The organism is Variovorax sp. AC103, assembly GCF_979254005.1.
This window is the reverse complement of the sequence record NZ_CEEDFC010000031.1, coordinates 1-55,834: the sequence shown is the minus strand read 5'-3', so window position 1 is coordinate 55,834 and position 55,834 is coordinate 1. Positions and strand designations below refer to the sequence as shown.

General features: G+C 69.1%; 51 protein-coding genes and 1 other RNA gene. 21 read left to right on the top strand and 31 right to left on the bottom strand.

What is annotated here, in order from left to right:
* Nucleotides 1–164: 164 nt before the first annotated feature.
* From AC0IYU_RS31860 to AC0IYU_RS31850, 3 genes are all read left to right on the top strand, one after another.
* Nucleotides 165–641, top strand: coding sequence for a hypothetical protein (locus AC0IYU_RS31860; RefSeq protein WP_472125537.1), 477 nt, complete (start codon nt 165–167; stop codon nt 639–641).
* Nucleotides 642–856: 215 nt separating this feature from the next.
* Nucleotides 857–1,357, top strand: a complete 501-nt coding sequence (locus AC0IYU_RS31855; protein ID WP_472125535.1) for a DUF4365 domain-containing protein — start codon at nt 857–859, stop codon at nt 1,355–1,357.
* Nucleotides 1,354–2,514, top strand: coding sequence for a hypothetical protein (locus tag AC0IYU_RS31850; protein ID WP_472125532.1), 1,161 nt, complete (start codon nt 1,354–1,356; stop codon nt 2,512–2,514). Before AC0IYU_RS31855 ends, AC0IYU_RS31850 begins: the two co-directional genes overlap by 4 nt.
* Nucleotides 2,515–3,170: 656 nt before the next feature.
* Here the strand turns inward: AC0IYU_RS31850 and AC0IYU_RS31845 are convergent.
* The 13 genes from AC0IYU_RS31845 to AC0IYU_RS31785 form a co-directional block, all read right to left on the bottom strand.
* On the bottom strand, nt 3,171–3,440 hold the full coding sequence (locus tag AC0IYU_RS31845; RefSeq protein WP_472125530.1) for a hypothetical protein: 270 nt from the start codon (nt 3,438–3,440) through the stop codon (nt 3,171–3,173).
* 473 nt (nt 3,441–3,913) lie between these two features.
* The gene (locus AC0IYU_RS31840) at nt 3,914–4,885 is read right to left on the bottom strand and encodes an NAD(P)H-dependent flavin oxidoreductase (protein ID WP_435486312.1); all 972 of its coding nucleotides are present in this window, start codon (nt 4,883–4,885) and stop codon (nt 3,914–3,916) included.
* A 12-nt stretch (nt 4,886–4,897) separates the two neighbouring features.
* Nucleotides 4,898–5,839, bottom strand: coding sequence for an electron transfer flavoprotein subunit alpha/FixB family protein (locus tag AC0IYU_RS31835; RefSeq protein WP_472125528.1), 942 nt, complete (start codon nt 5,837–5,839; stop codon nt 4,898–4,900).
* Nucleotides 5,840–5,841: 2 nt separating this feature from the next.
* Nucleotides 5,842–6,591, bottom strand: a complete 750-nt coding sequence (locus AC0IYU_RS31830; protein ID WP_472125525.1) for an electron transfer flavoprotein subunit beta/FixA family protein — start codon at nt 6,589–6,591, stop codon at nt 5,842–5,844.
* A 28-nt stretch (nt 6,592–6,619) separates the two neighbouring features.
* Nucleotides 6,620–7,618 (bottom strand): Bug family tripartite tricarboxylate transporter substrate binding protein, encoded by a 999-nt coding sequence (locus AC0IYU_RS31825; protein ID WP_472125522.1) that lies wholly within the window; start codon nt 7,616–7,618, stop codon nt 6,620–6,622.
* A gap of 32 nt (nt 7,619–7,650) precedes the next feature.
* Nucleotides 7,651–9,603, bottom strand: coding sequence for an acyl-CoA synthetase (locus AC0IYU_RS31820; RefSeq protein ID WP_472125519.1), 1,953 nt, complete (start codon nt 9,601–9,603; stop codon nt 7,651–7,653).
* 54 nt (nt 9,604–9,657) lie between these two features.
* A complete protein-coding gene (locus AC0IYU_RS31815) occupies nt 9,658–10,671 on the bottom strand; it encodes a Bug family tripartite tricarboxylate transporter substrate binding protein (RefSeq protein WP_472125517.1) in 1,014 nt (337 codons plus the stop codon).
* A 53-nt stretch (nt 10,672–10,724) separates the two neighbouring features.
* Nucleotides 10,725–11,933: a CaiB/BaiF CoA transferase family protein gene (locus tag AC0IYU_RS31810; protein ID WP_472125514.1), complete on the bottom strand. Its 1,209-nt coding sequence runs from the start codon at nt 11,931–11,933 to the stop codon at nt 10,725–10,727.
* A 73-nt stretch (nt 11,934–12,006) separates the two neighbouring features.
* Nucleotides 12,007–12,831, bottom strand: coding sequence for an oxepin-CoA hydrolase, alternative type (locus tag AC0IYU_RS31805; protein WP_472125511.1), 825 nt, complete (start codon nt 12,829–12,831; stop codon nt 12,007–12,009).
* Nucleotides 12,828–13,970 (bottom strand): acyl-CoA dehydrogenase family protein, encoded by a 1,143-nt coding sequence (locus tag AC0IYU_RS31800; RefSeq protein WP_472125509.1) that lies wholly within the window; start codon nt 13,968–13,970, stop codon nt 12,828–12,830. Before AC0IYU_RS31800 ends, AC0IYU_RS31805 begins: the two co-directional genes overlap by 4 nt.
* An 11-nt stretch (nt 13,971–13,981) precedes the next feature.
* Nucleotides 13,982–15,190, bottom strand: coding sequence for an acyl-CoA dehydrogenase family protein (locus tag AC0IYU_RS31795; protein WP_472125506.1), 1,209 nt, complete (start codon nt 15,188–15,190; stop codon nt 13,982–13,984).
* A 10-nt stretch (nt 15,191–15,200) separates the two neighbouring features.
* Nucleotides 15,201–16,391, bottom strand: coding sequence for an acetyl-CoA C-acyltransferase (locus AC0IYU_RS31790; protein ID WP_472125504.1), 1,191 nt, complete (start codon nt 16,389–16,391; stop codon nt 15,201–15,203).
* 30 nt (nt 16,392–16,421) lie between these two features.
* Nucleotides 16,422–18,557: a 3-hydroxyacyl-CoA dehydrogenase NAD-binding domain-containing protein gene (locus tag AC0IYU_RS31785; protein WP_472125502.1), complete on the bottom strand. Its 2,136-nt coding sequence runs from the start codon at nt 18,555–18,557 to the stop codon at nt 16,422–16,424.
* A gap of 156 nt (nt 18,558–18,713) precedes the next feature.
* Here AC0IYU_RS31785 and AC0IYU_RS31780 point away from each other — a divergent pair, with 156 nt between their 5' ends.
* Nucleotides 18,714–19,640 (top strand): LysR family transcriptional regulator, encoded by a 927-nt coding sequence (locus AC0IYU_RS31780; protein ID WP_472125499.1) that lies wholly within the window; start codon nt 18,714–18,716, stop codon nt 19,638–19,640.
* Nucleotides 19,641–19,648: 8 nt separating this feature from the next.
* Here AC0IYU_RS31780 and AC0IYU_RS31775 read toward each other — a convergent pair whose 3' ends face one another.
* The 3 genes from AC0IYU_RS31775 to AC0IYU_RS31765 form a co-directional block, all read right to left on the bottom strand.
* Nucleotides 19,649–21,163 (bottom strand): sensor domain-containing diguanylate cyclase, encoded by a 1,515-nt coding sequence (locus AC0IYU_RS31775; protein ID WP_472125496.1) that lies wholly within the window; start codon nt 21,161–21,163, stop codon nt 19,649–19,651.
* 166 nt (nt 21,164–21,329) lie between these two features.
* Nucleotides 21,330–21,923: a YbhB/YbcL family Raf kinase inhibitor-like protein gene (locus AC0IYU_RS31770; RefSeq protein WP_435486299.1), complete on the bottom strand. Its 594-nt coding sequence runs from the start codon at nt 21,921–21,923 to the stop codon at nt 21,330–21,332.
* Between the two features lie 23 nt (nt 21,924–21,946).
* Nucleotides 21,947–22,330 carry a Rieske (2Fe-2S) protein gene (locus AC0IYU_RS31765; RefSeq protein ID WP_472125494.1) on the bottom strand — a complete coding sequence of 128 codons (384 nt, stop codon included), beginning with the start codon at nt 22,328–22,330 and terminating at the stop codon, nt 21,947–21,949.
* 144 nt (nt 22,331–22,474) lie between these two features.
* Between AC0IYU_RS31765 and AC0IYU_RS31760 the strand changes: the two genes are divergently transcribed.
* Genes AC0IYU_RS31760 through AC0IYU_RS31750 form a run of 3 tightly spaced genes read left to right on the top strand, consistent with a single transcriptional unit; the run spans nt 22,475 to nt 25,770 of the window.
* Complete coding sequence (locus AC0IYU_RS31760; protein ID WP_472125491.1) at nt 22,475–23,740, top strand: putative DNA modification/repair radical SAM protein; 1,266 nt, start codon at nt 22,475–22,477, stop codon at nt 23,738–23,740.
* Between the two features lie 33 nt (nt 23,741–23,773).
* Nucleotides 23,774–25,255: a UdgX family uracil-DNA binding protein gene (locus AC0IYU_RS31755; protein ID WP_472125489.1), complete on the top strand. Its 1,482-nt coding sequence runs from the start codon at nt 23,774–23,776 to the stop codon at nt 25,253–25,255.
* Nucleotides 25,252–25,770 carry an ureidoglycolate lyase gene (locus tag AC0IYU_RS31750; protein ID WP_472125487.1) on the top strand — a complete coding sequence of 173 codons (519 nt, stop codon included), beginning with the start codon at nt 25,252–25,254 and terminating at the stop codon, nt 25,768–25,770. The genes AC0IYU_RS31755 and AC0IYU_RS31750 overlap by 4 nt, the downstream gene beginning before the upstream one ends.
* A 55-nt stretch (nt 25,771–25,825) precedes the next feature.
* Here AC0IYU_RS31750 and AC0IYU_RS31745 read toward each other — a convergent pair whose 3' ends face one another.
* The 6 genes from AC0IYU_RS31745 to AC0IYU_RS31720 form a co-directional block, all read right to left on the bottom strand.
* Nucleotides 25,826–27,004 carry an amidase gene (locus AC0IYU_RS31745; protein WP_472125484.1) on the bottom strand — a complete coding sequence of 393 codons (1,179 nt, stop codon included), beginning with the start codon at nt 27,002–27,004 and terminating at the stop codon, nt 25,826–25,828.
* An 83-nt stretch (nt 27,005–27,087) separates the two neighbouring features.
* Nucleotides 27,088–28,077, bottom strand: a complete 990-nt coding sequence (locus AC0IYU_RS31740) for an ABC transporter ATP-binding protein (protein ID WP_472125568.1) — start codon at nt 28,075–28,077, stop codon at nt 27,088–27,090.
* Nucleotides 28,078–28,130: 53 nt separating this feature from the next.
* Nucleotides 28,131–29,171: an ABC transporter ATP-binding protein gene (locus tag AC0IYU_RS31735; protein WP_472125482.1), complete on the bottom strand. Its 1,041-nt coding sequence runs from the start codon at nt 29,169–29,171 to the stop codon at nt 28,131–28,133.
* A gap of 4 nt (nt 29,172–29,175) precedes the next feature.
* On the bottom strand, nt 29,176–30,081 hold the full coding sequence (locus AC0IYU_RS31730; RefSeq protein WP_435493984.1) for an ABC transporter permease: 906 nt from the start codon (nt 30,079–30,081) through the stop codon (nt 29,176–29,178).
* 31 nt (nt 30,082–30,112) lie between these two features.
* Nucleotides 30,113–31,066 (bottom strand): ABC transporter permease, encoded by a 954-nt coding sequence (locus tag AC0IYU_RS31725; protein WP_435437995.1) that lies wholly within the window; start codon nt 31,064–31,066, stop codon nt 30,113–30,115.
* A 42-nt stretch (nt 31,067–31,108) separates the two neighbouring features.
* The gene (locus AC0IYU_RS31720; protein WP_472125479.1) at nt 31,109–32,770 is read right to left on the bottom strand and encodes an ABC transporter substrate-binding protein; all 1,662 of its coding nucleotides are present in this window, start codon (nt 32,768–32,770) and stop codon (nt 31,109–31,111) included.
* 209 nt (nt 32,771–32,979) lie between these two features.
* Here AC0IYU_RS31720 and AC0IYU_RS31715 point away from each other — a divergent pair, with 209 nt between their 5' ends.
* From AC0IYU_RS31715 to htpX, 6 genes are all read left to right on the top strand, one after another.
* Nucleotides 32,980–33,720, top strand: coding sequence for a peptidoglycan-binding protein (locus AC0IYU_RS31715; protein WP_472125476.1), 741 nt, complete (start codon nt 32,980–32,982; stop codon nt 33,718–33,720).
* Nucleotides 33,721–33,800: 80 nt separating this feature from the next.
* The gene (gene pyrC / locus AC0IYU_RS31710) at nt 33,801–34,832 is read left to right on the top strand and encodes a dihydroorotase (protein ID WP_472125473.1); all 1,032 of its coding nucleotides are present in this window, start codon (nt 33,801–33,803) and stop codon (nt 34,830–34,832) included.
* On the top strand, nt 34,829–35,680 hold the full coding sequence (locus AC0IYU_RS31705) for an NYN domain-containing protein (protein ID WP_472125470.1): 852 nt from the start codon (nt 34,829–34,831) through the stop codon (nt 35,678–35,680). The genes pyrC and AC0IYU_RS31705 overlap by 4 nt, the downstream gene beginning before the upstream one ends.
* Complete coding sequence (locus AC0IYU_RS31700) at nt 35,677–36,441, top strand: DUF3025 domain-containing protein (protein ID WP_472125467.1); 765 nt, start codon at nt 35,677–35,679, stop codon at nt 36,439–36,441. The genes AC0IYU_RS31705 and AC0IYU_RS31700 overlap by 4 nt, the downstream gene beginning before the upstream one ends.
* Before the next feature lie 106 nt (nt 36,442–36,547).
* Nucleotides 36,548–38,875, top strand: a complete 2,328-nt coding sequence (locus tag AC0IYU_RS31695; protein WP_472125465.1) for an IgaA/UmoB family intracellular growth attenuator — start codon at nt 36,548–36,550, stop codon at nt 38,873–38,875.
* Nucleotides 38,876–39,071: 196 nt separating this feature from the next.
* Nucleotides 39,072–39,944 carry a protease HtpX gene (htpX, locus tag AC0IYU_RS31690; protein ID WP_435486285.1) on the top strand — a complete coding sequence of 291 codons (873 nt, stop codon included), beginning with the start codon at nt 39,072–39,074 and terminating at the stop codon, nt 39,942–39,944.
* 91 nt (nt 39,945–40,035) lie between these two features.
* On the opposite strand, the gene AC0IYU_RS31685 is transcribed toward htpX, so the two are convergent.
* The 6 genes from AC0IYU_RS31685 to tehA form a co-directional block, all read right to left on the bottom strand.
* Nucleotides 40,036–41,115, bottom strand: a complete 1,080-nt coding sequence (locus AC0IYU_RS31685; RefSeq protein ID WP_472125462.1) for a ProQ/FinO family protein — start codon at nt 41,113–41,115, stop codon at nt 40,036–40,038.
* Nucleotides 41,116–41,178: 63 nt separating this feature from the next.
* Nucleotides 41,179–41,802 carry a flavin reductase family protein gene (locus AC0IYU_RS31680; RefSeq protein ID WP_435486283.1) on the bottom strand — a complete coding sequence of 208 codons (624 nt, stop codon included), beginning with the start codon at nt 41,800–41,802 and terminating at the stop codon, nt 41,179–41,181.
* Between the two features lie 9 nt (nt 41,803–41,811).
* A complete protein-coding gene (locus AC0IYU_RS31675; RefSeq protein ID WP_472125460.1) occupies nt 41,812–42,369 on the bottom strand; it encodes a VUT family protein in 558 nt (185 codons plus the stop codon).
* Complete coding sequence (locus AC0IYU_RS31670; protein ID WP_472125457.1) at nt 42,369–44,036, bottom strand: NAD(P)/FAD-dependent oxidoreductase; 1,668 nt, start codon at nt 44,034–44,036, stop codon at nt 42,369–42,371. The genes AC0IYU_RS31675 and AC0IYU_RS31670 overlap by 1 nt, the downstream gene beginning before the upstream one ends.
* A 100-nt stretch (nt 44,037–44,136) precedes the next feature.
* A complete protein-coding gene (gene cysK / locus AC0IYU_RS31665) occupies nt 44,137–45,057 on the bottom strand; it encodes a cysteine synthase A (protein ID WP_472125455.1) in 921 nt (306 codons plus the stop codon).
* 73 nt (nt 45,058–45,130) lie between these two features.
* Nucleotides 45,131–46,096 (bottom strand): dicarboxylate transporter/tellurite-resistance protein TehA, encoded by a 966-nt coding sequence (gene tehA, locus AC0IYU_RS31660; RefSeq protein WP_472125452.1) that lies wholly within the window; start codon nt 46,094–46,096, stop codon nt 45,131–45,133.
* 116 nt (nt 46,097–46,212) lie between these two features.
* On the opposite strand from tehA, the gene AC0IYU_RS31655 reads away from it, so the two are divergent.
* The gene (locus tag AC0IYU_RS31655; RefSeq protein ID WP_472125449.1) at nt 46,213–47,226 is read left to right on the top strand and encodes an AraC family transcriptional regulator; all 1,014 of its coding nucleotides are present in this window, start codon (nt 46,213–46,215) and stop codon (nt 47,224–47,226) included.
* Here the strand turns inward: AC0IYU_RS31655 and msrB are convergent.
* Nucleotides 47,178–47,699 (bottom strand): peptide-methionine (R)-S-oxide reductase MsrB, encoded by a 522-nt coding sequence (gene msrB / locus AC0IYU_RS31650; RefSeq protein WP_472125447.1) that lies wholly within the window; start codon nt 47,697–47,699, stop codon nt 47,178–47,180. The two genes, AC0IYU_RS31655 and msrB, sit on opposite strands and share 49 nt — an antisense overlap.
* A gap of 119 nt (nt 47,700–47,818) precedes the next feature.
* Between msrB and rnpB the strand changes: the two genes are divergently transcribed.
* Nucleotides 47,819–48,176, top strand: an RNA gene (gene rnpB / locus AC0IYU_RS31645) — RNase P RNA component class A.
* Nucleotides 48,177–48,207: 31 nt separating this feature from the next.
* Here rnpB and AC0IYU_RS31640 read toward each other — a convergent pair.
* The gene (locus AC0IYU_RS31640; protein WP_472125444.1) at nt 48,208–48,609 is read right to left on the bottom strand and encodes a hypothetical protein; all 402 of its coding nucleotides are present in this window, start codon (nt 48,607–48,609) and stop codon (nt 48,208–48,210) included.
* A gap of 148 nt (nt 48,610–48,757) precedes the next feature.
* Between AC0IYU_RS31640 and AC0IYU_RS31635 the strand changes: the two genes are divergently transcribed.
* From AC0IYU_RS31635 to AC0IYU_RS31610, 6 genes are read left to right on the top strand one after another with little or no spacing between them, the layout of a single operon-like run.
* On the top strand, nt 48,758–49,225 hold the full coding sequence (locus tag AC0IYU_RS31635) for a MarR family winged helix-turn-helix transcriptional regulator (RefSeq protein WP_472125565.1): 468 nt from the start codon (nt 48,758–48,760) through the stop codon (nt 49,223–49,225).
* The gene (locus AC0IYU_RS31630; RefSeq protein WP_472125441.1) at nt 49,226–51,367 is read left to right on the top strand and encodes an FUSC family protein; all 2,142 of its coding nucleotides are present in this window, start codon (nt 49,226–49,228) and stop codon (nt 51,365–51,367) included.
* On the top strand, nt 51,364–51,570 hold the full coding sequence (locus tag AC0IYU_RS31625) for a DUF1656 domain-containing protein (protein ID WP_435445155.1): 207 nt from the start codon (nt 51,364–51,366) through the stop codon (nt 51,568–51,570). The genes AC0IYU_RS31630 and AC0IYU_RS31625 overlap by 4 nt, the downstream gene beginning before the upstream one ends.
* 14 nt (nt 51,571–51,584) lie before the next feature.
* Nucleotides 51,585–52,541, top strand: a complete 957-nt coding sequence (locus AC0IYU_RS31620; RefSeq protein WP_472125438.1) for an efflux RND transporter periplasmic adaptor subunit — start codon at nt 51,585–51,587, stop codon at nt 52,539–52,541.
* Nucleotides 52,538–54,037: an efflux transporter outer membrane subunit gene (locus AC0IYU_RS31615; protein ID WP_472125435.1), complete on the top strand. Its 1,500-nt coding sequence runs from the start codon at nt 52,538–52,540 to the stop codon at nt 54,035–54,037. Before AC0IYU_RS31620 ends, AC0IYU_RS31615 begins: the two co-directional genes overlap by 4 nt.
* A complete protein-coding gene (locus AC0IYU_RS31610; protein WP_472125432.1) occupies nt 54,034–55,254 on the top strand; it encodes a multidrug effflux MFS transporter in 1,221 nt (406 codons plus the stop codon). Before AC0IYU_RS31615 ends, AC0IYU_RS31610 begins: the two co-directional genes overlap by 4 nt.
* A gap of 119 nt (nt 55,255–55,373) precedes the next feature.
* Here the strand turns inward: AC0IYU_RS31610 and AC0IYU_RS31605 are convergent.
* A partial coding sequence (locus AC0IYU_RS31605; RefSeq protein ID WP_472125430.1) for a hypothetical protein occupies nt 55,374–55,834 on the bottom strand: 461 nt, incomplete at its 5' end.

Here is a 55,834-nt window from a genome sequence, read left to right as displayed (position 1 = left end):
ACGCGTGCGTACTGGTCAAGCATCGAACCGCCCCGTTTTGAGCGCTTTCCTTAGGGAGACTGCACTGCGTCAGGTGCGCCGGGCGCTCCGGGTTGACACAGTGCCAAAGGTGCACTGGAGTACCCGATACTGCTTGCCCACATTTCCAGACACCGAGGGGAGCTATGGACGCACAGCACATACATGCCAGAAACCTCTTGAAGCTGATACGCGACCGAGTCGAAGCGAAAGAGCCGCCAATCGTTGGGTATGCCGTAGCAGCGACGCTCTTGGGCCTTAAAGGTGATGCCTATGCTCGCGCAATGGGTCAAGTCTGCTCGCGAATTGACGCCGCCTCCTTCGTAGCCGGCTGGCCAATGCTCGCCCTCCACATGGTGCGTAAGCCGGGCGGTGGCCTAAATCCAGCGTCGTTTGAAGATCCTGGCTGGAGTCCATGGGAGCAGGAGTTCAAGAACGAGGCGCAAAGCCATCAATGGTCTGTCGAGCAAGTCGATGACGTGCTGAGCGCTCTGGATGGATTGCCCAAGGAAGGCGCGTTGAGCATCTGGGTCGGTTACCTGAAACGCGAGTCCCAGAAGCCAGGCTTCATCCGATACAACCTGCATCGGAAGGTCAGGTCGTTGCGAGAGAAGGGCGCTTAGCGTTCTGGTGCGAGCATGTTGCTCATGGTCACGTCCTCATAGCGGCTGATGCGATTGAGGTGACGAGTCCCCAGATGCTGCCGCGACGCGTGTCGTTTGAATGCGGTCAGCGTCCAATGCAAGGGTTTACCATCGCAGCCGACGCAGACTAATCGTTACAGGCTGTTGGATACTTCGGGCATGAACCATCTGCAGCCCTAGTCTGAGCGCCTCCTATGCATCTGACCCAGCGCATGGAGCAGTTCAACGTGGCGTATATCTACGCGATGGCGGCACAAGCAGGCCTCAATCCAAGCCGCCCAGACGTTGATGACGACAGCGTTGACGTGCAACTCAGCGCGAAGAACTGGCCCGGCGGTGTTTGGAGAAATCCGACAATTCAATTGCAGCTCAAATGCACTGCTGTGGCAAACGTTGCGGACGGCGCTATCAAGTTCGCTCTGCCCGTCAAAAACTACAACGACCTACGGGCCACTGATCTGATGATGCCGCGTTACCTTGCCGTGATGCGGGTGCCGCAAGATGACGCTGCCTGGATTCAGCACAACGCGGACCACATGGCACTTCTCAACGATTGCTATTGGGTATCGCTTCGTGGTCTTCCGGAGACTGCCAATACTGCGACCGTCAACGTGGATATCCCCTTAGGGCAACGCCTCACCACGGCATCCTTGCGCGAACTGCTCTCGCTTGCGAGTCAGGGAGAGCCTGCGTGATCCGTGAAGAGCGGTCCAGAAATGAACGCGAGCAACTGCGGCGACAGATCGCCGAACTTCGGCCGCATCAGCTCAGCACCTATCTGTCCCAAAGTGGATGGCGGGACGACGGCGCGTTCGGAAAGTTCGCGTCGGTATGGCACCGACCAGAGCCAGAATTGGTTGAGGCTGAAGTCCTGGCGCCGATATCGACCGTCGCCAAAGACTTCTTTGAGCGCATGGCGGACGCCGTGTCTGCGATTGGTTCCTTTGAAGGGCGAACCGCGATTGACGTGGCGAAGACAGTCGCGGGAACCCTTGCTGATTCGATTCGAGTGCGGGTCTTTCATGATGACGTAGAAGATGGCTCGATACCTCTCGAGGATGGGGTGCTGCTCAATCAGAAGGCCCGCGATCTGATGGCGTCGGCGGTCATGTCCACTCTCTCAAAGCGTCGTCACTTTGCCGGATCGCGACCGCCTGAAGCTGCTCAATACCTCGCGTCGCTCCGCTTGGGCCAAACCGAAATCGGCAGTTACGTCGTCAATGTGATCGCGCCAGCGGGACCGGCCCGTGTTGACCAGACTTCGATCCCGTTGGCATCGTTTGCCAGCGTCGTCAGTGAAAACTTGGCATCCGGCCTAAACGCGCTCAGCACAGCCTCCAACGAGTACGAGACCGGGGCAGACCTAAGCGTTTTTGATGCCGCTGTGCAAAGGGGCGCAAGCGCAAACATGTGTGACGCACTTGTCGGCCTAAGCGGTAGTCAGCGCCAACGTGGCTTCGAGATTTCCATCTCACCTTCGGGCAATGACATGAGTCATCAGCTCCCACTAACGTTTCTCTTTGAGCCTGCCAAGGTTGCCACGATTGCTGCGGCTTCTGAGTATTACAAGGACAACTATGTCCTATTGGGTCGGCTAATTGTCGGGCTCGTTAAGCGCCTCGACCGGCGTCCGGGTGATGAGAGCGGCACCGTCACCATCGCAACGACGATCACGGATTCCGAGAAGAATGTAATGGTCGAGCTGGGTAACGATGAATATCTCGAAGCCATTGCCGCTCACAGAGCGAAGCAACCTGTTCAAGTGACAGGTGATTTGCACGTTAGCCCACGCACTGCGAGGCTGCTGAATCCCCAGGGATTCGGTGTTCTTAGGAGCGGTGACCTGTTCTGACAAAAACTGGTCAAAGTAAGGCTGCAGAGCGTGGCCTAGTGGCTTCGCGGCGCGTGTATCGACAAGGCCCCAATAGACTAACCTTGCGTTTCAGCCAGTAACGGAGAAGCGATGCTCACAGAGTTCTTGTACGTCTTTGCGTACTCAAAACGGACCCAGGCCATCTTAGTCGTCGGCCTCGTCTTCTTCGCGGGGCTAATGATCGGAGGCGCATACGCAACCGAGCACATGGAACTGAAGAGCATTCCACCGCCCCTCGTTGAGGTGATACGCGATGGAATCTTGCGTCGGTACGAAAAAGGAGCTTGGGGAGTCCTTGGTCTTTCGCTCCTGGCCGCTGTGAAGTTCTATCGCAAGGATCGAAAGCGGCTCGGCTTGTGAGCGGAAGAATGTCTACGCTCCTCAAAAACAGTGGCAGAGAAGCTTACGGGCGCCTTCGTAGCCCACTCGGCCCGGGATTACCCGCGCCGTAGGCGGCTCGTCGCTTTAGGCACACCTGCGGCTAGGCAAGGCGATTGGGACTGCAGGCCAAGTGGCTCGACTAGTGAGGGCGGCGGCGGACATGTACGAAATTTAGCGCTTTCGGACATGACATCGCACCCAAAAAGACCTGTTCCCCAAGCGGGCCGCGAAGCTCGCAGCCCGCAGACCAGCCGCTACCCGCCAGTCTCAGGCGCCCTGTGTCGCGCCTTCTCATTCAACTGAAATAGCTCCCCAGCCTTGCGCGCCAGTTCAGCCGCAAGCCAGAGCAGGTTGTCCAGTTGTCGAGGTCCGCTGCCGCTGCACCAGTCGATGTCTTCCCCGTGGCAGACCCACAGGAGCGCTTCGAGTTGGGAGAGGGTGTTTTCGAGACGATCCGCCGGGTCTTGGGCGTTGTCTTCGGAAGCTCCGGGCGTACGAGGCCGGGCTATAGTCTTGGTAGCCATTTTTGTGCGTTCCTTTAGAGGTAAGTGCACTTCTTTGGTTAGACGGTCGGGGTGCTCGTAACACCCTGGCCGTCGCCTTTTGATACCTCGCATCTGCATCGCTGCTTTCGCACCGACAACCTGCCGCGAGGCAAGCAGCCTTCATACATTCCAGTGGGTGGGTGTGTTGCGCCTTTCTTCTTCCCTTGGTGGGATATCGAGTGACAGGGGCATCCACTTTAGAGAAGAGCGCTGGCGCAGTGGCCGTTTCTTGCCGCACGAAGTCTCGGCAATCGCCAACAAATGCAGCTTCCGCAATGCGCCGCGCGCGTGCCTCAGGGGCCGTGCGGTCTTAGTGCGCAACCGCGCTGAACGCACAGGCCGATGGGGTGCCTTGCGCAGCGAAATAAAGGAGGAGGCCGAAGGCCGGGGGACATTCGCGGAGCAAGGTACCCCGTCGGCCTGCGCGCCCCCCGGACGCGAGCAAGAAAGACTCAGTCCATCCAGGACCGCGCCCGGTCCAGATGCTCGCGGCACTCGCGCACCATGCGTTCGAGCAATTCCGCGCAGGTCGGAATGTCGTCGATTAACCCGATGCACTGGCCCGCCGACACCACGCCGTTCTGCACCTCGCCTGACGCCAGCGCCGCCTTGCCGCGCGCACCAGCGACCAGCGGGCGCACCTCTTCGAACTCGCAGCCGCCCGCGCGGTTCTCCATCGCCACCACCTCTTCGGAGATGGCGTTGCGGAACACGCGCGCGGTGTTGCGCATGGTGCGAAACATCAGCTTCGTGTCGCGCTCGGTCGCGTCGACCAGCGCCTGCTTGATGTTGTCGTGAATGGGCGCTTCCTGCGTCACGCAGAAGCGCGTGCCCATGTTGATGCCCTCGGCGCCCAGCGCCAGCGCGGCGGCCATGCCGCGCCCGTCGGCAATGCCGCCCGACGCGATGATCGGAATGCGCAGCTTGCGCGCCGCAATCGGCAGCAGCACCAGGCCGGGCACGTCGTCCTCGCCCGGATGGCCCGCGCACTCGAAGCCGTCGACCGACACCGCGTCCACGCCATTGCGTTCGGCCGACAGCGCATGGCGCACCGAGGTGCACTTGTGCACGATCTTCACGTCATGGCGTTTCAGCGCCTCGATGAAGTCCTTCGGGCTGTTGCCCGCGGTCTCCACGATCTTCACGCCGCTGTCGATGATGGCCTGCACGTACTCGGCGTACGGCGGCGGCTTCACCGACGGCAATATCGTGAGGTTCACGCCGAAGGGCTTGTCGGTCATGGTGCGCATGCGCGCGATCTCGTGGCGCAGGTCGTCGGGCGTGGGCTGCGTCAGCGCCGTGAGCACGCCAAGGCCCCCGGCGTTCGACACGGCCGAGGCCAGCTCGGCGTGGCCCACCCATTGCATGCCGCCCTGGATGATCGGGTAGCGAATGCCGAGCAGCTCGGTGATGCGGGTCTTCATCGGCGCAGCCTCTTACAGCGCCTTCACCAGCTCGGGCACGGCCACGAACAGGTCGGCGACGAGGCCGTAGTCGGCCACGCTGAAGATCGGCGCTTCTTCGTCCTTGTTGATCGCGACGATGACCTTGGAGTCCTTCATTCCGGCCAAGTGCTGGATGGCGCCCGAGATGCCCGCTGCGATGTACAGCTGCGGCGCAACGATCTTGCCGGTCTGGCCCACTTGCCAGTCGTTGGGCGCGTAGCCCGCGTCGACGGCTGCGCGGCTGGCGCCCAGGCCTGCGTTGAGCTTGTCGGCGAGCGGCGCCATCACTTCGGTGAACTTCTCGGCGCTGCCCAGGGCTCGGCCACCGGAGACGATGATCTTGGCGGCCGTCAGCTCGGGGCGTTCGCTCTTCGTGACTTCACGGCCGACGAAGCTGCTCTTGCCGCTGTCTGCAACGCCTTCAGCGGTTTCGACGGTTGCAGTGCCACCGGTGGCCGCTGCTGCATCGAAGCCGGTCGTGCGAACCGTGATCACCTTGGTGGCATCGCTGCTCTGCACGGTCGCGATGGCGTTGCCGGCGTAGATCGGGCGCTCGAAGGTGTCGGGGCTGTCGACCTTCGTGATGTCGCTGATCTGCGCCACGTCCAGCTTGGCGGCGACGCGAGGCGCCACGTTCTTGCCGTTGGCGGTCGAGGGGAACAGGATGTGGCTGTAGTTCGCCGCGATGGCGAGCACCTGAGCGGCGACGTTTTCAGCGAGGTTCTCGGCCAGGCTCGGGCTGTCCGCAGCGATGACCTTGGTCACGCCTGCGATCTGGGCTGCGGCCTTGGCGGCTTCGGCAGCGTTCGCGCCAGCAACCAGAACGTGCACTTCGCCACCGCAAGCCAGGGCCGCAGTCACGGTGTTGAGGGTTGCCGGCTTGATGCTGGCGTGGTCGTGTTCGGCCACGACAAGGGATGCAAGTGCGGTCATGTTCAGATCACCTTCGCTTCGTTCTTCAGTTTGTCCACCAGAGCTGCGACGTCGGGCACCTTGATGCCTGCGCCGCGCTTCGGGGGCTCAGCCACCTTCAGGGTCTTCAGGCGGGGCTTCACGTCCACGCCCAGGTCTTCAGGCTTGAAGGTATCGAGCTGCTTCTTCTTGGCCTTCATGATGTTGGGCAGCGTCACGTAGCGCGGCTCGTTCAGGCGCAGGTCGGTCGTGATGACGGCCGGCAGCGTGAGGGTCAGCGTTTCCATGCCGCCGTCGACTTCGCGCGACACGGTGACCTTGTCGGCGGCCAGGTCGACCTTCGAGGCGAAGGTGGCTTGCGGCAGGTCGGCCAGCGCAGCCAGCATCTGGCCGGTCTGGTTGGCGTCGTCGTCGATGGCCTGCTTGCCCAGGATGATCAGCGAGGGCTGTTCCTTGTCGACCAGCGCCTTCAGCAGCTTGGCAACGGCCAGCGGCTGCAGTTCTTCGGTGGTCTCGACCAGGATGCCGCGGTCGGCACCGATGGCCATCGCGGTGCGCAGCGTTTCCTGGCACTTGGCATCGCCGCAGGACACGGCGATGACTTCGGTCACGATGCCCTTTTCCTTCAGGCGAACCGCCTCTTCGACCGCGATCTCGTCGAACGGGTTCATGCTCATCTTCACGTTGGCAATGTCCACCCCGGTGCCGTCGCTCTTCACGCGCACTTTGACGTTGTAGTCGACGACCCGCTTCACGGGCACAAGAATCTTCATGGTTGCTCCTTCGGATATCGGATGAGGTTCACTCGAGCTTTGCGCCCGATTGCTTGATCAGGCGCTCCCACACCGGGCGCTCTTGCTTCCAGGCGGCGGCAAAGAGTTCGGGTGAGCTGTCCTTGATTTCGAAACCCATGGCGGCGATGCGCTCGCGCACTTCGGGCTGTTGCGAGGCCTTGCGCACCTCGTCGGCAATGCGGTCCACGATGGCCTTGGGTGTCTTGGCGGGCACCGCGAAGGCGAGCCAGCCGGTCACGCTGTACGCCTCGTCCTTCAGGCCTTGCTCGGCCAGGGTGGGTATGTTGGGCAGCGCGGCCATGCGGCGCTCGCCGCTCACGCCGATGGCCCTGACCTTGCCCGCTTCGATGTGCGGCTTGGCCACCAGCGCGCTGGCATAGGCCATCTGGATCTGGCCGCCGATCAGGTCCTGCATCATCGGCGCCTCGCCCTTGTAGGCGACGTGGTTCATGTCGGCCTGCTGCGTGAGGCTCATGTGCGCGCCGGCCAGGTGCGGGTAGGCGCCCACGCCGTACGAGCCGTAGGCGACCTTGCCCTTGTTGGCGGCCACGTACTTCAGGAGTTCCGGCGCGGTCTTCACCGGCACGCTCGGATGCACCACCAGCACCAGCGGTCCCATGGCGACCTGGTAGACCAGCGTGAGGTCGCGCTGCGTGTCGTAGGGCAGCTTGTCGTAGAGGAACTCGTTGGTCAGCAGCGAGTTGCTGAGCGAGAAGACGACGGTGTAGCCGTCGGGTGCCGACTTGGCGACCGCGTCGGTGCCGATGATGCCGGCCGCACCCGGCTTGTTGTCGATGAGCACGGGCTGGCCCAGGCCGGCCGACATCTTCTGGCCCAGCACGCGCGCCAGCACGTCGGTTGCGCCGCCTGCCTGGTAGGGAACCACCAGGCGGATCGGCTTGTTCGGATAAGGCGCCTGCGCGTGGGCGGGCGCCAACGCAAAGAGCGCGGCGGCCGACGAGGCGGCGCAAAGCAGGGCCCTGCGGTTGGGGCGTTGTGCAGTCATGGCTTGTCTCCAGTCTCTGGTTATAAAAAAAGTCACTTCAGCGCGATGCGCGTCTTGAAGGGCAACGGCGCCAGCGCCTTGAGCAGCTGTTCCTGCAGCGGCGCGGCCAGCGCACCCGCCGCCGCGGCGTCGATCTGCACATGCACCAGGCTTTCGCCTTCGGTCTTCACCACGGGCCGCGCGGCCTCGCCCACGCCGAGCGCGGCGCACACCTCGGCCACCGTCGCGGCCACCACCTGCCGCGCGGCCATGGCGCGCAGCTCGGGCTTGTAGATCTTTCCGACGTTGGTCATCGGCATGGCCTCGATCACCGACACCCACTTGGGCCGGGCGGGCGCCTCGTCCACGCGGCCGGCGGTGAAGGCCAGCAGCTCTTCCTCGGTCGCCGAGGCGCCGGGCACCAGCGTCGCGAAGATCACCGGCAGCTCGCCCGCATAGGCATCGGGCGCGCCCACGGCGGCGCACAGCTGCACGGCGGGGTGCGCGCCCAGCGCGTCCTCGATGGTCTTGGGGTCGATGTTGTGGCCGCTGCGAATGATCAGGTCCTTCGAGCGGCCCGTGAGGTTCAGGCGCTCCTCGCTGTCGATCCAGCCGAGGTCGCCGGTGGCGAGCCAGCCGTCGGCCGTGAAGGCCTTGGCGTTGTCGGCCGGGTCCACAAAGCCCGAGAACAGGTTGGGCGACTTGAACAGCACCATGCCCTGTTCGCCTGGCGGCATCTCGCGGTCGCTGGCGTTGCCGTTCTCGTCGAGCGCCACCACGCGCATCTGCATGTACGGCAGGCGAAAGCCCACGCAGCCCGCGGGCCCGCTCACGCCCGGCGGCGTGATGGTCGAGATGCCGGCCATCTCCGTCATGCCCAGGCTCTCGTGCACATGCAGGCCGAACAGGCGCTCGAAGCGCGCGGCCAGTTCGGGTGAGAGCACCGCGGCGCCGGTGCGGCAGTAGGTGATCGACGAGATGTCCGCGCCGTCCAGCGGCACGTTGGCCAGCGCGGCCAGCACCGTGGGCACCGCCGACAGGGAGGTGGGCCGGTACTTCGCCACCAGCTTCCAGTAGTTGGCCAGCACCTCCTTGTTGCGCAGCAGCGAGGGCGTGGGAATGATCACCTCCAAGCCCGCCGACAGCGCCGACAGCGACGCCGGCAACACGCCCGCCACATGGAACAGCGGGTAGCCGTTGATGGAGATGCCGTTCTCGTTCATGCCCGCGACCTGCACGCTGGCCCAGGCGGTGAACACCTGCGCGCCGTGGCTGTGGCGCGCGAGCTTGGGCGCACCCGTGGTGCCGCCGGTGTGGAAGTAGGCCGCGATGTCGGTGGGGGCGATGTCGCGCCCGCTCACGAGGTGGTCGTTCGGCTGCGCGGCGCGCAGCACGTCGAACTCGGCCACGCCCTCGGGGAGTTCGCCCGCCGCGCCGGGCGCCTCGTCGTGCGGCGCCACGCGCAGCACGGTGGTCAGCGTGGGCACCTGGCCGCGCAGGCGCATCGCCTTCGACCACATGCCCGATTCGCTGTCCGAGCCGTAGGCGATCAGCACCTTGGCGCGCGCGGCGGTCATCAGCGCGACCAGCTTCTCGTCGGTCAGCAGCGGGTTCAGCGGCTGCACGATGCCGGCGGCCTCGCCGCCCCACAGCGCCAGGTGGTATTCCAGGCAGCCGGGCAGCAGCACCGCCACCGCGTCGCCGGGCCCCACGCCCAGCGCATGCAGCAGGTTGGCGGTCTGGTGCAGGCGCGCGAGCAGTTCGGCGTACGACCAGCGGATCGGCTCGTCGGCCGGGTTGCCCGTGCGCAGGAAGGTCAGCGCCGTCTTGTCGCCGAAGGCATGGCCCGCGTTGCGAAAGATCTCGTAGGTGCTGCGCACCGTGACCGCCTGGTCCAGCGGCGTGGCTTCGAGCCGGTGGATGTCCGCGAGGGTGCGCACCGGGAACGCGGGGCGAAACGGCGTGCCGACCGGGGTCTTGTAGTTGTTGGCGTGCTTGTCTGTCATGTCTGTCTCCTTGGTGTTGTCGCCCTGCCGGCCCGGCCGGTTCTGGTTCTGGTTCTACTGGTTCGTGATGTGGTTGTCGCGAATGACCTTGCCCCAGCGCTCGAAGTCCTGCTTCATGCGCACGCCGGTCTGCTCGGGCGTGCGGTAGGCCGCGAAGGAGCCCACGCTCTCCAGCTTGTCCTGCACTTCCTTGTCGGCCAGCGCCTTCTTCAGCTCGGCGCTCATGCGCTCGACCACGTCCTTGGGCGTGCCGGCAGGGGCCAGCATGCCGCCCCACGAGGTGGCGTCGAAACCGGGAAAGCCCTGCTCGGCCACCGTCTTCACGTCGGGCAGCAGGCTCACGCGCTTGCCCGAACCCACCGCGATGGCGCGCACCTTGCCCGCGCGGATGTGCGGAATCACGGCCACCAGGTCGGAGAACATCGCCGGCACCTGGCCGCCGATCAGGTCGGTCACGGCCGGCGCGCTGCCGCGGTAGGGCACGTGCTGCATGTCGAACTTGCCGATGTTCTTCAGCTGCTCGGTCGTCAGGTGGCCGAAGCTGCCGGCGCCGGCCGTCGTGTAGTTGAGCTTGCCGCCTTCGGCCTTGGCCTTGGCGATCAGGTCCTGCAGGCTGTTCACCTCGGGCAGCGACTTGGGGTTGACCACCAGCACGATCGGCAGGTCGTACACCGAGCCCACGGGCGTGAAGTTCTTGAAGATGTCGTAGCCGCCGGTGGCGCCGTACAGGTGCGAGGCCAGCAGCGTGGGCGTGGCCAGCATCACGAAGGTGTAGCCGTCCGGCGCGGCGCGCGCGGCCGTGGCGGCGCCCACGGTGCCCGAGGCGCCGCTGCGGTTGTCGATGACGATGTTCTGCTTGAGCGCGAGCGACATCTTCTGCGCCACGATGCGCGAGGCCACGTCGGTCGGGCCGCCGGGCGGGAAGGGCACGATCAGCGTGATCGGCTTGCTGGGCCAGGCTTGCGCGAAGGCGCTGCCGGCCACGAGTGAAAGTGTGAGGGGAAGGGCCAGGGCAAGGAGTGCGCGGCGAACGGGATTGCGGAGGGAACGGAAAGCGGGGGAGGCCATGGACTTCTTACTTCAGGGATGCACAGGGGAACAAGGAAAACGGCGCGTCTTGCTCAGACCACGCCACTCGATTTCAGCGCGGCCAGCTTTTCATCCGACAGGCCGAGCAGGGACTGCAGCACGTCGTGCGTGCCTTCGCCCAGGGTGGGCGGCGCGCTGCGCACCGGCAGGCGTTCGCCGTCGAAACGGTAGGGCGGCGCCAGCACGTCGACCGTGCCGGCCACCGGGTGCGGCTGCGTGGTGACCAGGCCGGCATCGGTCGCGCGCTTCGATTGCAGCGCCTCCAGCAGGCCCAGCACCTCGCCGCACGGAATGCCCGAGGCGGTGAGCTTTTCGAGCAGGCCGGCGCGCGGGCGCTTGGCCAGTTCGGCGTGCAGCTCGGGCAGCAGCACCGCGCGGTTGGCCGAACGCAGGATGTTGGTCTTGAAGCGCTCGTCGGCCGCCAGGTCGGGCCGTTCGATCACCTCGGTGCAGAAGCGCGCGAACTGCGCGTTGTTGCCCACGGTGATCACCAGCGGGCCGTCGGCCGCGTCGAACACGCCGTACGGCACGATCGACGGGTGCGAGTTGCCGTAGCGCGGCGGGTCTTCGCCCATCAGCAGCGCTTCGAGGCCGTAGTAGGCGGTGATCATCAGGCCGCAGTCGAACAGCGCCATCTCCACGTGCCGGCCCTTGCCGGTCTTCTCGCGCTGGTAGAGCGCGGCAAGGATGGCCTGCGCCGAGTACATGCCGGTGAACAGGTCGACCACGGCCACGCCGAACTTCAGCGGCGGCTGGTTGGCTTCGCCGTTGAGCGCCATCAGGCCGGCTTCACCTTGCACCACCAGGTCGTAGCCCGGGCGCGCGGCCTCGGCGCCGGTGCGGTCGTAGCCCGAGATCGAGCAGTAGATGAGGCCGGGCTGTTCCTTGCTGAGCTGCTCGTAGCCCAGGCCCAGCTTGTCGATGCCGCCGAACTTGAAGTTCTGGATCACCACGTCGCACTGCTTGGCCAGGTCGCGCGCGATCTGCTGGCCCTCGGGCGTCTGCAGGTCGAGCGTGACCGAGCGCTTGTTGCGGTTCACGCTGTTGAAGTAGGCGGTTTCGGTCTTGCCGACACGCAGGCCCCAGTCGCGCGTGTCGTCGCCGCGGCCCGGGTGCTCGACCTTGATCACCTCGGCGCCCATGTCGGCCAGCACCATGCCGCACCAGGGGCCCGCCAGGATGCGGGACAGGTCGAGGACGCGCACACCGGCGAGCGGCAGCGATGAATTCAATAGAGGCATGACACAGACTTCGGAGAAACGAGAAAGCCCCGCACAACGTGCGAGGCATGAAGTGAAGGCAGCACGGGTCGGGTCAGGACGCGTCCTTTGCCTTGTCGTGGCGCAAGGCGACGAAGTCGGCCTTGCGCTTGCCCAGGAACGCGCCGATGCCTTCGGCCGCTTCGGCGTCGCCCTGCGACTCGACCATGAACACGGCCTCGGCGTCGAGTTGCGCTTCGAGCGTGGCGTGGTGCGCCTGGCGGCACAGCGTCTTGATGCGCGTGGTGGCGCGCTGCGGGCCGGTCGCGACCTTGGCCGCGAGCGCCACGGCCTCGGCCAGCGCCGCGCCCTTGTCGGTCAGGCGGTTGACCGCGCCCAGCTGGTTCAGCCGCTCGGCCGTCATGCGGTCGCCGGTGAGGCACAGCTCGGTGAGCACCTGGCGCGAGACGAACTCGGCCAGGAAGGCGGTGGCGCCGCCGTCGGGCGTGAGGCCGACCTTGACGTAGGCCACGGTGTAGAACGCGTCGCGCGCCGACACCAGCATGTCGCAGGCCAGTGCCATCGACAGGCCCGCACCGGCCGCGCCGCCTTCCACTGCTGCGATCACGGGCTTGCTGCAATCGCGCAGCGCGCGGATCAGGTTGTTCAGGCCTTCGAGGATCTGGCGGCGCTCTGCCATGGGCAGCTCGCGGCGCTTGGCCAGCAGGTTCAGGTCGCCGCCGGAGCAGAAGAAGTCGCCCGCGCCGGTGAAGACGATGGCGCCGACCTCGGGGTCTTTTTCTGCGTCGGCCAGCGCGGCCGAGAGTTCGGCATACAGCGTCGGCGTGATCGCGTTGCGCGCGCCGGGGTTGCTGTTGGTCAGGATGCGCACGGCGCCTTCCTGCGAGACCAGCACGGTCTTGTTCGTCGTGTCCGTCATGCCGCGATCTCCTTGCCGAGCTGGATGTAGCGCTGCAGGTGATGGTCTTCGTCGCCCAGCTGGTGGTCGATCATCACCAGGCGCTTGGCGTAGTGGGGCAGGGGCAGCTCCCACGTCATGCCGATGCCGCCGTGCATCTGGATGCTTCCTTCCGCCACCAGCGCGCCGATGCGCCCGATGCTGAACTTGGCCGCCGACAGCGCGCGCTCGCGCGTCACGCGCTCGCCCGTGTCGATGGCGGCCGCGGCGTTGATGACGGCCGAGCGCGCCTGCTCGATCTCCAGCAGCAGGTCGGCCATGCGGTGCTGCAGGGCCTGGAAGCTGCCGATGAGCGTGCCGAACTGCTTGCGCGTGCGCAGGTACTCCAGCGTGGCGGTCTTGGCGGCTTCCATCGCGCCCAGCGCTTCGGCGCACAGCGCGAGCACGCCGCGGCCGATGGCGCGCTCCAGCGTGGCGTGGCCCTGGCCTTCGGCGCCCAGCAGCGCGTCGGCGCCCAGCGTCACGCCGTCGAACGCGAGTTCGGCCACACGCCCGCCGTCGATGGACGGGCAGCCGCGCACCGTGAGGCCCGTGGTCTTCGCGGGCACGAGGAACAGCGAGATGCCGCCTTCGTCGTCCACGTTGCCCGAGGTGCGCGCGGAGACCAGGAACAGGTCGGCCTGCTCGCCCTGGGGCACCACGGCCTTGGCGCCGTGCAGCACCCAGCCATCGCCATTGCGTTCGGCCTTGGTGGCCACGCGCGTGCGTTCGTAGTGCGTGTCGGCTTCGTCGTGCGCGAAGGCCGCTACGGCAACGCCGTTGATGATGTCGCCGAGCTTCTCTTTCTGCGCCTCGTTGCCGGCGGCGCTGAGCGCCTCGCCGACCATCACCGCGCCCAGCAGCGGCTCGATCACCAGGCCGCGGCCCAGCGCCTCGAAGACCACGGCAATGTCGAAGCCGCCGCCGCCGAAGCCGCCGTCGGCCTCGCTGAACAGCGCGCCGATCACGCCGAGTTCGGCGAACTGCTGGAAGATTTCCTTGCTGAACCCGTGCTGCGACTTCGCGATGCGGTCGCGCGCGTCGAAGGCGTACTGCTCGCTGATGAAGCGGTTCAGGCTGTCGGCGAGCATGCGCCGGTCTTCGGTGTGTTCGAAGTTCATTGCGTGTCTCCTTACAGGCCCAGGATCATCTTGGAGATGATGTTCTTCTGGATTTCATTGGAGCCGCCGAAGATCGACAGCTTGCGGTTGTTGAAGTAGCGCGAGGCGGCGGCCGACGCGTAGTCGGGCCCGAAGGTCTCGCCGGTGTATCCGTCCTTCAGCGCCTCGGCCACGAAGGGGCGGCCGTACACGCCCATCGCGCGGCGCGCCAGCGACGAGATTTCCTGGCGGATCTCGGTGCCGCGGATCTTCAGCATCGAGCTTTCCGCGCCCGGCACGCCGCCGCCGGCCACCGCCGCGATCACGCGCAGGTTGGTGGTCTTCATGTTCTCCAGGTCGATCTCCACGCGCGCCAGGCGCGCCGCGAAGGCCGGGTCGTCGGCCAGGGGCTTGCCGTTCTTGGTCTGCGACGCGGCAATGCCCTTCAACTGTTCGAGCGCGGCCACCGAGAAGCCCACGCCGGCGATGTTGGTGCGCTCGTAGGTCAGCAGGTACTTGGCGCAGGTCCAGCCCTTGTTCTCCTCGCCCACCAGGTTCTCGGCCGGCACGCGCACGTCGGAGAAGAACACTTCGTTCACTTCATGCTCGCCGTCGAGCGTGATGATCGGGCGCACTTCCACGCCGGGCGAGGTCATGTCGATCAGCAGGAAGCTGATGCCCTCCTGCTTCTTCGCCTCGCGGTTGGTGCGCACCAGGCAGAAGATCATGTTGGCGTGCTGGCCCAGCGTGGTCCAGGTCTTCTGGCCGTTCACGATGTAGTGGTCGCCCTGCGCGTCGATGCCGCGCACGGCAGAGGTTTTCACCGCCGCCAGGTCGGAGCCCGCGCCGGGTTCCGAATAGCCCTGGCACCACCAGTCGGCACCGTTCAGGATGCGCGGCAGCCAGTGCTGCTTTTGCGCCTCGTTGCCGTACTTGATGAGCACCGGGCCGAGCATGTTCACGCCGAAGGGCACGATGCGCGGCGCGAAGGCCAGCGCGCACTCGTGTTCGAAGATGAACTTCTCGACCGCCGTCCAGCCCGGGCCGCCGTACTGTTCGGGCCAGTGGTTGGCGAGCCAGCCGCGCGCGTTCAGCGTGGCGTGCCATTCCTGCATGTCGGCCTTTTCCAGGATCTTGCCGCCGCGCACTTTCTCGGACAGCCGCACCGGCAGCTTGTCGGCCAGAAAGGCGCGCACTTCGCTGCGGAAGGCTTCTTCTTCGGGGGTGAAGTTCAGGTCCATCGCGCGTTCCTCAGTAGATTTCGAACAGGCCTGCGGCGCCCATGCCGCCGGCGATGCACATCGTGACCACCGCGTACTTGGCGCCGCGGCGCTTGCCTTCGATGAGCACATGGCCCGTGAGGCGTGCGCCGGTCATGCCGAAGGGGTGGCCGATGGAGATGGCGCCGCCGTTCACGTTCAAACGTTCCGACGGAATGCCCAGCTTGTCCTGGCAGTAGATCGACTGCGAGGCGAAGGCTTCGTTGAGCTCCCACAGGTCGATGTCTTGCACCGTGAGGCCGTGGCGCGCGAGCAGCTTGGGCACGGCGAACACGGGGCCGATGCCCATTTCGTCGGGCTCGCAGCCGGCCAGCGCCAGACCGCGGAAGGCGCCCAGCGGCTTGATGTTGGCGCGCTCTGCATCCTTGGCTTCCATCAGCACGCAGGCCGAGGCGCCATCGGAGAGCTGGGAGGCGTTGCCGGCGGTGATGAACTTGTCCTCGCCCATCACCGGCTTCAGCTTGGCGAGCGCCTCGTAGGTGGTGCCGCGGCGGTTGCAGTTGTCTTCGGTGGCGGTGACTTCGCGGTGGGTGACTTCCTTGGTCTCCTTGTCGGTCACGGCCATCGTGGTGGTGCAGGCGACGATCTCGTCCTTGTAGCGCCCGGCGATCTGGGCCTCTTCGGTCTTGCGCTGGCTCTCGGCGGAGAAGCGGTCCTGCGCCTCGCGGCTGATGTTGTAGCGCTTGGCGACGATGTCGGCGGTGTCGATCATCGCCATGTAGAGCTCGGGCTTGTGCTCGACGATCCACGGGTCCAGGCTGAGGTCGCCGCCGTCGCCGGGGCTGCGGCCACGGATCTGCGAGATGCTTTCCACGCCGCCCGCGATCATGGCCGGCGCGCCGTCCACCACGATGCGGCCCGCGGCCATGGCAATCGCCTGCAGGCCCGAGGCGCAGAAGCGGTTCACCGTGGTGCCGGCGATGCTGATCGGCAGGCCCGAACGGATGATGGCCTGGCGCGCGATGTTGCGGCCGGTGGTGCCTTCGGGGTAGCCGCAGCCGAGGATCGCGTCCTCGATGAGCGCGGGGTCGAGGCCCGAGCGCTCGACCGCCGCCTTCACGGCGAAGGACGCCAGCGTGGCGCCGGGGGTGATGTTGAATTCGCCGCGGTGCGCCTTGGTGAGCGGGGTGCGGGCGGTGGAAACGATGACGGCTTCACGCATGGGGTGTCTCCTGGACGGATGTCTCTGTGATTACTCGGATTGATTGAGGCTGGCGAAATCTGCGCCGCGCTCCACCAGCTGCACCAGCAGCGGCGACGGCTTCCAGAAGATCGGGTCTTCCTTGGCGAACTCGCGGATGTCGGCCAGCACCTTCGGCAGGCCCACGGTGTCGGCGTACTTCATCGGGCCGCCGCGGTGGCGCGGGAAGCCGTAGCCGTAGAGGAAGGTCACGTCCACGTCGAGCGGGCGCAGCGCAATGCGCTGGAGCACCACGTTGGCGCCTTCGTTGACCATCGCGGCCATGTAGCGGCGCATGATTTCTTCTTCGGTGAACTGGCGCGGCTTGATGCCCGCACGTTCGCGTTCGGCGTCGATGATGGCCAGCACCTCGGGGTCGGGTTGGCCGGTGCGCGCGCCCTCGGGGTACAGGTAGTAGCCGCGCTGCGTCTTCTGGCCGAACCAGCCGCGCTCGCAGATGCGGTCGGCAATCTGCACGTAGCGCGCCTGCGGGTCGCGCGTGGCGGCCTTGCGCTTGCGCGTGGCCCAGCCGATGTCGCCGCCGGCCAGGTCGGACACCTGGAACGGGCCCATCGGGTAGCCGAAGTTGCGCACGGCCGCGTCGATGTCGTAAGGCGAGGCGCCGTCTTCCATCATGTGGTCGGCCGCCTGGCGGTACACGGCCAGGATGCGGTTGCCGATGAAGCCGTCGCACACGCCGGCGCGCACCGGCACCTTCTTCAGCTTCTTCGCGAGTTCGAAGCCCGTGGCGACCACGTCGGCGCTCACCTTGGCGGGCACCACGATCTCCAGCAGCTTCATGATGTTGGCCGGCGAGAAGAAGTGCAGGCCCACCACGTCCTGCGGGCGCGAAACGCTGGCGGCGATCTCGTCGATGTCGAGGTAGGACGTGTTGGTGGCCAGCACCGCGCCTTGCTTGCACACGCGGTCGAGCTCGGCGAACACGGCCTTCTTCACCGCCATGTCCTCGAACACCGCTTCGACCACGATGTCGGCGTCGGCCAGAGCGTCGTAGCTGGTGGAGCCGTTGAAGCGCGCCATCACCGCGGCCTTGGCCTCGGGCGTCATGCGCTCCTTCTTGATGAGGCCGTCGTACACCTTCTCGACGTTGGCGCGGCCGCGCGCAAGCTGGGCGTCGTCGCGCTCGATCATGGTCACGGGCATGCCCGCGTCCAGCATGGCCACCGCAATGCCGGCGCCCATGGTGCCGCCGCCGACGATGCCGGCGGACGCCAGCGCGCGCGGCTTGGCCGACCGGGTCTCGGGCGCCTTGAGCACTTCGCGCTCGGCGAAGAAGGCGTGGATCAGGCCGGCGCGCTGCGGGCTGTCGATGCACTGCAGGAACAGCTTGCGTTCCAGCGCCATGCCTTCGTCGAAGGGCAGCGTGAGCGCGCCTTCGACGGCTTCGATGATCTTCATCGGCGAGAACAGGCCGCGGCTCTTCTTGGCGGTGTCGGCGCGCGCGGCTTCGAGGGCGGCGCGGCTGGCTTCCTTGTCGGCGAGGCCGGTGGCTTCGCGCGTGCGGCGCACGGGCGCGTTGGCGGCCACCAGTTCCTGCGCGTAGGCCAGGCCTTCGGCGCGCGCGTCGGCGTCGGTGGCCAGGCGGTCGACGAGGCCCAGCGACAGTGCTTCCTTCGCGCCCGCATGGCGGCCGCTCAACATCAGTTCCAGTGCGGGCTTCACGCCGATCAGGCGCGGCGCGCGCTGCGTGCCGCCCGAGCCGGGCAACAGGCCCAGCGCCACTTCGGGCAGGCCCAGCTTGGCGGTGGGCGAGGCCACGCGGTAGTGGGCCGACAGCGCCACTTCGAGCCCGCCGCCGAGCGCGGCGCCGTGGATGGCGGCGACCACCGGCTTGGTGCAGTTCTCGATCTTCAGGCAGGCCTCGGGCAGCGAAGGCGCTTGCGGCGGCTTGCCGAACTCGCGGATGTCCGCGCCGGCGATGAAGTTGCGGCCGGCGCCGACGATCAGCACCGCCCTCGCGGCGCCGTCGGCCTCGGCCGCGTCGATGGCGGCCACGAGGCCGCGGCGCACGTCCACGCCCAGGGCGTTGACGGGCGGGTTGTCGATGGTCACCACGAACACGTCGCCATGACGCTCGAAGGTGACGGGACCGGAAGACGTGGAAGGGCTGGTATCGGTTGTGGCCATGGTGCTTGTCTCTTGCGTGGCGGGCCCGCACGCGCGTCGCGCGAGGGGTCCGGAGGCTCTGGGGGGTGAACCCCGCATTCTTTGCCCGTAGCGGCGCTTTGACAATTGCATAGCTGGTTGACAGACTGTCAAAGAATTTTTGACACAATCCGGTGCATGGACCTGCAATCGCTCACCCTGCTGGTGGAAATCCTCGATGCGGGCAACCTGAGCGCGGCAGCCCGCCGCCTCAAGATGACCCGCGCCAACGTCAGCTACCACCTGAACCAGCTGGAGCGCTCGGTGGGCGCGCAGCTGGTGCGCCGCACCACCCGGCGCGCCGAACCGACCGAAATCGGCCTGCGCCTGTACCAGCACGGCGTGGCCATCCAGGGCGAGCTGCTGGCCGCGCGCGAATCGGTCACCGAGCTGGGCCAGGGCCTGCAGGGCCGCGTGCGCCTGAGCGTGCCCAGCGGCTACGGGCAGCTGGTGATGGCCGACTGGCTCATCGACTTCAAGCGGCAGTACCCGGGCATCGTGCTCGACGTGGTGTTCGAAAACCGCATCGAAGACTTGCTGCGCGACGAAGTCGACATCGCCATCCGCGTGATTCCCGAGCCGCCGCAGAACCTGGTGGCGCGCGAGATGGGCCCGGTGCGCTACGTGGCCTGCGCGTCGAGCGACTATGCGGCCCGGCACCCGCTGCCGGTGCAGCTCGACGAACTGCAGGGCGCGCCGGTGGTCACGGCCGCGGTCATCGGCCGCCAGCTGCGCGTGTCGGCCTACCAAGGGGAGACGCGGCGCGAGGTGATCCTGGAGCCGACCCTCATTTCGGAGAATTTCCTGTTCCTGCGCCAGGCCATCCTCGCGGGGCTGGGCATCGGCCTGGTGCCCGACTACGTGGTGCAGGACGACGTGCGCCGTGGCGACGTGGTGACCACGCTGGACGACTGGCGCCTGAGCATCTTCGGCACGCAGATGTTCATGCTCTACATGCCCAACCGCCAGCACACGCGGGCGATACGGACCTTCATCGACTTCGTGCTGGAGCGGGTGCGCGGGCCGGGGGATGGGCCAGGGGATGGGCTGGGCGAGGTGCCGTAGCCGCTCGGCTACGTGCGCCGGTCGAGGCCGGTGCTCTCGTAGTACCGCGCCTTGTCCACGTACATCGCCCGGTCCGCGCGCTGCAGCGCGGCTTCCAGAGACTCGCCGGCATTGCAGGTCGCCAGCCCGATGGCCAGGCTCAGCGGATGGCCGCTCTGGCCCGCATGGAACTGGTTGTTCAGCTCCAGCAGCATGAGGATGCGCTCGCGCATCGCGTCGGCGCCGCGCTCGTCGGTCATCGGCAGCAGCACGGCGAACTCGTCGCCGCCCACGCGCGCAGGCCAGGCCGGCGGCGCGACGGCCTTGTCGAGCACCTCGCCCATGCGGCGCAGCATCGAGTCGCCGGCGGCGTGGCCTTCCTGGTCGTTGAGCTGCTTCAGGCCGTTGAGGTCAATGACCACGATCGACACCGGCCATGGGCCCTTGCGCGACAGCCGGTTGAGCTCCTCGGTGTAGTAGGTGCGGTTGCACAGCTGCGTGAGCACGTCGTGCTTGCCGAGGTACTCGAGGTAGGCCTCGGCCTTCTTGCGCGCGGTGATGTCCACCAGCGACACCAGCACCAGGTCCCAGGTGTCGAGCCGGTCGTCCTGCACCGCGAACTGCATGTGGATGTTGAGCGCCTCGCCCGACAGCGAGTAGTTGAGCACCTCGCGGTGCTGCACCGTCTTGCCGTTCCACAGGTCGTGCAACTGCTCCGCGAAAGACTCGCGCATCTCGTCGCGAAAGACGCGCGACAGGCTGCCCAGCAGCGTGGTCAGGTCTGGCGCGCCGAACATGCGCAGGGTTTCCTGGTTCACGTCGATCACGCGGATCTCCTGCATGCAGCGCGTGACGAACTCGGGGTGCACCTTGATGAAGGTGGCGAAGTCGGTGATGCCGCGCGCGCGGATGTTGTCCATCAGCGTGCGCACCGCGCTGAAGTCTTCCACCCACAGCGACACCGGCGAGCGGTCGAACAGGCTGCGCGCGTACCTGGCGCTGTCGTCGCGCAGGCGCTGCGCGGCCACGCGCTCGGTGATGTCGTCGAGCGAGACCAGCACGCGCTCCCAGGTGGCCTCGTGGCCGGGCAGCACGCGGGCGCGCACGCGCACGTCGAGCCGGCGGCCGTCCAGGGCGTAGTTGACGGTCTCGCTTTCGAAGGTGAGTTCGCCGCGCCACAGCCGGTCGAGCTCGTGCACCACGGTGGCCGACATGTCGCCGCGGAACACGCGGTCGAGCGCGCCGAGCAGGGTTTCCTGGCTGTCGGCGGCAAAGAGCTTCAGCGTGTGCTGGTTGACCCGCAGCACCTTCAGCAGCGCCATGCAGTCGCTCACGCGCAGGGGGTCTTCGGCCAGGTAGGCGACCAGGTCGGTCACGCCTTCGGTGCGCCAGCCGTCCAGCTTGCGCTTGAGGTCGCTGTAGTCCTCGACCCAGAGCGAGACGGGCGCCAGGTCGAACATGGCGTCGAGGTCGCCGGCGGACGGTGGAGCGGTGGAGCCCGCGGAAACCGTTGAAGAGGCGGACGCGGCTGCTGGCATGACCATCGATGAAGCTTTCGGAAAAGCGGCAGCAGCCATGGCTGACCGGCGCCGGCGAACGGGAGCCTTAATTATTACCCGCGTGCATACCTTTGCACTTGACACGCGGCGCCCCCGTTGACGCGCCCCCAGCGGGTCTTGCGCAACGACAGCACCGGCGGCATCAGCGGCATCAGCGGCTGTACAGGCCCACCACGCTCTGTCCGCCCAGCGCATGGCCCTTGAGCGCGGCCACCAGCGCGTCGCGCGACAAGCCGGCAGGCAGCGCGCCCGGTGCGAGGTCGGAGGCGACCACGGTCATCACGTAGTGGTGCGGCCGGTCGCCCACCGGCGGGCACATGCCGCGGTACGCGGGCGCGCCGGCCACGTTCGGGCCCATGGTGAAGTTGAAGTTCGAGCCCGCCTGGCCTTCGCCGGCCTTGAGTTCGCCGCGCTCGGCCGCGATGTTGTAGGCCACCCAGTGCGACACGCCCAGGCCGGCCGCGCCGTCCGGGTCGAAGATCAGCACGGCCACCGATTTGGTCTTGGCCGGCAGGTTGCTCCATGCCACCGGCGGCGAGACGTTCTTGCCGCCGCACTCGCCGGCCCCGGCGTGCTCGGCCGGGATCAGGCCGTTGTCGGCGAAGGCGCTGGAGCTGACGCGCATGCCCGTGAAGGCCTTGCCGCCGGCGCCGGTGCCGCCCGACATGCCGGTGCAGCCGGCCATGAGGCCCGCGAGGGCGAGGGCCGCCACTGGCGAGGCGAGGGAGTGAAGCTTGTTGCGCATGGAATCTCCTGTAAAGGTTGTGTTCATCCGGCGTGGCCCAGCCACACGCTGCCGTCCGTCTTCTCGTGCACCGCCAGCGGCGTGAGCCGCGCGCCGCGGCAGGGGCCGCCGACGCACTTGCCGGTGTCGGGCTCGAAGATGGCGCCGTGGCGCGCGCACATCAGGAAGCGCCCCGAGCTTTCGAGCACCTGGCCCTCGAAGTCGAGCGGGCCGCCCGCATGCGGGCACTGGTTGAGGTAGGCGTACACCCCGCCGTGCCAGCGCACCGCGAAGGCGGGCACGCCGTTGGGAGCGGTGAACTTGCTTGCGAGGCCATCGTCGGGGAGGTTGGCGCAAATCGGGCCTGGGGCGGGTGCCGAGGCGCCGTCATCGGGCGTAGGGGCGGGCGCTGTGGGGTCGTCGGTCATCTGCCAGCGAGGGTAGCCAAGGTTCGGAGGCTGCGCAATGCGCGATGGCCGGCTTACAAATCTCAGCCAGATGACAGGATTTCCGCGGGACGGCCGCGGTTTAAAACTGTATATTCATACAGTATCTGCTTCATCAAGGCCCCCGTGGACATCCAGCGCAAACTCGCCATCCTGGCCGACGCCGCCAAGTACGACGCCTCCTGCGCGTCGAGCGGCTCGCAGCCGCGCGACTCGCTGGGCGGGCGCGGCATCGGCTCCACCGAAGGCGCGGGCATCTGCCACAGCTACGCGCCCGACGGCCGCTGCATCTCGCTGCTGAAGGTGCTGCTGACCAACCATTGCCAGTACGACTGCCTCTATTGCGTCAACCGCGCGTCGAGCAACGTGCCGCGCGCGCGCTTTCGCGTCGACGAAGTGGTGCAGCTCACGCTGGACTTCTACCGCCGCAACTGCATCGAGGGCTTGTTCCTGTCCAGCGGCATCATCAAGTCGCCCGACCACACCATGGAGCAGGTGGTCGAGGTGGCGCGCGTGCTGCGCGAGGAGCACGACTTTCGCGGCTACATCCACCTGAAGACCATTCCCGATGCCAGCGACGAACTGCTGGCGCGCGCCGGCCGCTATGCCGACCGGCTCAGCATCAACGTCGAGATGCCCACCGCCGAAGGGCTGCAGGCCCTGGCGCCCGAGAAGAACGAAAGCGCCATTCGCCGCTCCATGGCACGGCTGCGCCTGCGCATCGACGACACGCGCGAGGAGGCGCGCCGCGTGGTGCCCATTCGCGCGCTGCCGGGCGCCGCGCCCACCGCCGCCAAGCCGCCGCCTTTCGCGCCGGCGGGCCAGAGCACGCAGATGATCGTGGGCGCCGACGCCACCGACGACCGGCGCATCCTCGCGTCCAGCGCCACGCTGTACGGCGCGTACAAGCTCAAGCGCGTGTACTACTCGGCCTTCAGCCCCATTCCCGACGCGGCCCGCGCGCTGCCGCTGGTGGCGCCGCCGCTCATGCGCGAGCACCGGCTCTACCAGGCCGACTGGCTCATGCGCTTCTACGGCTTCGAACACCAGGAGATCGTGGCCGCGCCCGACGGATTGCTGCGGCTGGACGTCGACCCCAAGCTGGCCTGGGCGCTCGCGCATGCCGAGCGCTTTCCGGTCGACCTGAACCATGCGCCGCGCGAGATGCTGCTGCGCGTGCCCGGGCTGGGCGTGAAGGCGGTCGAGCGGCTGCTGCAGGCGCGGCGCGTGCGCCGGGTGCGCGCCGACGACCTGCGGCGCCTGCACGTGCCGGCGCGCAAGGTGCTGCCGTTCGTGGTGGCCGACGGCCACCGGCCGGCTGCGGGTGCCATGGCGTCGGCCGCGCCGGCGGCCCGGCCGGCGCCAGCTGCTGCGCAGGCCTCGCTGTTCTGAGCAAGGGCTGAAGAAAGGCCGAGGACCAGGACCATGCGCATACGGCTCGAAGACCCGGTCGACCTCGATGCCTTCCGCCGCCATGCGCGGCGGTTGCTGGCTGGCGGCGTGCCGCCCGACGAGGTGGAATGGAGCGATGGCGCGGTCAGCGAAGGCACGGCCGATGACCTGTTCGGCGGGGGTGGCGACGAAGGCGATGTGTTCGACCTGGCACCGTCGCCATCGGCCGCCAGTGCCGCGCGGCATGCGGTGCCCGCGTCCTTCGTCGCGCTGTGTGCCGACGTGATCCTGCACCGCGACCCGCAACGCCTGGCGCTGCTGTACCGGCTGCTCTGGCGCCTGACCCGCGAGCCGGCCCTGCGGCACGACCCGCTGGACGCCGACATGATGCAGGCGCAGCAGATGGCCAAGGCCGTGCACCGCGACATCCACAAGATGCGCGCCTTCGTGCGCTTCACCCGCGTGGCGGACGCCGACGTGGGCGAGCGCCACGTCGCGTGGTTCGAGCCCGACCACCGCATCGTGGCGGCCAACGCGCCGTTCTTCGCGCGCCGCTTCGCGCAGATGCGCTGGGCCATCCTCACGCCGGATCGCTGCGTCGAATGGAATGGCGAGGCCCTGTCTTTCCGCGACGGCGCCGACCGCCGCGAGAAGCCGCCGCCCGATGCCGGCGAGCAGCTCTGGCTGACCTACTACGCGCACATCTTCAACCCCGCGCGCCTGAAGGTCGCCATGATGCGGCGCGAGATGCCGCGCCGCTACTGGCACAACCTGCCCGAGGCCGCGCTGATCCAGCCGTTGACGGACGCGGCGGCGGCGCGCAGCCAGTCGATGATCGATGCGCCGCCCACGGTGGCCCGGCGCATCCGCGCACCCGTGCCGCTGCACCTGCGGCCGGCCGACGGCGTGGCGCCGGCCAGCCTCGACGAGTTGCGTGCCGCCGCGCATGCGTGCCGCGACTGCCCCATCGGCGCACTGGCAACGCAGGCCGTGTGCGGCGAAGGCCCGCAAGGCGCGCAGCACATGCTCGTCGGCGAGCAGCCCGGCGACCAGGAGGACCTGGCAGGCCGCCCCTTCGTCGGGCCGGCCGGCCAGCTGCTGGACCGCGCCATGGCGCAGCTGGGCTGGGCGCGCGACAGCGTGTACCTGGCCAACGCCGTGAAGCACTTCAAGTACGAGCTGCGCGGCAAGCGCCGCATCCACAAGACTGCGGCGCAGCGCGAGGCGCTGGCCTGCGCGCACTGGCTCGACAGCGAGATCGCGCTGGTGCGACCGCAGGCGCTGGTGGCGTTGGGCGCCACGGCGGCGCGCTCGCTGCTCGGGCGGGCGGTGGCGGTGCAGGCCGAGCGCGGCGCCTGGCTGCATGAGCGCGCGGACGGGCGGCCCGTGTTCGTCACGCTGCACCCGTCGGCGCTGCTGCGGCTGCCCGACGGGGAGCGCGCCGAGGCCTTCGAGCGCTGGCTGGCCGACCTCGCGTTGGCGCGCGGCACGCTTTCTGCTGCAATCGCGGCATGAACGATGCCCTTTCCATCGGCGCCGCGCCGCTCGCCGCGCAGCCGCTGACCGCCCAAGCCTTCGCGCCGTACGGCACCGTCATCGCGGCGCCCGCCACCGACCCCGGCCGGCCGATCAACGGCGGCAACGCCACGCGCTTCGACCTGCTGGACGACCTGCAGCTCGGCGCCGACGGCGGGCGCCCGATGCTCGCGCTGTTCCGCGCGCAGGCGCGGCGCTTCCCGCATGCCGTCACGGAAATGGAGCGTCATGCCCTCGGCAGCCAGAGCTTCGTGCCGCTGGGCGAGCGCCGCTTCGTCATCGTGGTGGCGCGCGCCGGCGATGCGCCCGTGTCGGCGGGCGAGCTCGCTGCTTTCGTCACCAATGGGCGTCAGGGCGTGGTGCTCGCGCCCGGCACCTGGCATCACGCGCTGCTGGCGGTGGATGCGGGCGACTTCGTGGTGGTGGAGCGTGCGGGTGGCGAGGTCGACTGCGACATCTGCCACCTGGAAGTGCCGGCCGTCATCGAGGGATGACGCTGCCGCAAGCGAGGGTTCGGCGCGGCACTAGCGGCCCCGGTTCAGTTCAGGCTCAGGCTGCCAGGCGCTCGGCCAAGGCGACCAGCGACCGGTCCGACCCCGCCGGCCCCAGCAGCGAGAGGCCCAGCGGCGCGCCGTCGCGCGTCGCCAGCGGCATCGACAGCTGCGGAAAACCGGCCAGCCCCGCAATGCACAGCATCCGGATCGCGCGGTTGCGGTAATCCTCCAGCGAGGCCTCGCTGTCGCTGCGCAGCGGCGCGATGTCGGGCATGGTCGGCATCAGCAGCACGCCGTCGTCGCCGAGCAGCGCAGCCAGGTGGTCGCGGAACGCGGCGCGGAAGCCGCGGGCCGCGGCCACCTGCGCGTCGGTCACTTCGCGGGACCACGCGAAGCGCTCGGCCACGCCGGGGCCCAGCGGCGGCGCGTAGCGCTCGATCAGCGGGCCGTCGGTGAGCCAGGCCTCGCGCGACTGCAGGTAGCGAAAGTTCCAGAACATCGTGTCGAAGGACTCGAGCGCCACGGTGGTCCCTTGCGCGGGGCCGAACAACGCCTGCGCGCGGTCGGCCGCGCCCTGCAGCGCGTTGGCGGCCGCGGGCACGGCCAGCGCCCACACGTCGTCGGGGCGCAGCAGGCGAACCCGCGCGGGAAGGCGGGCCGTGTCGGCGCCCAGCAACACGTCGGCCACGCGCGCGAAGGTGCCGACGTCGCGCGTGAACCAGCCGCAGGTGTCGAAGCTGGGCGCCAGGTCGAGCGCGCCTTCCAGGCTCACGCGGCCGTGCGTGGGGCGCAGGCCGTACAGGCCGCAGTGGTTGGCCGGTGCGCGCACCGAGCCGCCGGTGTCGGTGCCCAGCGCGAAGTCGCACAGGCCCGACGACACGGCCGAGGCCGAGCCCGACGAGCTGCCGCCGGTGATGCGGTCCCTGGCGGCGCCGTTGAGGGGCGCGCCGAAGTGCGCGTTGTTGCCGTTCATCGAGAACGCGAGTTCGTCGGTCACGGTCTTGCCCGCGAAGCGCGCGCCGGCGTCGAGCAGCTTTTGCACGGTCGGCGCAGTCTGCGTCTTGATGCCCGACATCGCCAGCACGATGGGGTTGCCGCCGCCCGTGGGGTAGCCGGCCACGTCGAACAGGTCCTTCGCGGCAAAGCTCAGGTCGGCCAGCGGGCCGGTCGCGGCGCGCGGCACCGGCGCGTCGGGGTAAGGAACGAAGGCGTGGGCGGGGTCGTGCAAGGGCATGGCGATGAAGGGCGATGAAGGCCGATGAAGGCGATGAAGGCGATGGGACGGGGGCTGAAAGGGTCGGGCGCAGCTCAGGCCATTCACGCAACGAGCACCGGCGCGATGGCCGCCGCCGCGTCGGTGTGGATGCAGCGTGCACGGTGATTCTGCGCGAGCTCCACCACGGGCGGTTGCGCGGCGCGGCAGGCGTCGCTGGCGAGCGCGCAGCGCTCGGCGAAGGCGCAGCCCGGCGGCAGCGCGGACAGGTCGGGCGGCGCGCCGCCGATGGTCTCCAGCCGCGTGCCGCGCGCCAGTGCGCCGTGCGCGCGGCTCTTGAGCAGCGCAATGGTGTACGGATGCCGCGGCGAGCGGATCAGCTCGCGCGCCGTGCCTTCCTCCACGATGCGCCCCGCGTACATCACGGCGATGCGGTCGGCCACCTCGACGGCGGCGCCGATGTCGTGCGTGACGAAGATCACCGACAGCCCGAGGTCGCGCTGCAGCTCGCGCAGCAGCAGCAGGATCTGGATCTGCACGGTGGCGTCGAGCGCCGTGGTGGGCTCGTCGGCCAGCAGCAGCTGGGGCTTGCAGGCCAGCGCCAGCGCGATCATGGCGCGCTGGCGCATGCCGCCCGACATCTCGTGCGGGTAGGCCTGCAGCCGCCGCTCGGGGCTGGGAATGCGCACGCGTTCGAACAGCGCGAGCGCGCGTTGCTGCGCCTCGGCCGCGCTGACGGATTCATGGCGGCGGATCGACTCGACGATCTGCGCGCCCACCGAGTACACCGGGTCGAGCGCCAGCAGCGGCTCCTGGAAGATCATCGACGCGACCTTGCCGCGAAAGTCGGCCAGCTCGCGTTGCGACATCGCGAGCACGTCGCGCCCGGCCACCTGCACCGTGCCGCCCATGCGCGTGCGGCGCTCGGGGTGCAGGCGCAGCAGGGTGCGCATGGTCACGCTCTTGCCCGAGCCCGATTCGCCGATCAGCGCGACCACTTCGCCGCGCTGCACCTCGAGGCTCACGCCGCTGACGGCATGCACAGGCTTGCGAGCACCGCTGAAGGTGACGCTGAGGTCGCTCAGGCGCACCATCGGCCCTGTGCCGACAGCGGCGTCGTTCGTGGCTGTTGCTGTTGCTGTTGCGCTCATGCGGCCTTCCTCTGGAGCGTGGGGGCCATCGGATGGCCGCTGCCCGCCTCGTGGATGAGGCAGCTCACCGCATGCTGCGCACCGGTGGCGATGCGCTCGGGCACCACCCGGCTGCACACCGGCGCGGCGAGCGCGCAGCGCGGATGGAAGCGGCAGCCCGAGGGCGGGTTGATGGGGTTCGGCGGATCGCCCGCGAGCGCCGCCTCTTCGGTGCGGTGGTCGGGGTCCATCGACGGCATGGAGGACAGCAGCGCGCGCGTGTAGGGGTGCGCGGGCGCCTCGTACAGCGCGTCGGACGGGCCGATCTCCGCCACCTGGCCCAGGTACATCACCATGACGCGGTCGCTCACGTAGCGCACCACGTTGAGGTCGTGGCTGATGAACACGTAGGTCAGGCCGAACTCGGCCTTCAGGTCGAGCAGCAGGTTGATGACCTGGGCCTCCACGGACTTGTCGAGCGCGGACACGGCTTCGTCGAGGATGACCATGCGCGGCTGCAGCGCCAGCGCGCGCGCGATGTTCACGCGCTGTCTCTGTCCGCCGGACAGTTCGTGCGGATAGCGTTCGGCAAAGCGCTGGGGCGCAAGGCCCACGCGCGCCAGCAGGTCGCGCGCCCGAGCCACCGATTCGCGCCGCGACACGCCGTGCACCTGCGGGCCGAAGGCAATGGAGTCTTCGATGGTGAGGCGCGGGTTGAGCGAGGCGTAGCTGTCCTGGAACACCATCTGCACCTGGCGGCGAAACTCCTTGAGCGGCAGGTCGCGGCTGCCGACCTCGCGCCCGTCGAAGACCACCTCGCCGCGTGTGGGCTCGATGAGCTGCATCAACAGGCGCGCGGTGGTCGACTTGCCGCACCCCGATTCGCCGACCACGCCGAGCGTTTCGCCCTTGAGCACTTCGAAGTCCACGCCGTCCACGGCGCGCACCACGCCGCCGCCTCTGCCCAACGGGTCTTTCTTCAGCGGGAAGTGCTTGACCAGGCCCGTGACCGTGAGCAGCGGCTGGGCCGGGCCGCCGACGTCTTTCAGTGCATCCATGGCTTCAGCCCTTGTTGTCCATCGCCGAGCGCAGGCCATCGGACAGGATGTTGAAGGAGATCGAGGTGATGAAGATCATCGCCCCCGGCAGCGCCGCCACCCACGGCTGAACGTAGATCGCGGTGCGCAGCGTGTTGAGCATCAGGCCCCATTCGGGTTCGGGCGGCTTCACGCCCAGGCCCAGGAACGACAGGCCCGAGGCCAGGATCATCGACACCGCGATCAGGCTCGTGGCGTACACGAAGATCGGGCCCAGCACATTGCCCAGCACATGCACCCGCACGATGGTGAAGGGGCTGGCACCCGAGGCGCGCGCGGCCTCCACGTAGTCGCGCGTGCGCACCTGCGTGGTCACGCTCTCGGCCACGCGCGCGATCTGCGGAATGAACACGATGGTCAGCGAGATCAGCGAATTGACCACCCCCGCGCCCAGCGTGCCCGACAGCGCAATCGCCAGCAGCACCGACGGGAAGGCGTAGAACACGTCGATGGTGCGCATGATGAGCGTGTTGACGATGCCGCCCGCGTAGCCCGCGACGATGCCGATCACCGTGCCCAGCACGAAGGCGCACAGCACCGGCGTGATGCCGATGAACAGCGACAGCCGCGCGCCCACGATCAGCCGCGAGAGCATGTCGCGGCCCAGCTCGTCGCTGCCCAGGGGCAGGCCCTCGGTGCCGATGGGTTTCAGGCGCTTGAGCATCGACGCCTGGTAGGGGTCGGACGGCGCGAGCCACGGGCCGAACAGCGCCAGCGCGACCAGCAGCAGCACCACGACGGCCGCGCCCACGGCCACCGGGTCGCGCCGCAGGCGCAGCCACACCGAGGCCCAGTAGCCGCGCGAGCGCTGCATCGGCAGCGGCTCGGGCGTGGAAGAGGAGGAAGGAGAAGAAGCGAGCACGGTGGACATGGGGTGTGTCTTTGGGGTGTCTTTGTCTTCTTCAGGCGCGCGCGATGCGCGGGTCGAGCAGGGTCTGCAGCACGTCGACCAGCAGGTTGAGCAGCACGAAGAACAGCGCCAGCACCAGGATCGTGCCCTGCAGCAGCGGCAGGTCGCGCTGGAAGATGGCCGAGTTCAGCAGGAAGCCGGTGCCAGGCCAGGAGAACACGGTCTCGATGAGGATGGAGCCGCCGAGCAGGTAGCCCAGCTGCAGGCCCATGACCGCCAGCGCCGTGGGCGCCGCGTTCTTCACCATGTGGCGGAACACGCCCACGTGCGTGAGCCCCTTGGCGCGCAGCCCGACGATGAACTCCTGGTCGAGGATGTCGGCCACCAGCGCACGCACCGTGCGCGCGATGATGCCCATGGGAATCACCGACATGGTGAGCGCCGGCAACACCAGGAACTGCAGGTGCTCCCAGTTCCAGGCCCACTCGCCCGAGCCGCCGGGCCCCGCGCCGGTGGCCGGCAGCCACATGAGCTGCGACGAGAACACGATGACCATCACCATGCCCAGCCAGTAGTGCGGCACGCTCACGCCCAGCACCGAGAACATCGAGGCCAGGCGGTCGACCCACGAGCCGCGGAAGTAGCCCGCCACGAAGCCGAACAGGCAGCCCAGCACGAAGCCGATGAAGGTGGCCACCACCGCCAGCCGCAGCGTGTTGCCCACGGCGGTGAACACCTCGCCGGCCACCGCGCGGTTGCTGGCGATGGAGGTGCCCAGGTCGCCGTGCAGCGCGCGCCACAGCCACATGGCGAACTGCTCGGGCAGCGAGCGGTTGAAGCCGTAGAGCTCGCGCAGCTGCGCCTGCAGCTCGGCCGAGGCGTCGGGCGGCAGGATCGACACCAGCGGGTCGCCCGGCGCGATGTGCACGAGCAGGAAGCACACGAGGGCCACGCCGATCATGATCGGCACGGCGTAGAGCACGCGGCGCAGGAGGTAGGCGAACATCGTCTGGAATGGCTGGCGGGGGGGGCTGGCCGAACGACGCGCTCAGTCCATCGTCATGGTCGCGATGTCGATGAACCAGCTCTTGGGCTGCACCACGTTCTTGACCTTGGCCGACATGGCGCGCGGACCCACGTCGTGCGCGATCCACACGAAGGGCGCGTCGTCCACGATGTGCGTGTGCAGCTTGGCGAGTGCGGCGTCGCGCGCCTTGTCGTCGAAGCTGGTGCGTGCGTCGGCCACCAGCTTGTCGACTTCGGGGTTGCCGTAGTAGCCCCAGTTGTTCGACACCGGCGGAAAGGCCTTGGTGCTCACGAAGCGCACCATCGCGAAGAACGGGTCCATGGCCGCGAAGCTGATGTTGACCGCGTTGGCGCCGTTGGCCGACGGGTCCTTTGCGCCCTTGCGCCAGTTGGTGAACAGCGTGTTCCATTCGATCACGTCGAACTGCACGTCGAAGTAGCACTGCTTGAGCGACTGCTGGGCGAACTCGTTCATGGGCAGCGGCTGCATCTGGCCCGAGCCCGAGGCAGAAATCTGCACCTTCACCTTGATCGGCTTGGCCGCCGAGTAGCCGGCCTGCGTCATGAGGGCCTGCGCGGCCTTCACGTCGTACCTGATGTCGAAGGTCGGCTTGCCGAACCACGGGTGGCCCGGCGGCACGGTGCCCTTGGGCTCGGCCATCATCCCGCCCAGCAGCTGCTTCATGCCGCCGCGGTCGATGCACAGGTTGGCGGCCTGGCGCACGCGCTTGTCGAGCCAGGGCGAGCCTTCGGCGAATGACAGCTGCCACGGCCACACGTGCGGCTGCGCGTTCGAATAGACCTTGAAGCCGCGCTGCGTGATCTGCGCCATGGCGTCGGGCGAGGGCGCCTCGATCCAGTCGACCTGCCCGCCGAGCAGCGCGGCGGTGCGCGCGTTGGCCTCGGGCATGGGGATCATCACGACCTTGTCGATCTTGGGCACGCGCCTGGCGTCCCAGTACGTCTTGTTGGCGGCGAGCTCCAGACGCTCGCGCGCCACGAAGCGCGTGACCTTGAACGGGCCCGAGCCCGAGGGGTCGGCGGCGAAGGCGGTCCAGGCGGCCTTGGCCTTGTCGGCGGGCGTGGCGCCGGCGGCGGCGTCGAACTTCTTCTGCCAGTGCGCGGGCGAGGCCATGAACAGGTTCGACAGGTTGATCGGCAGGAAGGCGTCGGGCTCGCTGGTGGTGAGCTCCACGGTCAGGTCGTCGATCTTGCGGGCCGACTTGAGCGTGGGCATGCGCGAGGCCGTCACGCCGACCTGGCTGGGGTCGAACTGCGGGGCGTCCTTGTCGAGCACCTTCTGCACGTTCCACACCACGGCGTCGGCGGTGAAGGCCGAGCCGTCGTGGAACTTGACGCCGGGGCGCAGCTTGAAGACCCACTTGGTCTTGTCCTTGGCATCGACCGCCCATGCGGTGGCCACGCCCGGAATGAGCACGCTGGGCGCGTCGGCCTTGGACAGGTCCCACTGCGTGAGCGAGTCGTAGATGGGGATGCCGGTGAAGCGGTTGCCCTCGAACCCCTGGTCGGGCTGGCCCAGCGTGCGCGGAATGTCGGCGGCCGTCATGGCGATGCGCAGCGTCTTCTCCTGCGCCATGGCGCCGGGCGCGGCCAGCATCAGCGCAGCGAGTGCCGCGCAGGCGGCCAGGGGGTTCAGGAACAGGGCAGGGGCGGCACGCTTCACATGGAACTCCGGTGGATGGGTGACTGAAAGGTTCAGGAGAAGCTCTCAAGCACGACATGTGCCAGCCGCTGAAACCGTTGGCGCTTCCGCTGCGTACATGACCTGACGGCTACGCCATCCGGCGAATAGACGCGCTGCGGCTGCGTTTTGACAATGCAAACACGCTTATTCCAGAGTCCGCGATTCAAGCGTCAGGAGAGGGAATCCCAATGATCACGCTGAAACAGGGTTGGCGCGGCGCCGACGTGCGCCGCTTGCAGGAGGCGCTGAACCGCAAGCTGTCGCCCAGCCCCGCGCTGGCCATCGACGGCGACTACGGCCCGCGCACCCGCGCCGCGGTGCTGCGGCTGCAGGCCGCGCACTGGCTGGTGGAAGACGGCGAGGCCGGCCCGTGCACGCAGAACGTGGCGTTCGACGGCGAGCGCGAGGCGCCCATCCTGCATCCCGTGGCGCTGATTCCGCCGCTGGAGCCTGCGCTGTGCTGGGCCGCCGGCATCGCGATGATGACCCGCTCCACCGTGGCGGCGGTGCTGGCGCGCACGCCCGGCGACCTGCTGGCCACCGACGGCGCGTTGCACCCCTTCGTCGGCACCCGCGAAGAGGGCGCCGAAGGAGGGACGGAAGGCGATTGGCGCTTCGCGCAGGCGCACGGCCTCACGGTGCGCGCGCCGTCGCCCTGGTCGCTCGCATCGCTGCGCGCCGCGCTGCAGGAGGGCCCAGTCATGCTCGACATGCTGTGGGGCCCCAAGGGCTATGCGCAAGGCGTGGGCCGGCCTGGCCACACGGTGGTGGTCGCGGGCATCCGCGGCGACTGCGACCCGAGCGGACGCGGCACCACGCTGCGCGTTCTCGACCCCTGGCCGCCGAAGAAGGGCGCACGCAGCTCGGTCAATTTCTTCAAGTGGGTGCAGGCCGCGGGGGCGCGCACCTGCCGGGTGTTCCAGCGGTAGCGGCCGCTGACGAAGGCCGGGGGCAACGCTGGCCGCAGCGCCGCGCGCGCCGCGGGGCCGATGCGACAATCGCCCCCGCCATGACAGACACCCTCACGATCACCCGCCCCGACGACTGGCACCTGCACGTGCGCGATGGCGCCGCCCTCGAAGCCGTCGTTCCCCACAGCGCCCGCCAGTTCGGCCGCGCGCTGATCATGCCCAACCTGCGCCCGCCCGTGACCACCGCCGCCCAGGCGCTGGCCTACCGCGACCGCATCCGCGCCGCCGTGCCCGAGGGCGTGGCCTTCGAGCCGGTGATGTCGCTCTACCTCACCGACAAGCTGCCGCCCGAAGAAATCGCCCTGGCCGCGCAAGCCGGTGTGCGCGCGCTCAAGCTCTACCCGGCCGGCGCCACCACCAACAGCGATGCCGGCGTGACCGACATCCGCAAGACCTACAAGACGCTCGAGGCCATGCAGAAGCACGGCCTGCTGCTGCTGGTGCACGGCGAGGTGACCGACCCCGCCATCGACCTGTTCGACCGCGAGGCCGTGTTCGTCGACCGCGTGATGATTCCGCTGCGCCGCGACTTCCCCGAACTGAAGGTGGTGTTCGAGCACCTGACCACGAAGGAAGGTGCCCACTACGTGCGCGACGCCGGCCGCTTCACCGCCGCCACCATCACGGCGCACCACCTTCTGTACAACCGCAACGCCATCTTCACCGGCGGCATCCGTCCGCACTACTACTGCCTGCCCGTGCTCAAGCGCGAGACGCACCGCGTGGCGCTGGTCGAGGCGGCCACCAGCGGCAGCGACCGCTTCTTCCTGGGCACCGACAGCGCGCCGCACCCGGCGCACCTGAAGGAGCACGCGCTCGGCTGCGCGGGCTGCTACACCGCGCTGACTGCCATCGAGATGTACGCCGAGGCCTTCGACAGCGTGAACGCGCTCGACAAGCTCGAAGGCTTCGCGAGCTTCCACGGCCCCGACTTCTACGAGCTGCCGCGCCACACCGACACCGTCACGCTCCAGCGCGAGAGCTGGACCGTGCCCGAGACCGTGCCCTACGGCGAGGCCACGCTCAAGCCCTTGCGCGGCGGCGAAACGATCAACTGGAAGCTCGCATGACCCCGACACCGCGCGTGATGCTGCTGATCGACGCCGACAACGTCTCGGCCGACGTGATCGAACAGGCCGTGCAGCGCACGATGGACGACTACGGCGCCATCCATGTGCGCCGCGCCTACTGCAACGCCGAGATGGCGGTGAACCGGCAGGCCATGTTCAAGCGGCTGCAGGTGCGCCCGATGGTGAACCTGTCGACAGGCAAGAACAGCACCGACATCGCGCTTGCGGTCGACGCCATCGACCTCGTGATCGACGAGCGGCCCGACGTGGTGGTGCTGGTGTCGTCCGACTCCGACTTTGCGCCGCTGGTGATCCGGCTGCGCGAAAAGGGCTGCCGCGTCTGCGGCATCGGCCAGCAGGGCAAGACGGGCGAGGAAACGGTCGGCATCTACGACGCGTTCATCGACCTGGAACACCACGGCGTGAAGCCCGCGGTGCGCACCGCGACCGCGAAGAAGGCGGCGGCCAAGTCGGCACCCGCCAAAAAGACACGAACGACGCGCGCGAGCAGCGCGGCCGCAGCGCCGGCGGCCCCCGCGTCCGCGCCTGCACCGGTTGCCCGCAAGGCCGCGGCCAAGACGCCAGCGCGCAAGACAGCCAAGGCCGCCAAGCCGCAGGTGCCGCAGAAACCGCCCACCTCCGAGGCGGCGGAATTCATCCTGCAGGCCGTGCCCGCCTTGCGCAGCGGCGCCGACGTGCAGCTCAACGACGTGGCCCAGGCCCTGCGCGCCGCGGGCCTGCTCGGCAAGCACGGCAGCTCGCTCAAGCTGTTCGACAAGCTCACGGCGGAGTTCGTGGTCATGCAGCACCCCGACCGCATCCGCTGGACGGGCGCCTCCACCTCTTGAGCCTGCCGGCCGTCGACTGGGCGCAGCCCTGGCTGGCGCCCTATCGCGCCCACGGCGAAGCGGTGGCGCAGGCCGCGCTGCACACCTCGATGGCCGCGGCGCTGCAAGGCGCCAGGCCCGCTTCGGCGCCCGACTTCGTGGCCCAGCACGCGCTGCCCGCGGGCCGGGCCTACGAAGCGCATATCTTCCAGACCCGCACCGTTCCCACCCGCGACAACCTGCACGACCTGTTCAACGGCCTCGTGTGGCTCGCCTTTCCGCAGGCCAAGCGCCGCCTCAACGAGCTGCAGGCAAGCGAGATCGCGCGCGCGGGCGTCGGCGACGTGCGCGGGTCGTTGCGCGACGCGCTCACGCTGTTCGACGAGAACGGTGCGCTGCTCGATGCGCCGCCCGCGCTGTGGCAGGCGCTGGTCGCACGCGACTGGCACACGCTGTTCGTCGCACGGCGCGGGCTGTGGAACGAAGCGCGGCTGCTGCTGTTCGGCCACGCGCTGCTCGAGAAACTCGTGACACCGCGCAAGCCGATCACCGCGCACGTGCTGCTTGCGCACGACCTGCGCGGGTTCATCGCCCCCGGCGGTGCGGCCGACGAGGCCGACGCCGCGATTGCGCGAAATCTCGATGCGAAAAGCCTGGAAACGAAGCCTTTCGTTCCCCTGCCGGTGCTCGGCGTGCCAGGCTGGTGCGCGGACAATACGGCCGCGTCCTTCTACGCCGACGCGCAGGTCTTCCGGCCGTTGCCGCAGACGCCGACCCCCTAGCTTTTGCAGCGCTTCGTGCACGCGGCCCCAGGGCCCCGCAGCTGCGTCTCGCGCCGCGTCTCGGCGTGTCGCACAGAATTTCAATCAGAGGAGAGTCAATAAAAACATGGACACCGTCATCATCGTTCTCAAGGTCGGGCTGATCCTTTACGCGATCTACAGCCTCATCGTCTATGCCTCGCGCCGCTCCGGCAACAAGAGCGCGCTGAAGGGCTTCCGTGACAGGCCGGTGCTTCGCCGCATCACCGACGAAGAAAAGTCCGCGCTGCAGCCGTTCCTGATGGGGCAGGGCCTCACCGTCGAGGACGACGTGCGCGAACTCAGCGGCGCCTTCCTGCGGCACGGCCTGCAGTCGCAAGGTTCGTCCACCGAGCACGACACCATCGGCGACGTCGACGTGCTGCTGCCCTACGATGCCATCGAGTACGTCGAGGCGTACAACGAGGCGCTGGTGGTGTTGAGCAAGAAGTGCGCGGTGGTGATCCGCGTGAACGGCTTCGACCTGCTTGAAGGCCGCCAGCGCGCGCAGCGCCAGCAGGCGCAGGACGCGCAATGGAAGCGCGGCGAGCCCGGCGCGCTGCCCAGCCTGGACGACGTGGAACCCGGCGCCGGCCTGCGCGCACCCGAGGCCGCCGCCTCGGTGGCGAGCGACCCGGACGCGCGCTACAAGCGCGGCGAGGTCGTCATCCTGAACCAGCGCGCCGAGACGCCCGAGGAAGTCGAGAGCCGCGTGGGACGCGGCAGCGGCTGGGGCTCGGCGCTGGTGTGGCTGCTGGCGTTCGCGCTGCTGTGGCTCGCCACCTGGGACGCCACGCGCGCCGCGCAGGCGTACCTGCTGGGCGCGGGGCTGGTTGCGGGCCTGTGCGCCGCATGGCTCTTCGTGCGCCGGCCTTCCGGCACCTCGGCCGAGCGCCATCCGCAACAGGTCAACCGCGTGCGCGGCATGCTCAACGAGATTGCCGTGGTCAACGCGGGCAACGTGGCGATCAAGCGCGTGGGCCTTTTTCTCGGCGACAAGCTCAGCGTCGCACTGCCTTCGCACTGGGCGCATGCGCCTTCCACGCCGTATGGCGAGGTGATCGAGGCCGAACTGCGCGCCAGCGACTGCAGCGCGTTGAGCTTCGGCGACAAGTGGTCGGTGGCCGACGAATGGCGGCGCTTCCGCCCCGCGTACTGGGGGCGCCATCTGCTGCACCTGCTGGTCGGCCTGCTTGCGCTGGCGGCGTTGGCGCTGTCGCTGCCCGATCCGCGCGCCGACCTGCGCGGCGACCTGGCGCTGGTCGCGCAATCGGTCCTGCATGAAGAAGCGCCGGCGTACACCGACGCCGCGCAGCTGGCCGCCCAGCCGCCCAAGTGGGGCAGCCTGGTGAGCCTGAAGGGCGAAGGCCGCTGCGAGATCGGCATGGGCGGCCACGGCGACGGCAACCGCACGGCGCCCGTGGTCGACTGCACCCAGGTGCGCTGGAACGGCCAGGCGCCCGTGGTGCCCGAGCTGAAGATCCCCGAAAGCATCGTGGCCCTCGGGAGCCCCGACTTCATCCGCGCATCGGAAAACGGCATTGCCGCCAGCCTCATGGCGATGCTGCGCATGCAAATGGGCCAGGGCGCCGACCCGCTGGCCGCGTACCGCGCGCGCGAGAACGTGCCGATGATCGTGCGCCGCTTCGATCGCACCGTGGCCACGGTGGAGGCGGCCTGCAAGGACAGCGAAGGCCTCTCGCCGGGCGGCTGCCGCAACCTGCAGCAGGCCATCGTGAACACGGTGGAAGCCTCGGTGGAGACCGACGGCACCGACACCCCGATCCGCAGCTGGGCGGCGCTGGCCGCGAGCGCGGCGCCGGACAAGGAAAACGCCGACCTCGTGCTGACGCGCAGCCAGCTGGCCACCCTGCAGCGCGCGGTGCGGCAGTCGGTCGACGGCCTGGTCGCCGCGAAGATCGAGGCGGCGCGTCCCGCCATCGTGCCGGCCCGCGGCGGCGTGGTGCTGGTGTCCACGGCGCCGATCGGCGGCGTGCAACGCCCGGCGAACGAGGAAGGCACCACCGTGGCCGACGACGCGGATGCGGCCGTGGTCGAAGCCGCGGCGGCCGTCGACGGCGAGGACACCGGCGACGATTCGCTGCTCGGCCGCTGGGCGCGCCTGCAGCGCAATGCCGCGCCCGAAGGCGTGAAGCCCTTCGTTCTTGCGGGGCTTGTGACGGCCAGCGACACGGACGGCTCGGGCGCGGTGCGCCTGCACATCGACCCGCACCGCGACGCCACGCAGGCCGCGGCGGCCGGCGCGCACACGCTGTGGGCGCTGTTCGGGCTGGCGCTGGTGCTGGTCAACGGCGTGCTGTTCGCGTGGCGCTTCGCGCAGGGCATGCGCCGCCGCAGCCGGCTGCATGCCGACATCGCCACCCGCCCGGCACCGGGCGCGACGGGCCTTTTCTGAAGGGGCTACAGGCCTTTGCGGCAGCGGGGAATACCCGGGCGCCGCAACTTTTGCTCCTATCATGGTTCTCCCTGCTGCCGCCGCGCGGAGTGCCCTGCAACACACCACGACACCCGGGCCCTCCATGCCGCGCATGGCTTGAAGAGGGCCCAGGGGCCCTTATCTAGGTGGCAAGTTTCCCCACGGAGAATTCAACTTGAAACGTATCCTGCTGTTCGTCCTGACCAATGTGATGGTCGTTGCCGTGCTGGGCGTGGTCGCCAGCCTGCTCGGCGTGAACCGCTTCCTCACGGCCAACGGGCTCAACCTGGGCGCGCTGCTCGGCTTTGCGCTGGTGATGGGTTTCGGCGGCGCGATCATCTCGCTGCTCATCAGCAAGCCCATGGCCAAGTGGACCAGCGGCCTGCGCATGATCGACAACCCCCAGACGCCCGACGAGGCATGGATCGTCGGCACGGTGCGCAAGTTTGCCGACAAGGCCGGCATCGGCATGCCCGAGGTCGGCATCTTCGAGGGCGAGCCCAACGCCTTCGCCACCGGCGCATTCAAGAACTCGTCGCTGGTGGCGGTGTCCACCGGCCTGCTGCAGGGCATGACGCGCGAAGAGGTCGAGGCCGTCATCGGCCACGAGGTGGCCCACATCGCCAATGGCGACATGGTGACGATGACGCTGATCCAGGGCGTGATGAACACCTTCGTGGTGTTCCTGTCGCGCGTGATCGGCTATGCGGTCGACAGCTTCCTGCGCCGCGGCGACGACCGCTCGTCGGGCCCGGGCATCGGCTACTACGTGAGCACCATCGTGCTGGACATCGTGCTCGGCTTCGCCGCCGCGATGGTGGTGGCCTGGTTCTCGCGCCACCGCGAATTCCGCGCCGACGCCGGCGCCGCCGCGCTCATGGGCCAGAAGCAGCCCATGATCAACGCGCTCGCGCGCCTGGGCGGCCTGCCGGCCGGCGAGCTGCCGAAGGCGGTGGAGGCCATGGGCATCACCGGCAGCATGGGCAAGCTGTTCGCCACGCACCCGCCGATCGAAGAGCGCATTGCGGCGCTGCAGAACGCGCGCTGAGCCCGCGGGCAGCGGCGAGGCGGCGACGACGGCCGCACCATGAAAAAAACCGCCACATCGCTGTGGCGGTTTTTTTTCGTGCGCGGCTTGCTCAGTCTGCGGCGGGCGCTTCGGGCGTGGCGGGTGCGGCAGGTGCTTCGGCAGGCGCTTGCGATGCGGCGGGCGTTTCAGCAGCCTCGGCAGCCGCTTGCGCTTCCGGCGCTGCTGCTTGTGCGCCGGGTGCCTGCGTCGCCGCCGGCGCCGCTTCCGGCGCCTTGGCTGCCACAGGCGCTGCACGGTCGGCGCGGGCGCGCTGCAGGGTGCGCGTCACGTCGCCGTGCTTCATGCCGTACATGTCGGCGAACTCCTGCTCGCTGCGGCCGCTGGCCTCGAAGGCGCGCAGCAGCGCTTCGCGCTTGGCCGCCTGCTGGGCGAGTTCGGCCAGGGCTTCGTCGACCACGGCGTTGTTGTTCTCGTCGCGCGAGCGCACCAGCACCGCATAGGCTTCGCGGTCCAGGCCCGAGGCCTCGACCGCCTTGGCGATGCGCGCCACCAGCTGCGGGCGCAGGTCTTCGCCGTTGTTGCGCTGCGAGCGGCGGCGGTGCAGCTCCAGGATGGCGTGGTGCACATGCTCGGGCGCGACCGGGTCGAGCGCGTTGCCGTCGAGGTCGTGGCGCGCCAGGCCGGCGGCCACGCTCTCCAGGTAGCGGGTGGAGCGCGCGTGCTGGCCCATGGCGATCTTCAGGTCTTCGGCCTTGAAGTCTTCCGGGTGGCGCGCAAGCAGCTCTTCGTACACGCCGAGCTTCAGCGGCACGAAGCGCGCGCCGAAGAGCTGCGGGTACAGCTCGAACAGCCGTTCGAGCACCGGGCTGACCTTGCGCGGCGTGCGCTGGGGCTGGGCCTGGCCCTGGCCCTGGCCTTGCGCTGCCTGATTGCGGGGTTGCTGCTGCTGGCGCTGCGGGCGCTGGTTGCCGCCGCCCTGGTTGTTCTGCCGGGGCGGGCGGGACTGGCGGGGTTCACGTGGTTCACGGGGTTCGCGTGGCTGCTGCGGCTGCGCGGGCGATTCCGCGCTGGCGCCCGTGCCCGCATCGGGACCGGCCTGCAGCTGCTTCAGCTGATCGGCCATGTCCAGTTGCTGGCGCCGGGGCGGGCGCGCGTTCGTCTTCGGGTTGGCGGTGGAAGCGTCGGTCATGCGGGGGGCGCGGCGAGGGGCGCGGTGGAATGAAAGAGGAAAGAAATGAAGCCCGGTGCGCGTTCAGCGCGGCCGGAACATCTTGAAGAGATTGTCGGGGCTGACTTCGAAATAGTCCGCCGGTCCGCCGCCGCGCAAGATCGGTTGCGCCGCGGCGGTGTCGTAGATGCCGTTTTTCAGCAGGTGGCGGGCAATGTGCACGCCCACCACTTCACCCAGCACCAGCCAGGTCTGCACGGGCGTGCCGTCGACCCCTTCGAGCTGCAGGATCTGCGTGAGCCGGCACTCGAAGGACACCGGGCTTTCGGCCACGCGCGGCACGGCGATGGTTTGGGAGGCGGCCGTTGTGAGCCCTGCAAGCTCGAACTCGTTCACCTCGGGCGGCACGGCGGCGCACGAGCGGTTCATCTGCTCGGCCAGCGGGCGCGTGGCCAGGTTCCAGCCGAACTCGCGCGTCTGGCGGATGTTGTGCAGGCTGTCCTTGGCGCCGATGCTGGCGAAGCCCACGATGGGCGGCGTGTAGTTGAAGGCGTTGAAGAAGCTGTAGGGCGCGAGGTTGAGCACGCCGTTTTCGTCCTGCGACGAGATCCAGCCGATGGGGCGCGGCCCGACCATCGCGTTGAACGGGTCGTGCGGCAGGCCGTGGCCCTTGGCCGGTTCGTAGAAGTGAAAGCCGTCGTTCGACATCGTTGGACCTCAATGGCTCAGGGCCGAAGCCCGGGCGGCCTGCCGGCCGATCAGCAGCCGGAACGGCAGCAGCATGAGCACGCCCACGCCCAGCTTCACCCCGAGGTCGCCCAGCGCCCAGGTGAGCCAGGGCCCGTTGGTGCCCGCGAAGGCGATGCCCCAGAACACGATGCTGTCGAGCACCGCAGCGATCACCGTGGCCACCAGCGGCGCGCGCCACCAGAGGCCGCGGCGCAGGCGGTCGAACACGCCGATGTCGAGCAGCTGCGAGGCGATGAAGGCCAGCCCCGAGGCCGCCGCGATGCGCGCGGGCGCGAGCAGCAGCGACACGCCCACGGCCACCGCGAAGCCGACCCACGCCACGCGCCGCGCCATGCCGGGGCCGAAGCGCCGGTTGACGAGATCGCTCACGAGGTAGGCCACCGGGTAGGTGAAGGCGCCCCAGGTCAGCCAGTCGTTGAGGGCGAACTGCACCAGGATGTTGGACGCCAGCACCACCGCGGCCATGGCCAGCGTGGCCGCGGTCAACTGGCCGAAGGTGGGGCGAGCGAAAGAGAGGGCGTGCATCAGACGTTCGCGGTGCGTTCGCGCTCGGACGCGGCCAGCACGGCATGCGCCACGGCCTCGGCCACCTTGATGCCGTCCACGCCGGCCGACAGGATGCCGCCCGCGTAGCTCGCGCCTTCGCCGGCGGGGTACAGGCCGCGCACGTTGAGGCTCTGGAAGTCGTCGCCGCGCGTGATGCGGATGGGCGACGAGGTGCGCGTTTCCACGCCCGTGAGCACCGCGTCGTGCGTGTCGAAGCCCTTGATCTTGCGGCCGAAGGCGGGGAAGGCCTCGCGCATGGCCTCGATGGCGTAGGCGGGCAGGGCCTGGTGCAGGTCGGTGGGCGTCACGCCGGGCTTGTACGACGGCGTCACGCTGCCGAGCGCGGTGGAAGGCTTGCCCGCGACGAAGTCGCCCACCAGCTGGCCGGGCGCGTGGTAGTTGCTGCCGCCGAGCACGTAGGCATTGGATTCGAGCTCGCGCTGCAGCACGATGCCCGCGAGCGCGTCGCCCGGTGCATCGGCTTTCCAGCCTGGGAAGTCCTTGGGGTCGATGCCCACCACGATGCCCGCGTTGGCGTTGCGTTCGTTGCGCGAGTACTGGCTCATGCCGTTGGTGACCACGCGGCCCGGCTCGCTGGTGGCCGCGACCACGGTGCCGCCGGGGCACATGCAGAAGCTGTAGACCGAGCGGCCGTTGCTCGCGTGGTGCACCAGCTTGTAGTCGGCCGCGCCCAGCAGCGGGTGGCCCGCATGGCGGCCCCAGCGCGCGCGGTCGATCAGGCCTTGCGGGTGCTCCACGCGAAAGCCGATGGAGAAGGGCTTGGCCTCGATGTGCACGCCGCGCGCATGCAGCATCTCGAAGGTGTCGCGCGAGCTGTGGCCCAGCGCCATCACGACGTGGTCGGCGCGCAGGTCGCTGCGGGTGCCGGTCGTCTGGTCGAGCACGGTGAGGCCACGCAGATGGCCATCTTCGATGTGCACGTCGGTCACGCGCTGCTCGAAACGAATTTCGCCGCCCAGCGCCACGATCTGCTCGCGGATGTTCTCCACCACCTTCACCAGCTTGAAGGTGCCGATATGCGGATGCGCGACGTAAAGAATCTCGGGGGGCGCGCCGGCCTTCACGAACTCTTCCATCACCTTGCGTCCGAGAAAGCGCGGGTCCTTGATCTGGCTGTACAGCTTGCCGTCGGAGAAGGTGCCGGCGCCGCCTTCGCCGAACTGCACGTTCGACTCGGGGTTGAGCGTGCTCTTGCGCCACAGGCCCCAGGTGTCGCGGGTGCGCTGGCGCACGGTCTTGCCTCGTTCCAGCACGATGGGCCTGAAACCCATCTTCGCGAGCATCAGCGCCGCGAAGATGCCGCAGGGGCCGAAGCCGATGACCACCGGCCGCGCCGTGCCCTCGGGTGCATCGGCCGGCGGTGTGTAGCGCATGTCGGGCGCGGCCTGGATGTGCGGGTGGCCCGCGTGCTGCGCAAGCAGGCTGGCCTCGAGCTGCGCGTCGGTCAGCTGCACGTCGCAGATGTAGACCGTGAGCAGTTCGACCTTGCGCGCGTCGAAGCTGCGCTTGTAGACGGTGTGCGAGGCGATCGCGTCGAGCGGAACGGCCAGCGTTCTTGCGATCAGGGTGACCAGCGCGTCGGGCGCGTGGTCGAGTGGGAGTTTGAGTTCGGAGATTCTCAGCATGGGGGCGGCGTAGGGCTTGTGGTTATCAAGCAGGCCGCGCATTTTAAGCGCCGCAGGCGCTATGAAAGGGATAGCTGACGGATGGCCCTGTTACCGCCTGTCAGGCCGGCAGGAAGCCTTCGACCGACAGGTACCGCTCGCCGGTGTCGTAGTTGAAGCCCAGCACCACCGCATCGGGTGCGAGCGAAGGCAGCTTCTGGGCGATGGCCGCGAGCGTGGCGCCCGACGAGATGCCCACCAGCATGCCTTCTTCCTGCGCGCAGCGACGCGCCATTTCGCGCGCCGGTTCGGCGTCGACCTGCAGCACGCCGTCGAGCAGCGAGGTGTCGAGGTTCTTCGGGATGAAGCCCGCGCCGATGCCCTGGAGCGGGTGCGGCGCCGGCGCGCCGCCCGAGATCACAGGCGAAGCCACCGGCTCCACTGCGAACACCTGCAGCTTCGGCCACTTCTTCTTGAGCACCCGCGCCACGCCGGTGATGTGGCCGCCCGTGCCCACGCCGGTGATGAGCACGTCGATGCCGTCGGGGAAGTCGGCCGCGATTTCCTCGGCCGTGGTGCGCACGTGCACCTCGACGTTGGCCGGGTTGTTGAACTGCTGCGGCATCCACGCGCCCGGCGTGCCGGCCACGATTTCCTCGGCGCGGGCAATGGAGGCCTTCATGCCGCCGGCGCGCGGCGTCAGGTCGAAGCTGGCGCCGTAGGCCAGCATCAGGCGGCGGCGTTCGACCGACATGCTGTCGGGCATCACCAGGATGAGCTTGTAGCCCTTGACGGCCGCCACCATCGCCAGGCCGATGCCGGTGTTGCCCGAGGTGGGCTCCACGATGGTGCCGCCGGGCTTGAGCGCGCCGCTCTTCTCGGCGTCTTCCACCATTGCGAGCGCGATGCGGTCCTTGATCGAGCCGCCGGGGTTGGCGCGCTCGGACTTGATCCACACCTGCTGCTTCGCATTGCCGAACAGGCGGTTGATGCGGATGTGCGGCGTGTTGCCGATGGTCTGGAGGATGTTCTGGGCCTTCATGGGTCGGGTCTCCTGGGATGCAATGCGTTGGTCGGACGGACAGCGCGCATTGTGGGACCAGCCCGCCGCGCTTTCAGCGCGAGGGTGTTGCGGATGGCAACAGGCTGCCCTGCACCAGCAGCGCAAGGGTCTTGGCCACCATCACGCCGATGATCAGGTTGGCCGCTGCGAACAGCAGCGGCGCGAGCCATTCGACCGGACCTGTCGCACCGCCGGCGAGCAGGCGCATCGCGAGCGTGGGGAGTGCTGCCACGCCGAAGCTGAAGGCCCAGTAGGACGGCGTGAAGGCTTGCCGGGCGATCCACGGCAGCAGGCGCAGGAGCAGCAGCGCCTGGTACATGCCGTAGCCCAGCAGGATCTGCGCGAACAGGTCGGGCACGCCGCCGTTGATGCCCATGTACGTCACGCCGCCCACCACCGCCGGCGCCAGCTGGATGCCGAGCAGCGGGCGCAGCGTTTCGGGCAGGGGGTCCTGGATGGCGGCGCGGCTCAGGACCAGCGATTCGAGGGCGAACCACGAGAACAGGCCGGCGCCGAAGAACAGCATGCCCAGGTGCGGCCAACCAAAGCTGGCGGCCGCCGTGCCGGCGACGAAGTTCTGCGCCACCGCCGGCAGGTAGAGGGCGGGTGTCACCAGCTCGGGCTTGCGCCCGCCTTGCCACAGCCGGCCGTAGAGCCACAGGCCGAGCGCGAACTGCCCGGCGATGGACAGCGCGAACACCGCCAGCGCCACCGGCCGCGTGTACGGCAGCAGCGCCATGGCCGCGAGCATGCTGGCCACCGGCACCAGCGCGGCGAACGAGGACTGCACCGGGTGTTCGATCTCGGCGCGCGCATCGTCCGCATGGCGCAGCCACTTGTGCGCGTACAGCGCGAGCAACGCAACCCATGCGGCAAGGCCGCTCCAGGTGATGGCGGTGGCGATGTCCTGCGGCAGATGCCACAGCGGCGCCGCCACGCGCCAGGCGTTGCCCAGCGCCAGCAAGCCGACGGCCATGCTGAAAAAGGACACCGGAACGGGCGTGCGATCTGAGTTCATTTCTGTTCACCTCTTGGGAGTAGCTGAATGAACTGTAGGCCTGCATGCCAGGATTTTGAATGCTGCAGAATCTCTTGAAATTGCTCCAGCGTCTCACATCAAAGCCTATGGACCCCTTGAGCGAACTCGTCGGATGGCTGGACCCGCGCGGCCGCATGGACCTGCGCTGCCTGTTCGGCCACGACTGGGCTGCGCCGCACGAACCCGTCGGCCCGTGGCGCGCGCCGTTCCACATCTTGTTGCGGGGGCGCTGCGAACTGTGGCTGCCGGAAAGCGGCACGCTGGTGCCGCTGGAAGAGGGCAGCCTCGTGATCCTGCCCAGGGGCTCGGCGCATGTGCTGCGCACCGCGGGGCGCGAAGCCCGCACAGATGCAGATGCCGAAACCGCAGGCCGGGGTACGGGCCGCGCAATCCGGCTGCGGCATGGCGAATTGCTCGACCTGAAGACCAACCTGCGCCAACCGGCCAAGGCCGACACCGACATCCTCTGCGGCGAGTTCGAGTTCCCGGGCCGGCGGCGCAGCGCGCTGCTCGAGGCATTGCCCGAGTGCATGGTGGTCTGCTTTGCGCGGCGACCGGAGTTCGTGTGGCTCGAAGCGCTGGTGCGGCTGATGGCGCACGAGATCGAGCAGCAGCGCCCGGGCGCGGCGGCCATCGTGGCGGAACTGTCGGGCACGCTGTTCACGCTGGGGGTGCGGGCGTACCTCGAGACGCGGGCCGAACTGCCGGGCGTGCTCGGCCTCATGGCCAGCACCCGGCTGGCCGCCGGGTTGGAGGCCATGCTGGCGCATCCCGAACATCCATGGACCGTGGCTTTGCTGGCCGAGCGCTGCCATCTGTCGCGCGCCACCTTCGCGCGCGAGTTCGCCCGGCGCACGGGCACCGGCCCGCTGGAGTTGCTGACCTTGCTGCGCATGGAACTCGCGTCGCGGCTGCTGGCCCGCGGCGGGCAGGACACCGCCTCCGTGGGCGAAGCGGTCGGCTACCGCTCGGAGGCCGCGTTCAACCGCGCGTTCACACGCCATGCGGGCGTGACGCCGGGCCGCTTTCGGCGCGCGGCTGCGCGCCCCGCGCAGGAGGGTCAGGCCGTTCCGGGTGTGAACTTCATCGCCACGCCGTTCATGCAGTAGCGCAGCCCGGTGGGCTTGGGCCCGTCGTCGAACACATGGCCCAGGTGGCCGCCGCAGCGGCTGCAGTGCACCTCCGTGCGGGCCATGCCGAACGAGCGGTCGGTGTGCTCGCCCACGGCCTTGTCCAGCGGCTGCCAGAAGCTGGGCCAGCCGGTCTTGCTGTCGAACTTGGTCTTTGAGGAGAACAGGTCGAGCGCGCAGCCCGCGCAGGCGAAGCGCCCGGCCCGGTGCTCGTCGTTCAGCGGGCTCGTGTAGGGGCGCTCGGTGCCTTCCTGGCGCAGCACCGAGAACTGGTTGGCGTCGAGCAGCTTGCGCCATTCGGCCTCGGTGTGTGTGACCGCGAAGGTCTCGTTCTGCGCGGCCTGCGCCCGGCGCGTGCCGGCGCCGAACAGGCCGAGGGATTGGGCCACGGCCAGCCCCAGGGTCGAGGCGCCGGCGGCGAGGGCGAAGCGGCGTCCAGTTTTTTGCGTCATGACAGGCCTTCAGTCGGTGGTGGTCGAGGTTTTTTCGAATGCAACTCCTAGTTCGCACCGACGGGGCGCGGGGTTACAGCGGCCCGGCGCTTTCTTCATGAGGCGATAATCCGCCCCGTGAAGCACGCCAGACCGCCGCTGGTGCAAGCCCGAAAGGGGCGACGCCGCAAGGCGCCGTGTCGAAAGACCGCACTGGAGGAACGTCCGGACTGCACAGGACAGCGCAGGAGTTAACGACTCTCCACCGTGAGGTGAGGATCAGAGCAACAGAGACGAGCCGATTCAGTTCGGGTGAAACGGGCAATCTCTGCGCGCAGCAACACCAAGTAGGCCAGTATCGAGGTGGTTCCGCTGAGCTGGCGGGTAGGTGGCATCGAGCCGTTTGGCGACAAACGGCCCAGAGTAATGGCGGTCACGTCGAGGGTTTCGCAAGAGGCCCTCGATGCACAGAATCCGGCTTATCGGCGAGCTTCACACTTTTCTTTCTGGCGACGGCTGCATGCCGTCGTCATGCCTCGCGCGCATCGAGCGCGCCTTGGGGCAGACGATGCGACGCGTAGCAACTGCGCAGCGCGTCGACCCACGCCGATGACACCCCGGCCAGCGCCGCTTCCAGGATCAGGCCGGCATCGTCCGACAGGCAGGCCGCGAGGTCGTGGCTGCCGCAGGCAGCGAACACCTGCCTGAACACCGGTTCGCGCAACGCAGCCGAGGCCGCTTCGATCTGCTCGCGGGTCTTTGCTGGCTGGCGCTTCAGCGCACGTTGAAGGCCCGCGTGCGCATCGGACCAGTCGGTGTCGAAGGGCGCTTCGTCCCGGGCATCGAGGTAGTCGTCGGCCGAGAAGCTGGGCGAGGCCATGGCGCCTGCCAGCGTTTGCGCAATGTTGTGGGCGAGTTTTTCCGTTTCCATCGGGCCATTGTCCGGGCCGCATTGACCGGGCTGTAAAGGCTCGCCTGCACGAATCAGTAGTAACCCGTACAATCGGTAGCAGACTAACTAATAGGCAGCTACCGTGATCGAACCCGACACCCTCCCACAGCCGCGCGAACAGGCGCTGATGCGGCTCGGCACGTCGCTCGCGGTGCTGCAGCGCGGCTACCGCGCGGCGGCCGACAAGGCGGTGGCGCACGTCGGCGTGTCGCAGACGCTGGCCTACCCCATCGTGATGCTCGGGCGCATGAACGGCGAGGTGCGCCAGGGCGTGCTCGCCGAGGCGCTGGGCATCGAAGGCCCGTCGCTGGTGCGTTCGGTCGACCAGCTGGTCGAGGCGGGCCTGGTCGAGCGCCGCGAAGACCCGGCCGACCGCCGTGCCAAGACCCTGCACCTCACCGAGGCCGGCAAGGCCACCTGCGCCCCCCTCGAGGCCGCCTTGACGTTGATGCGCGCGTCGCTGTTCGACGGCGTGCCCGACGCCGACATTGCCGCCTGCCTGCGCGTGTTCGGCGTGCTCGAGGAGCGCATGGGCGTTCGCACCGTGCAGAACCTGCCCGCGCAGCCTGCGCTTGCCGAGGAAGGCCGCAAGTAGATGGCCACGCTCAGCCTTCCGCGCTTCACCCGCGCGGAGCTTCTCTTTTCCGCCAAGAGCTTCGCCGCCGCCATGCTCGCGATGTACCTTGCCAGCCGTGCCGGCCTGCCGCGCCCGTTCTGGGCGCTCATGACCACCTACGTCGTGGCCCATCCGCTGGCCGGCGCGGTGCGCTCCAAGGCGCTGTACCGCTTCTGCGGCACCCTCATCGGCAGCACCGCGACCGTGCTGCTGGTGCCCGCGCTGTCCAACGCCCCCGAGCTGCTGACGCTGGTGCTCGCGCTGTGGGTCGGCCTGTGCCTGTGCATCTCGCTGTTCGACCGCACGCCGCGTTCCTACGTGTTCATGCTCGCGGGCTACACCGCCGCGCTGATCGGCTTTCCGTCGGTGCAGACGCCGCTCGTGCTGTTCGACACCGCCGTGGCGCGCGTGGAAGAAATCGGCCTGGGCATCTTCTGCGCCACGCTGGTCCACAGCCTGGTGTTTCCCGCGGGGCTCGCACCGACCGTGCTCGGCCTGCTCGACCGCACGCTGGTGGACGCGCGCAAGTGGCTCGGCGACCTGCTGCAGCCCGCGGGCCAGGGCGAGCGCAGCGCAAGCGCCGACCCCCGTCGCCTTGACGACGACCGCCGCCGCCTGGCCGGCGACATCACGCAGCTGCGCCTGCTGTCCACCCACGTGCCCTTCGACACCACGCACCTGCGCTGGACGGCCGGCGCCATCCGCGCGATGCAGGACCGCGTGGCCGCGCTCACGCCCGCGCTCTCCGCCGTCGAAGACCGGCTGCAGGCGCTGGTGCAGGCCGAAGGCGCACTGGCGAGCGACGTGACGGCCGTGCTCGCGCAGGCCTCGCAATGGCTGCGCGAAGAAGCCGAACCTGCCGCCGATGCAGCGGCCCGTGCGGCCCGCGCCGAACGCCTGCAGGCCCTGCGCCGTGCCATCGACACGCTGAGCGCGAGCGCCACGCCTGACGGCGCGGCGGCAGCGCCCACCCCCTGGGGCCGCGCCCTGCGCATCGGCCTGGCCGGCCGCCTCGAAGAGCTCGTCGACGGCTGGACCGCCTGCGCGCAGTTGCGCCAGGACATCGACGAAGGCCTGAAGGGCGCCGCGCCGCTGCGCCGCACCGCCGCGCTCGGCGCCCGCGTGCTGCACCGCGACTACGGCATGGCGCTGCTGTCGGCGCTGGCCGCCGTCATCGCCATCTGCCTGTGCGGGGCGTTCTGGATCGTCACCGGCTGGCCCATGGGCTCGGCCGCGACCATGATGGCCGCCGTCTTCTGCTGCTTCTTCGCCACCATGGACGACCCGGTGCCGGCCATCCACGGCTTCCTGAAGTGGACGCTGTGGTCGGTGCCCATCTCCGCGGTCTATGTGCTGGTGCTGATGCCCACGGTGCAGGACTTCGGCATGCTGGTGGCCATCTGCGCGCCGCTGTTTCTGCTGCTGGGCCTGTACCTGCCGCGCCCCACGCATTTCATGCCGGCGATGGCGCTGATCTTCGGCGTGTGCGGCACGCTGGCGCTGCACGACACCGCCAGCTCCGACCTGGTGAGCTTCATCAACAGCATGATCGGCCAGATCGTCGGCGTGGTGGTCGCGGCGCGCGTCACCCGCCTTGTGCGTTCGGTGGGTGCCGACTGGAGCGCGCGCCGCATCCAGCGCGCCACCTGGCGCGAGCTGGGCGACATGGCCGCCTCTTCCCAACCGCAGTACGCGCAAAGCGACGCCTACGCCGTGCGCATGCTCGACCGCATCGGCCTGCTCGCGCCGCGCATCGCGCAGGCGGGCGGCACGGTCGAAGGCGTGGCCGCGAACGACGCGCTGCGCGACCTGCGCATGGGCGCCGACATCGCCGTGCTGCAGCGCGTGCGCGCGCAGTTGCCGATGGCCACTGCCGCTGCGTTGCTGGGCAGCATCTCGCGCTTCTTCCGCCAGCGCGGCGAAGGCGGCATGAACCCGCGCCCGCCCAGCCTGCTGCCGCAGATCGACGACGCACTGAATGCGGTGCTGCAGGCGCGTGACACCGCCGCGCCGGCCGCCTCGCGCGCCGCCGTCACCGCCCTGGTCGGCCTGCGCCGCAACCTCTTTCCCGACGCGCCGCCCCTGCGGGCGAGCGCACCTGTTCAAGGAGCTTCCGCATGATCGGCGAAGCCAGTTTCTACGGCCTGTACCTGCCCTGGATCATGGTGCTGGCCCTCGGCGCGTTCGTGGCCCTGTGGGCCGTGCGCCGCCTGCTCGCGGCCACCGGCGTGTACCGCTGGGTGTGGCACCCCGCGCTGTTCGACATGGCGCTGTACCTGCTGCTGCTCTACGCGCTGAGCCGCGCCACCTCCTACCTTCAATGATTGACGAGATTCCGATGAAAGCCAGTTTCCTCTCCGACAACCCCTGGGCACCGCGCCTGGGCCGCGTGCTACTGACCGTGGCCGTGGTGGCCGCCGCCGTGTGGGCGGGCCTTCGCCTGTGGGACCACTACGAGCTCGCGCCCTGGACGCGCGACGGCCGCGTGCGCGCCAACGTCGTGCAGATCGCGCCCGACGTGTCGGGCCTGGTCACCTCCGTGCCCATCCGCGACAACCAGTCGGTGGCCGCCGGCACGCTGCTGTTCGAGGTGGACCGCGCGCGCTACGACCTGGCCGTGCGCCAGGCGCAGGCCGCGCTGTCCGCGCAGCGCGCCATGGCCGCCCAGGTGCAGCGCGAGAACGCGCGCAACGTGGGCCTGAGCGACCTCATCTCCAAGGAGTCGCGCGAACAGACCCGCTCGCGCGTCGAGCAGATGCAGGCCGCCGTCGCGCAGGCCGAAGTGGCGCTCGACTCGGCCCGCCTGAACCTGCAGCGCGCCGAAGTGCGCGCGCCCACCGACGGCCTGGTCACCAACCTCGACCTGCGCCAGGGCAGCTACGCCGCGGCGGGCCGCCCGGTGCTGGCGCTGGTCGATGCGCAGTCGTTCTACGTCGAGGGCTATTTCGAGGAGACCAAGCTGCCGCGCATCCACCTCGGCGACCGCGTGCGCGTGACGCCCATGGGCGGCGGCGCGGTGCTCGAAGGCGCGGTCGACAGCGTGGCCGCCGGCATTGCCGACCACGACCGCTCCACCAGCGCCAACCTGCTGCCCAGCGTGAACCCCACCTTCAACTGGGTGCGCCTGGCGCAGCGCATTCCGGTGCGCATCAAGCTCGACCCGCTGCCGCAAGGCGCGCGCCTGGTCTCGGGCCAGACGGTCACCGTGCAGGTGCTGGACAACAAGACCGCGCAAAGCAGGACGGCCGCCGAGCCTGCTGCTGAACCCGCCTCGGCGGCACCGCAGAAGGGATGAACACCATGACGACCCGCTTCGTCTTTCGCATCGCGACGCTGGCCGCCGCGGCCGCGCTCGCGGCCTGCGCGGCGGTCGGCCCCGACTACAAGCAGCCGCCCGAAGCCGTGGCCAGCCAGAGCGCCGCCGGCAAGCCTTTCGCGGGCACCGCCGCGGGCTCGCCCGCCAGCGCCGCGCCGCTGCCCGCGCACTGGTGGCGCCTGTACCACGACCCGCTGCTCGACCGCCTCGTCGAGCAGGCGCTGGCGCACAACACCGACCTGCGCCAGGCCGTGGCCAACCTGGAGCGCGAGCGCGCCATCGACGACGAAGTGGCCGGCGGCAAGTACCCCACCCTCGGCGTGAGCGGCGGGCCGTCGTTCGGCCACCAGTCGGGCATCCAGCTGCTGCAGCGCGGCTACGAGCCGCCGACCACCTTCAACTACAGCCTGGGCGCCTCGCTGTCGTACCAGGTCGACCTGTTCGGCCAGTTGCGCCGCGCCATCGAGGCCTCCGCCGCCAACACCGAGGCCGCCGAAGCCGCGCTCGACCTGGTGCGCGTGAACGTCGCCGCCGGCACCGCGCGTGCCTACGCCGAAGCCTGCTCCACCGGCCTGCGCCTGGAGATCGCGCAGAAGTCCGTCAGCCTGCAGAAAGACGCGGTGAACGTCACCGAGCGCCTGCAGTCGGCCGGGCGTGCCGGCGCCATCGACGCGGGCCGCGCACGCGCGCAGCTGCAGTCGCTCAACGCCGCGCTGCCGCCGCTGCAGGCCAGCCGCCAGGCCGCGCTGTACCGCCTGGCCACGCTCACCGGCGCACTGCCGCAAGACTTTCCGCGCGAAGTGGCCGGCTGCACCACGCCGCCGCGCGTGGCCGGCGTGCTGCCGGTGGGCGATGGCGCGCAGTTGCTGCGCCGCCGGCCCGACATCCGCCAGGCCGAGCGCACGCTGGCCGCGTCCACCGCGCGCATCGGCGTGGCAACGGCCGACCTGTACCCGCACGTGTCGATCGGCCTGTCGGCAATGTCGGCCAGCACCGCCGCCGATTTCGGCCGCAAGGACAGCATGAGCTACAGCCTCGGCCCGCTGATCTCGTGGACGATTCCTAACACCGGCGTGGTCCAGTCGCGCATCGCACAGGCCGAGGCCGGCACCCGCGGCGCGCTCGCCAGGTTCGACGGCACCGTGCTCACCGCGCTGCGCGAGACCGAGACCGCGCTGGGCAACTACGCCCGCGAACTCGACCGCCGCGCCGCGCTGGAAGCCTCGCGCGACCAGAGCGCCATCGTGGCGCGGCAGGCGCGCCAGCTCTACCAGAACGGCCGCACCGGCTACCTCGATTCGCTCGACGCCGAGCGAGCGCTGGCCGCGAGCGAATCCGCGCTGGCCGCCAGCGAGGCGCAGCTGTCCGACGACCAGGTCATGCTTTTCATGGCGCTGGGCGGCGGCTGGGAGCCCGACGATACGAACCTTGCGCAAGGCGCCGACCCGGCCCGCGCGAGCACCACCAAGCAATGACCGCCACCGTCACCTCCGCGCCGCGGCGCCGCCCCCACGCGCCGCTGTGGCTGCTGGCGCTGGTCACCTTCAGCGGCACGCTGGCCATGCACATCTTCGTGCCCGCGCTGCCCATTGCCGCGAAGAACCTGGGCGCCGGCATGGGCGCCATGCAGATGACGGTGAGCCTCTACATCTTCGGGCTCGCGGTGGGGCAGCTGGTGTACGGCCCGCTGGCCGACCGCTACGGGCGGCGGCCGGTGCTGCTGTTCGGGCTGGGGCTGTATTGCGTGTCGGGGCTGGCCGCCGCCATGGCGCCCGAGGTGCATTCGCTCATCGCCGCGCGGCTGTTCCAGGCCATCGGCGGCTGCGCGGGCCTGGTGCTGGGCCGCAGCATCGTGCGCGACACCGCCGAGCCGCAGGAGGCCACGCGCCGCCTCGCGCTGATGAACCTCATGGTCACCGTCGGCCCCAGCCTCGCGCCGCTCATCGGCGGCGCGCTGGCCACCACGCTGGGCTGGCGCTCGATCTTCTATGCGCTGTTCGGCCTGGGCGTGGTCGGTTTCCTGTTCACCTGGCGCCTGATGCCCGAGACCGGCGCGCCCGGCGCGGCCGTCAATGCGCGCGACCTGGCGCGCAACTACAAAAAGCTGCTCGCCTCGCCGGCGTTCCTGGGCTTTTCCATCGGCGGGGGCTGCGCCACCACGTCGATGTATGCCTTCATCGCATCGGCGCCCTTCATCTTCGTGGACCAGCTGCACCGGCCGGCGCACGAGGCGGGCATCTACCTGGCCATCCTGGTGTCGGGCGTGTGGCTGGGCAGCTTTCTCACCAGCCACCTGATCTCGCGCGTGCGGGTCGACCGGCTCATGGTCCGCTCGAACGCATTGAGCGTGGCCGCGGCCTTCGTGCTGCTCGGCGCGGCGCTCACCGGGCACCTGTCGGTGCCGCTCATCGTCGCCAGCATGTTCCTGTTCACGGTCGGCTGCGGCATGGCGTCGCCGGCCGCGCTGACGCAGGCGATCAGCGTGAACCCGCACGTCATCGGCTCGGCCTCGGGCCTGTACGGCTTCACGCAGATGGCCGTGGGCGCGCTGTGCACCGCGCTGGCCGGCATGGGCCACCGCAACCCGGCGCTGGCCTCGGCCATCGTGCTGGCGGGGGCGGGCATCGTGGCGCAGCTGTCGTTCGCGGTGGCGCTGCGCACGCAAAGGCGCATGGACGCCCTCAGCGCCTGAGGTGGTGATGCGCCCTCAGCGCCTGAGGCGCTGACGCGCCCTCAGCGCCTGAGGCGCTGACGCGCCCTCAGCGCCTGAGGCGCTGACGCGCCCTCAGCGCCCGAGGTGCTGACGCACTCTCAGCGCGTGAAGAGCCAGCCACCCTTCGGCTGGCGCGTCAGTTCGTGCCGCTTCACGGCGCGTTCCTCGCCGTCGTCGCCCACGTAGACCACCTCGAAGCGCAGCAGCTTCGGCGTCACCATCTTCCAGTTCTGGATGCGCTGCACCGTCACGCAGGCGGTCTTGTCGTGGTACTGCATCTCCGACATCGGCCCGCCCTGGAAGCCCGTGCCGTCGAACAGCCGCCCGGGCGCCGCGAAAGGGCTGAGCACTGCGCCGTTGCGTGCAGTGATGCAGCCCTCGGTGCGCACGAACGACTCGATGGTCGGCGATGCGCTGCGCAGCACCTTGTCGACCGCGGGGCTCGGCGGCTTGCCGCCGAGGGCCTCGCGGATGCGCTCCACCTGCGCCTCGGTGATGGGCGCCAGGCCGTCCCGAGTGACCACGGGCGGGGGCGGCGTGGACGGTGCGGGCGGCGGGG

Coding starts and splice junctions, on each gene's coding strand:
- pyrC (WP_472125473.1), top strand. CDS start 33,801: ATGACAGACACCCTCACGATCACCCGCCCCGACGACTGGCACCTGCAC.
- AC0IYU_RS31805 (WP_472125511.1), bottom strand. CDS start 12,831: ATGACGGACACGACGAACAAGACCGTGCTGGTCTCGCAGGAAGGCGCC.
- AC0IYU_RS31775 (WP_472125496.1), bottom strand. CDS start 21,163: ATGGTCATGCCAGCAGCCGCGTCCGCCTCTTCAACGGTTTCCGCGGGC.
- AC0IYU_RS31765 (WP_472125494.1), bottom strand. CDS start 22,330: ATGACCGACGACCCCACAGCGCCCGCCCCTACGCCCGATGACGGCGCC.
- AC0IYU_RS31755 (WP_472125489.1), top strand. CDS start 23,774: ATGCGCATACGGCTCGAAGACCCGGTCGACCTCGATGCCTTCCGCCGC.
- AC0IYU_RS31770 (WP_435486299.1), bottom strand. CDS start 21,923: ATGCGCAACAAGCTTCACTCCCTCGCCTCGCCAGTGGCGGCCCTCGCC.
- AC0IYU_RS31790 (WP_472125504.1), bottom strand. CDS start 16,391: ATGCGTGAAGCCGTCATCGTTTCCACCGCCCGCACCCCGCTCACCAAG.
- AC0IYU_RS31620 (WP_472125438.1), top strand. CDS start 51,585: ATGAAAGCCAGTTTCCTCTCCGACAACCCCTGGGCACCGCGCCTGGGC.
- AC0IYU_RS31785 (WP_472125502.1), bottom strand. CDS start 18,557: ATGGCCACAACCGATACCAGCCCTTCCACGTCTTCCGGTCCCGTCACC.
- AC0IYU_RS31610 (WP_472125432.1), top strand. CDS start 54,034: ATGACCGCCACCGTCACCTCCGCGCCGCGGCGCCGCCCCCACGCGCCG.
- AC0IYU_RS31795 (WP_472125506.1), bottom strand. CDS start 15,190: ATGGACCTGAACTTCACCCCCGAAGAAGAAGCCTTCCGCAGCGAAGTG.
- AC0IYU_RS31695 (WP_472125465.1), top strand. CDS start 36,548: ATGGACACCGTCATCATCGTTCTCAAGGTCGGGCTGATCCTTTACGCG.
- AC0IYU_RS31685 (WP_472125462.1), bottom strand. CDS start 41,115: ATGACCGACGCTTCCACCGCCAACCCGAAGACGAACGCGCGCCCGCCC.
- AC0IYU_RS31715 (WP_472125476.1), top strand. CDS start 32,980: ATGATCACGCTGAAACAGGGTTGGCGCGGCGCCGACGTGCGCCGCTTG.
- AC0IYU_RS31750 (WP_472125487.1), top strand. CDS start 25,252: ATGAACGATGCCCTTTCCATCGGCGCCGCGCCGCTCGCCGCGCAGCCG.
- AC0IYU_RS31670 (WP_472125457.1), bottom strand. CDS start 44,036: ATGCTGAGAATCTCCGAACTCAAACTCCCACTCGACCACGCGCCCGAC.
- AC0IYU_RS31725 (WP_435437995.1), bottom strand. CDS start 31,066: ATGTTCGCCTACCTCCTGCGCCGCGTGCTCTACGCCGTGCCGATCATG.
- AC0IYU_RS31810 (WP_472125514.1), bottom strand. CDS start 11,933: ATGCCTCTATTGAATTCATCGCTGCCGCTCGCCGGTGTGCGCGTCCTC.
- AC0IYU_RS31840 (WP_435486312.1), bottom strand. CDS start 4,885: ATGAAGACCCGCATCACCGAGCTGCTCGGCATTCGCTACCCGATCATC.
- AC0IYU_RS31635 (WP_472125565.1), top strand. CDS start 48,758: ATGCGGCTCGGCACGTCGCTCGCGGTGCTGCAGCGCGGCTACCGCGCG.
- AC0IYU_RS31740 (WP_472125568.1), bottom strand. CDS start 28,077: ATGGTGCGCCTGAGCGACCTCAGCGTCACCTTCAGCGGTGCTCGCAAG.
- AC0IYU_RS31675 (WP_472125460.1), bottom strand. CDS start 42,369: ATGCACGCCCTCTCTTTCGCTCGCCCCACCTTCGGCCAGTTGACCGCG.
- AC0IYU_RS31800 (WP_472125509.1), bottom strand. CDS start 13,970: ATGAACTTCGAACACACCGAAGACCGGCGCATGCTCGCCGACAGCCTG.
- AC0IYU_RS31615 (WP_472125435.1), top strand. CDS start 52,538: ATGAACACCATGACGACCCGCTTCGTCTTTCGCATCGCGACGCTGGCC.
- msrB (WP_472125447.1), bottom strand. CDS start 47,699: ATGACGCAAAAAACTGGACGCCGCTTCGCCCTCGCCGCCGGCGCCTCG.
- AC0IYU_RS31855 (WP_472125535.1), top strand. CDS start 857: ATGCATCTGACCCAGCGCATGGAGCAGTTCAACGTGGCGTATATCTAC.
- AC0IYU_RS31640 (WP_472125444.1), bottom strand. CDS start 48,609: ATGGAAACGGAAAAACTCGCCCACAACATTGCGCAAACGCTGGCAGGC.
- AC0IYU_RS31860 (WP_472125537.1), top strand. CDS start 165: ATGGACGCACAGCACATACATGCCAGAAACCTCTTGAAGCTGATACGC.
- AC0IYU_RS31845 (WP_472125530.1), bottom strand. CDS start 3,440: ATGGCTACCAAGACTATAGCCCGGCCTCGTACGCCCGGAGCTTCCGAA.
- AC0IYU_RS31630 (WP_472125441.1), top strand. CDS start 49,226: ATGGCCACGCTCAGCCTTCCGCGCTTCACCCGCGCGGAGCTTCTCTTT.
- AC0IYU_RS31735 (WP_472125482.1), bottom strand. CDS start 29,171: ATGGATGCACTGAAAGACGTCGGCGGCCCGGCCCAGCCGCTGCTCACG.
- AC0IYU_RS31815 (WP_472125517.1), bottom strand. CDS start 10,671: ATGGCCTCCCCCGCTTTCCGTTCCCTCCGCAATCCCGTTCGCCGCGCA.
- AC0IYU_RS31730 (WP_435493984.1), bottom strand. CDS start 30,081: ATGTCCACCGTGCTCGCTTCTTCTCCTTCCTCCTCTTCCACGCCCGAG.
- AC0IYU_RS31705 (WP_472125470.1), top strand. CDS start 34,829: ATGACCCCGACACCGCGCGTGATGCTGCTGATCGACGCCGACAACGTC.
- cysK (WP_472125455.1), bottom strand. CDS start 45,057: ATGAAGGCCCAGAACATCCTCCAGACCATCGGCAACACGCCGCACATC.
- AC0IYU_RS31820 (WP_472125519.1), bottom strand. CDS start 9,603: ATGACAGACAAGCACGCCAACAACTACAAGACCCCGGTCGGCACGCCG.
- AC0IYU_RS31625 (WP_435445155.1), top strand. CDS start 51,364: ATGATCGGCGAAGCCAGTTTCTACGGCCTGTACCTGCCCTGGATCATG.
- AC0IYU_RS31835 (WP_472125528.1), bottom strand. CDS start 5,839: ATGACCGCACTTGCATCCCTTGTCGTGGCCGAACACGACCACGCCAGC.
- AC0IYU_RS31825 (WP_472125522.1), bottom strand. CDS start 7,618: ATGACTGCACAACGCCCCAACCGCAGGGCCCTGCTTTGCGCCGCCTCG.
- tehA (WP_472125452.1), bottom strand. CDS start 46,096: ATGAACTCAGATCGCACGCCCGTTCCGGTGTCCTTTTTCAGCATGGCC.
- AC0IYU_RS31680 (WP_435486283.1), bottom strand. CDS start 41,802: ATGTCGAACGACGGCTTTCACTTCTACGAACCGGCCAAGGGCCACGGC.
- AC0IYU_RS31780 (WP_472125499.1), top strand. CDS start 18,714: ATGGACCTGCAATCGCTCACCCTGCTGGTGGAAATCCTCGATGCGGGC.
- AC0IYU_RS31830 (WP_472125525.1), bottom strand. CDS start 6,591: ATGAAGATTCTTGTGCCCGTGAAGCGGGTCGTCGACTACAACGTCAAA.
- AC0IYU_RS31745 (WP_472125484.1), bottom strand. CDS start 27,004: ATGCCCTTGCACGACCCCGCCCACGCCTTCGTTCCTTACCCCGACGCG.